At 32.3% G+C, this 50,458-nt stretch carries 82 protein-coding genes, 1 tRNA gene and 1 pseudogene (1 of these 84 cut by a window edge); 49 read left to right on the top strand and 35 right to left on the bottom strand.

Going from position 1 to position 50,458, the window contains the following annotated elements; genetic code table 11:
* Together AC6EI2_RS03075 and AC6EI2_RS03070 are read left to right on the top strand one after the other, a co-directional pair.
* Nucleotides 1–966, top strand: partial view of a TonB-dependent hemoglobin/transferrin/lactoferrin family receptor gene (locus AC6EI2_RS03075; RefSeq protein ID WP_498462945.1) — the end only. Its footprint begins 1,395 nt before the window's first position; 966 of the gene's 2,361 nt are visible here — the last part of the coding sequence; its start codon lies beyond the left edge, outside the window; the stop codon is at nt 964–966.
* 35 nt (nt 967–1,001) lie between these two features.
* Nucleotides 1,002–1,877: an ABC transporter substrate-binding protein gene (locus tag AC6EI2_RS03070; RefSeq protein ID WP_498462944.1), complete on the top strand. Its 876-nt coding sequence runs from the start codon at nt 1,002–1,004 to the stop codon at nt 1,875–1,877.
* 3 nt (nt 1,878–1,880) lie between these two features.
* On the opposite strand, the gene AC6EI2_RS03065 is transcribed toward AC6EI2_RS03070, so the two are convergent.
* A complete protein-coding gene (locus tag AC6EI2_RS03065; RefSeq protein ID WP_498462943.1) occupies nt 1,881–2,525 on the bottom strand; it encodes an energy transducer TonB in 645 nt (214 codons plus the stop codon).
* Between the two features lie 112 nt (nt 2,526–2,637).
* Between AC6EI2_RS03065 and AC6EI2_RS03060 the strand changes: the two genes are divergently transcribed.
* Both AC6EI2_RS03060 and AC6EI2_RS03055 read left to right on the top strand, forming a co-directional pair.
* Nucleotides 2,638–3,288 (top strand): MotA/TolQ/ExbB proton channel family protein, encoded by a 651-nt coding sequence (locus AC6EI2_RS03060; RefSeq protein WP_498462942.1) that lies wholly within the window; start codon nt 2,638–2,640, stop codon nt 3,286–3,288.
* 9 nt (nt 3,289–3,297) lie between these two features.
* Nucleotides 3,298–3,705, top strand: a complete 408-nt coding sequence (locus tag AC6EI2_RS03055; RefSeq protein ID WP_498462941.1) for an ExbD/TolR family protein — start codon at nt 3,298–3,300, stop codon at nt 3,703–3,705.
* A gap of 104 nt (nt 3,706–3,809) precedes the next feature.
* Here the strand turns inward: AC6EI2_RS03055 and AC6EI2_RS03050 are convergent, their stop codons facing one another.
* From AC6EI2_RS03050 to AC6EI2_RS03040, 3 genes are all read right to left on the bottom strand, one after another.
* Complete coding sequence (locus AC6EI2_RS03050; protein WP_498462940.1) at nt 3,810–4,157, bottom strand: hypothetical protein; 348 nt, start codon at nt 4,155–4,157, stop codon at nt 3,810–3,812.
* A 703-nt stretch (nt 4,158–4,860) separates the two neighbouring features.
* A complete protein-coding gene (locus tag AC6EI2_RS03045) occupies nt 4,861–5,025 on the bottom strand; it encodes a hypothetical protein (RefSeq protein ID WP_498462939.1) in 165 nt (54 codons plus the stop codon).
* Between the two features lie 714 nt (nt 5,026–5,739).
* A complete protein-coding gene (locus AC6EI2_RS03040) occupies nt 5,740–5,913 on the bottom strand; it encodes a hypothetical protein (RefSeq protein WP_498462938.1) in 174 nt (57 codons plus the stop codon).
* A 754-nt stretch (nt 5,914–6,667) separates the two neighbouring features.
* On the opposite strand from AC6EI2_RS03040, the gene AC6EI2_RS03035 reads away from it, so the two are divergent.
* Both AC6EI2_RS03035 and AC6EI2_RS03030 read left to right on the top strand, forming a co-directional pair.
* Complete coding sequence (locus tag AC6EI2_RS03035) at nt 6,668–6,856, top strand: PM-15 family protein (protein ID WP_498462937.1); 189 nt, start codon at nt 6,668–6,670, stop codon at nt 6,854–6,856.
* Nucleotides 6,857–7,324: 468 nt separating this feature from the next.
* Nucleotides 7,325–7,528, top strand: a complete 204-nt coding sequence (locus AC6EI2_RS03030; protein ID WP_498462936.1) for a hypothetical protein — start codon at nt 7,325–7,327, stop codon at nt 7,526–7,528.
* Nucleotides 7,529–8,314: 786 nt separating this feature from the next.
* On the opposite strand, the gene AC6EI2_RS03025 is transcribed toward AC6EI2_RS03030, so the two are convergent.
* A complete protein-coding gene (locus AC6EI2_RS03025) occupies nt 8,315–8,479 on the bottom strand; it encodes a hypothetical protein (RefSeq protein WP_498462935.1) in 165 nt (54 codons plus the stop codon).
* 300 nt (nt 8,480–8,779) lie between these two features.
* On the opposite strand from AC6EI2_RS03025, the gene AC6EI2_RS03020 reads away from it, so the two are divergent.
* Nucleotides 8,780–9,001 carry a DUF2839 domain-containing protein gene (locus AC6EI2_RS03020; RefSeq protein WP_498462934.1) on the top strand — a complete coding sequence of 74 codons (222 nt, stop codon included), beginning with the start codon at nt 8,780–8,782 and terminating at the stop codon, nt 8,999–9,001.
* Here the strand turns inward: AC6EI2_RS03020 and AC6EI2_RS03015 are convergent.
* The gene (locus AC6EI2_RS03015) at nt 8,991–9,164 is read right to left on the bottom strand and encodes a hypothetical protein (protein ID WP_498462933.1); all 174 of its coding nucleotides are present in this window, start codon (nt 9,162–9,164) and stop codon (nt 8,991–8,993) included. The genes AC6EI2_RS03020 and AC6EI2_RS03015 overlap by 11 nt on opposite strands.
* Before the next feature lie 688 nt (nt 9,165–9,852).
* On the opposite strand from AC6EI2_RS03015, the gene AC6EI2_RS03010 reads away from it, so the two are divergent.
* From AC6EI2_RS03010 to AC6EI2_RS03000, 3 genes are all read left to right on the top strand, one after another.
* Nucleotides 9,853–10,014: a hypothetical protein gene (locus tag AC6EI2_RS03010; protein WP_498462932.1), complete on the top strand. Its 162-nt coding sequence runs from the start codon at nt 9,853–9,855 to the stop codon at nt 10,012–10,014.
* Nucleotides 10,015–10,349: 335 nt separating this feature from the next.
* Complete coding sequence (locus tag AC6EI2_RS03005) at nt 10,350–10,781, top strand: hypothetical protein (protein WP_498462931.1); 432 nt, start codon at nt 10,350–10,352, stop codon at nt 10,779–10,781.
* A 1,154-nt stretch (nt 10,782–11,935) separates the two neighbouring features.
* Complete coding sequence (locus AC6EI2_RS03000) at nt 11,936–12,475, top strand: hypothetical protein (RefSeq protein WP_498462930.1); 540 nt, start codon at nt 11,936–11,938, stop codon at nt 12,473–12,475.
* Between the two features lie 223 nt (nt 12,476–12,698).
* Here AC6EI2_RS03000 and AC6EI2_RS02995 read toward each other — a convergent pair whose 3' ends face one another.
* Nucleotides 12,699–12,881 carry a hypothetical protein gene (locus AC6EI2_RS02995; RefSeq protein ID WP_498462929.1) on the bottom strand — a complete coding sequence of 61 codons (183 nt, stop codon included), beginning with the start codon at nt 12,879–12,881 and terminating at the stop codon, nt 12,699–12,701.
* Nucleotides 12,882–13,215: 334 nt separating this feature from the next.
* On the opposite strand from AC6EI2_RS02995, the gene AC6EI2_RS02990 reads away from it, so the two are divergent.
* On the top strand, nt 13,216–13,452 hold the full coding sequence (locus AC6EI2_RS02990) for a hypothetical protein (RefSeq protein WP_498462928.1): 237 nt from the start codon (nt 13,216–13,218) through the stop codon (nt 13,450–13,452).
* 453 nt (nt 13,453–13,905) lie between these two features.
* On the opposite strand, the gene nei is transcribed toward AC6EI2_RS02990, so the two are convergent.
* The 4 genes from nei to AC6EI2_RS02970 form a co-directional block, all read right to left on the bottom strand.
* A complete protein-coding gene (gene nei, locus AC6EI2_RS02985; RefSeq protein ID WP_498462927.1) occupies nt 13,906–14,766 on the bottom strand; it encodes an endonuclease VIII in 861 nt (286 codons plus the stop codon).
* Nucleotides 14,767–14,952: 186 nt separating this feature from the next.
* Entirely contained in the window at nt 14,953–15,366 is a 414-nt protein-coding gene (locus AC6EI2_RS02980) for a hypothetical protein (RefSeq protein ID WP_498462926.1), read from the bottom strand.
* Between the two features lie 394 nt (nt 15,367–15,760).
* On the bottom strand, nt 15,761–15,970 hold the full coding sequence (locus tag AC6EI2_RS02975) for a hypothetical protein (protein ID WP_498462925.1): 210 nt from the start codon (nt 15,968–15,970) through the stop codon (nt 15,761–15,763).
* A gap of 160 nt (nt 15,971–16,130) precedes the next feature.
* Complete coding sequence (locus AC6EI2_RS02970; RefSeq protein WP_498462924.1) at nt 16,131–16,355, bottom strand: hypothetical protein; 225 nt, start codon at nt 16,353–16,355, stop codon at nt 16,131–16,133.
* A gap of 722 nt (nt 16,356–17,077) precedes the next feature.
* Between AC6EI2_RS02970 and AC6EI2_RS02965 the strand changes: the two genes are divergently transcribed.
* The 5 genes from AC6EI2_RS02965 (at nt 17,078) to AC6EI2_RS02945 (ending at nt 19,944) form a co-directional block, all read left to right on the top strand.
* A complete protein-coding gene (locus tag AC6EI2_RS02965; protein ID WP_498462923.1) occupies nt 17,078–17,359 on the top strand; it encodes a cytochrome oxidase in 282 nt (93 codons plus the stop codon).
* 791 nt (nt 17,360–18,150) lie between these two features.
* Nucleotides 18,151–18,354 carry a hypothetical protein gene (locus AC6EI2_RS02960; protein WP_498462922.1) on the top strand — a complete coding sequence of 68 codons (204 nt, stop codon included), beginning with the start codon at nt 18,151–18,153 and terminating at the stop codon, nt 18,352–18,354.
* 334 nt (nt 18,355–18,688) lie between these two features.
* Nucleotides 18,689–18,964 carry a hypothetical protein gene (locus tag AC6EI2_RS02955; RefSeq protein WP_498462921.1) on the top strand — a complete coding sequence of 92 codons (276 nt, stop codon included), beginning with the start codon at nt 18,689–18,691 and terminating at the stop codon, nt 18,962–18,964.
* A 137-nt stretch (nt 18,965–19,101) separates the two neighbouring features.
* The gene (locus AC6EI2_RS02950) at nt 19,102–19,326 is read left to right on the top strand and encodes a hypothetical protein (protein ID WP_498462920.1); all 225 of its coding nucleotides are present in this window, start codon (nt 19,102–19,104) and stop codon (nt 19,324–19,326) included.
* A gap of 306 nt (nt 19,327–19,632) precedes the next feature.
* Nucleotides 19,633–19,944 carry a hypothetical protein gene (locus tag AC6EI2_RS02945; RefSeq protein ID WP_498462919.1) on the top strand — a complete coding sequence of 104 codons (312 nt, stop codon included), beginning with the start codon at nt 19,633–19,635 and terminating at the stop codon, nt 19,942–19,944.
* Nucleotides 19,945–19,969: 25 nt separating this feature from the next.
* Here the strand turns inward: AC6EI2_RS02945 and AC6EI2_RS02940 are convergent, their stop codons facing one another.
* Nucleotides 19,970–20,134, bottom strand: coding sequence for a hypothetical protein (locus AC6EI2_RS02940; protein WP_498462918.1), 165 nt, complete (start codon nt 20,132–20,134; stop codon nt 19,970–19,972).
* Nucleotides 20,135–20,274: 140 nt separating this feature from the next.
* Here AC6EI2_RS02940 and AC6EI2_RS02935 point away from each other — a divergent pair, with 140 nt between their 5' ends.
* Nucleotides 20,275–20,514, top strand: a complete 240-nt coding sequence (locus AC6EI2_RS02935) for a hypothetical protein (RefSeq protein WP_498462917.1) — start codon at nt 20,275–20,277, stop codon at nt 20,512–20,514.
* Between the two features lie 575 nt (nt 20,515–21,089).
* Here AC6EI2_RS02935 and AC6EI2_RS02930 read toward each other — a convergent pair.
* Complete coding sequence (locus AC6EI2_RS02930) at nt 21,090–21,263, bottom strand: hypothetical protein (RefSeq protein ID WP_498462916.1); 174 nt, start codon at nt 21,261–21,263, stop codon at nt 21,090–21,092.
* A gap of 464 nt (nt 21,264–21,727) precedes the next feature.
* Here AC6EI2_RS02930 and AC6EI2_RS02925 point away from each other — a divergent pair, with 464 nt between their 5' ends.
* Complete coding sequence (locus tag AC6EI2_RS02925) at nt 21,728–22,282, top strand: hypothetical protein (protein WP_498462915.1); 555 nt, start codon at nt 21,728–21,730, stop codon at nt 22,280–22,282.
* A gap of 794 nt (nt 22,283–23,076) precedes the next feature.
* Entirely contained in the window at nt 23,077–23,409 is a 333-nt protein-coding gene (locus tag AC6EI2_RS02920; RefSeq protein WP_498462914.1) for a hypothetical protein, read from the top strand.
* A gap of 149 nt (nt 23,410–23,558) precedes the next feature.
* Here AC6EI2_RS02920 and AC6EI2_RS02915 read toward each other — a convergent pair whose 3' ends face one another.
* Nucleotides 23,559–23,747: a hypothetical protein gene (locus AC6EI2_RS02915; protein WP_498462913.1), complete on the bottom strand. Its 189-nt coding sequence runs from the start codon at nt 23,745–23,747 to the stop codon at nt 23,559–23,561.
* Nucleotides 23,748–24,454: 707 nt separating this feature from the next.
* Here AC6EI2_RS02915 and AC6EI2_RS02910 point away from each other — a divergent pair.
* The 4 genes from AC6EI2_RS02910 to AC6EI2_RS02895 all read left to right on the top strand — a co-directional run bounded on the left by AC6EI2_RS02910 (nt 24,455) and on the right by AC6EI2_RS02895 (nt 25,794).
* A complete protein-coding gene (locus tag AC6EI2_RS02910) occupies nt 24,455–24,919 on the top strand; it encodes a hypothetical protein (RefSeq protein WP_498462912.1) in 465 nt (154 codons plus the stop codon).
* A 58-nt stretch (nt 24,920–24,977) separates the two neighbouring features.
* On the top strand, nt 24,978–25,133 hold the full coding sequence (locus AC6EI2_RS02905) for a hypothetical protein (RefSeq protein WP_498462911.1): 156 nt from the start codon (nt 24,978–24,980) through the stop codon (nt 25,131–25,133).
* A gap of 10 nt (nt 25,134–25,143) precedes the next feature.
* Nucleotides 25,144–25,383 (top strand): hypothetical protein, encoded by a 240-nt coding sequence (locus tag AC6EI2_RS02900; protein WP_498462910.1) that lies wholly within the window; start codon nt 25,144–25,146, stop codon nt 25,381–25,383.
* A 228-nt stretch (nt 25,384–25,611) separates the two neighbouring features.
* Complete coding sequence (locus tag AC6EI2_RS02895; RefSeq protein WP_498462909.1) at nt 25,612–25,794, top strand: hypothetical protein; 183 nt, start codon at nt 25,612–25,614, stop codon at nt 25,792–25,794.
* A 49-nt stretch (nt 25,795–25,843) separates the two neighbouring features.
* Here the strand turns inward: AC6EI2_RS02895 and AC6EI2_RS02890 are convergent, their stop codons facing one another.
* Complete coding sequence (locus AC6EI2_RS02890; RefSeq protein ID WP_498462908.1) at nt 25,844–26,056, bottom strand: hypothetical protein; 213 nt, start codon at nt 26,054–26,056, stop codon at nt 25,844–25,846.
* A 421-nt stretch (nt 26,057–26,477) separates the two neighbouring features.
* On the opposite strand from AC6EI2_RS02890, the gene AC6EI2_RS02885 reads away from it, so the two are divergent.
* Complete coding sequence (locus AC6EI2_RS02885) at nt 26,478–26,723, top strand: hypothetical protein (protein ID WP_498462907.1); 246 nt, start codon at nt 26,478–26,480, stop codon at nt 26,721–26,723.
* 92 nt (nt 26,724–26,815) lie between these two features.
* Here AC6EI2_RS02885 and AC6EI2_RS02880 read toward each other — a convergent pair whose 3' ends face one another.
* The 7 genes from AC6EI2_RS02880 to AC6EI2_RS02850 all read right to left on the bottom strand — a co-directional run bounded on the left by AC6EI2_RS02880 (nt 26,816) and on the right by AC6EI2_RS02850 (nt 30,694).
* Nucleotides 26,816–26,950, bottom strand: a complete 135-nt coding sequence (locus AC6EI2_RS02880) for a hypothetical protein (RefSeq protein WP_498462906.1) — start codon at nt 26,948–26,950, stop codon at nt 26,816–26,818.
* Nucleotides 26,951–26,953: 3 nt separating this feature from the next.
* Nucleotides 26,954–27,082 carry a hypothetical protein gene (locus AC6EI2_RS02875; RefSeq protein ID WP_498462905.1) on the bottom strand — a complete coding sequence of 43 codons (129 nt, stop codon included), beginning with the start codon at nt 27,080–27,082 and terminating at the stop codon, nt 26,954–26,956.
* Between the two features lie 163 nt (nt 27,083–27,245).
* Entirely contained in the window at nt 27,246–28,940 is a 1,695-nt protein-coding gene (locus AC6EI2_RS02870) for a protein adenylyltransferase SelO (RefSeq protein ID WP_498462904.1), read from the bottom strand.
* A 298-nt stretch (nt 28,941–29,238) separates the two neighbouring features.
* Nucleotides 29,239–29,583 (bottom strand): DUF8646 family protein, encoded by a 345-nt coding sequence (locus tag AC6EI2_RS02865; RefSeq protein ID WP_498462903.1) that lies wholly within the window; start codon nt 29,581–29,583, stop codon nt 29,239–29,241.
* Nucleotides 29,584–29,688: 105 nt separating this feature from the next.
* Nucleotides 29,689–29,760: transfer RNA gene (locus AC6EI2_RS02860), tRNA-Gly, on the bottom strand.
* Between the two features lie 63 nt (nt 29,761–29,823).
* The gene (locus AC6EI2_RS02855) at nt 29,824–29,988 is read right to left on the bottom strand and encodes a hypothetical protein (protein ID WP_219045946.1); all 165 of its coding nucleotides are present in this window, start codon (nt 29,986–29,988) and stop codon (nt 29,824–29,826) included.
* A 109-nt stretch (nt 29,989–30,097) separates the two neighbouring features.
* Nucleotides 30,098–30,694: a hypothetical protein gene (locus AC6EI2_RS02850; RefSeq protein WP_498462902.1), complete on the bottom strand. Its 597-nt coding sequence runs from the start codon at nt 30,692–30,694 to the stop codon at nt 30,098–30,100.
* Between the two features lie 312 nt (nt 30,695–31,006).
* On the opposite strand from AC6EI2_RS02850, the gene AC6EI2_RS02845 reads away from it, so the two are divergent.
* The 3 genes from AC6EI2_RS02845 (at nt 31,007) to AC6EI2_RS02835 (ending at nt 31,871) form a co-directional block, all read left to right on the top strand.
* Nucleotides 31,007–31,150 (top strand): hypothetical protein, encoded by a 144-nt coding sequence (locus AC6EI2_RS02845; protein WP_498462901.1) that lies wholly within the window; start codon nt 31,007–31,009, stop codon nt 31,148–31,150.
* 197 nt (nt 31,151–31,347) lie between these two features.
* On the top strand, nt 31,348–31,530 hold the full coding sequence (locus AC6EI2_RS02840) for a hypothetical protein (RefSeq protein WP_498462900.1): 183 nt from the start codon (nt 31,348–31,350) through the stop codon (nt 31,528–31,530).
* Between the two features lie 56 nt (nt 31,531–31,586).
* Entirely contained in the window at nt 31,587–31,871 is a 285-nt protein-coding gene (locus AC6EI2_RS02835; protein ID WP_498462899.1) for a hypothetical protein, read from the top strand.
* Nucleotides 31,872–32,013: 142 nt separating this feature from the next.
* On the opposite strand, the gene AC6EI2_RS02830 is transcribed toward AC6EI2_RS02835, so the two are convergent.
* Together AC6EI2_RS02830 and AC6EI2_RS02825 are read right to left on the bottom strand one after the other, a co-directional pair.
* On the bottom strand, nt 32,014–32,814 hold the full coding sequence (locus AC6EI2_RS02830; protein WP_498462898.1) for a TIGR01548 family HAD-type hydrolase: 801 nt from the start codon (nt 32,812–32,814) through the stop codon (nt 32,014–32,016).
* Nucleotides 32,811–32,993, bottom strand: coding sequence for a hypothetical protein (locus AC6EI2_RS02825; protein ID WP_498462897.1), 183 nt, complete (start codon nt 32,991–32,993; stop codon nt 32,811–32,813). Before AC6EI2_RS02825 ends, AC6EI2_RS02830 begins: the two co-directional genes overlap by 4 nt.
* A gap of 730 nt (nt 32,994–33,723) precedes the next feature.
* Between AC6EI2_RS02825 and AC6EI2_RS02820 the strand changes: the two genes are divergently transcribed.
* The 4 genes from AC6EI2_RS02820 (at nt 33,724) to AC6EI2_RS02805 (ending at nt 35,362) form a co-directional block, all read left to right on the top strand.
* Entirely contained in the window at nt 33,724–33,867 is a 144-nt protein-coding gene (locus tag AC6EI2_RS02820) for a hypothetical protein (protein WP_498462896.1), read from the top strand.
* A 601-nt stretch (nt 33,868–34,468) separates the two neighbouring features.
* Nucleotides 34,469–34,684, top strand: coding sequence for a hypothetical protein (locus AC6EI2_RS02815; RefSeq protein ID WP_498462895.1), 216 nt, complete (start codon nt 34,469–34,471; stop codon nt 34,682–34,684).
* Between the two features lie 2 nt (nt 34,685–34,686).
* Nucleotides 34,687–34,950, top strand: a complete 264-nt coding sequence (locus AC6EI2_RS02810) for a DUF1651 domain-containing protein (RefSeq protein ID WP_498462894.1) — start codon at nt 34,687–34,689, stop codon at nt 34,948–34,950.
* A gap of 235 nt (nt 34,951–35,185) precedes the next feature.
* Nucleotides 35,186–35,362: a DUF4278 domain-containing protein gene (locus AC6EI2_RS02805; protein ID WP_498462893.1), complete on the top strand. Its 177-nt coding sequence runs from the start codon at nt 35,186–35,188 to the stop codon at nt 35,360–35,362.
* A 102-nt stretch (nt 35,363–35,464) separates the two neighbouring features.
* Here the strand turns inward: AC6EI2_RS02805 and AC6EI2_RS02800 are convergent, their stop codons facing one another.
* The 3 genes from AC6EI2_RS02800 to AC6EI2_RS02790 all read right to left on the bottom strand — a co-directional run bounded on the left by AC6EI2_RS02800 (nt 35,465) and on the right by AC6EI2_RS02790 (nt 36,797).
* A complete protein-coding gene (locus AC6EI2_RS02800) occupies nt 35,465–35,629 on the bottom strand; it encodes a hypothetical protein (RefSeq protein WP_498462892.1) in 165 nt (54 codons plus the stop codon).
* A 508-nt stretch (nt 35,630–36,137) separates the two neighbouring features.
* Entirely contained in the window at nt 36,138–36,455 is a 318-nt protein-coding gene (locus AC6EI2_RS02795; protein WP_498462891.1) for a hypothetical protein, read from the bottom strand.
* A gap of 120 nt (nt 36,456–36,575) precedes the next feature.
* Nucleotides 36,576–36,797: a hypothetical protein gene (locus tag AC6EI2_RS02790; RefSeq protein ID WP_269624992.1), complete on the bottom strand. Its 222-nt coding sequence runs from the start codon at nt 36,795–36,797 to the stop codon at nt 36,576–36,578.
* Between the two features lie 99 nt (nt 36,798–36,896).
* On the opposite strand from AC6EI2_RS02790, the gene pip reads away from it, so the two are divergent.
* Nucleotides 36,897–37,847 carry a prolyl aminopeptidase gene (gene pip, locus AC6EI2_RS02785; protein WP_498462890.1) on the top strand — a complete coding sequence of 317 codons (951 nt, stop codon included), beginning with the start codon at nt 36,897–36,899 and terminating at the stop codon, nt 37,845–37,847.
* A gap of 92 nt (nt 37,848–37,939) precedes the next feature.
* On the opposite strand, the gene AC6EI2_RS02780 is transcribed toward pip, so the two are convergent.
* Complete coding sequence (locus AC6EI2_RS02780; protein WP_498462889.1) at nt 37,940–38,164, bottom strand: hypothetical protein; 225 nt, start codon at nt 38,162–38,164, stop codon at nt 37,940–37,942.
* 789 nt (nt 38,165–38,953) lie between these two features.
* On the opposite strand from AC6EI2_RS02780, the gene AC6EI2_RS02775 reads away from it, so the two are divergent.
* From AC6EI2_RS02775 to AC6EI2_RS02765, 3 genes and pseudogenes are all read left to right on the top strand, one after another.
* Nucleotides 38,954–39,130: a hypothetical protein gene (locus AC6EI2_RS02775; RefSeq protein ID WP_498462888.1), complete on the top strand. Its 177-nt coding sequence runs from the start codon at nt 38,954–38,956 to the stop codon at nt 39,128–39,130.
* 459 nt (nt 39,131–39,589) lie between these two features.
* Nucleotides 39,590–39,822: pseudogene (locus AC6EI2_RS02770) on the top strand (DUF1651 domain-containing protein).
* Between the two features lie 178 nt (nt 39,823–40,000).
* Entirely contained in the window at nt 40,001–40,285 is a 285-nt protein-coding gene (locus AC6EI2_RS02765) for a hypothetical protein (RefSeq protein WP_498462887.1), read from the top strand.
* A 326-nt stretch (nt 40,286–40,611) separates the two neighbouring features.
* Here the strand turns inward: AC6EI2_RS02765 and AC6EI2_RS02760 are convergent, their stop codons facing one another.
* Nucleotides 40,612–40,806 (bottom strand): hypothetical protein, encoded by a 195-nt coding sequence (locus AC6EI2_RS02760; RefSeq protein WP_498462886.1) that lies wholly within the window; start codon nt 40,804–40,806, stop codon nt 40,612–40,614.
* 79 nt (nt 40,807–40,885) lie between these two features.
* The gene (locus AC6EI2_RS02755; RefSeq protein WP_498462885.1) at nt 40,886–41,215 is read right to left on the bottom strand and encodes a hypothetical protein; all 330 of its coding nucleotides are present in this window, start codon (nt 41,213–41,215) and stop codon (nt 40,886–40,888) included.
* Nucleotides 41,216–41,531: 316 nt separating this feature from the next.
* Between AC6EI2_RS02755 and AC6EI2_RS02750 the strand changes: the two genes are divergently transcribed.
* Complete coding sequence (locus AC6EI2_RS02750; protein ID WP_498462884.1) at nt 41,532–41,726, top strand: hypothetical protein; 195 nt, start codon at nt 41,532–41,534, stop codon at nt 41,724–41,726.
* A gap of 73 nt (nt 41,727–41,799) precedes the next feature.
* Here AC6EI2_RS02750 and AC6EI2_RS02745 read toward each other — a convergent pair whose 3' ends face one another.
* The 3 genes from AC6EI2_RS02745 to AC6EI2_RS02735 form a co-directional block, all read right to left on the bottom strand.
* Entirely contained in the window at nt 41,800–42,180 is a 381-nt protein-coding gene (locus AC6EI2_RS02745) for a hypothetical protein (protein ID WP_498462883.1), read from the bottom strand.
* Between the two features lie 137 nt (nt 42,181–42,317).
* Nucleotides 42,318–42,731, bottom strand: a complete 414-nt coding sequence (locus tag AC6EI2_RS02740) for a DUF1499 domain-containing protein (RefSeq protein WP_498462882.1) — start codon at nt 42,729–42,731, stop codon at nt 42,318–42,320.
* 190 nt (nt 42,732–42,921) lie between these two features.
* Nucleotides 42,922–43,092 carry a hypothetical protein gene (locus AC6EI2_RS02735; RefSeq protein WP_269605936.1) on the bottom strand — a complete coding sequence of 57 codons (171 nt, stop codon included), beginning with the start codon at nt 43,090–43,092 and terminating at the stop codon, nt 42,922–42,924.
* A 484-nt stretch (nt 43,093–43,576) separates the two neighbouring features.
* On the opposite strand from AC6EI2_RS02735, the gene AC6EI2_RS02730 reads away from it, so the two are divergent.
* A complete protein-coding gene (locus AC6EI2_RS02730; RefSeq protein WP_498462881.1) occupies nt 43,577–43,783 on the top strand; it encodes a hypothetical protein in 207 nt (68 codons plus the stop codon).
* A gap of 273 nt (nt 43,784–44,056) precedes the next feature.
* Nucleotides 44,057–44,533: a hypothetical protein gene (locus AC6EI2_RS02725; protein WP_498462880.1), complete on the top strand. Its 477-nt coding sequence runs from the start codon at nt 44,057–44,059 to the stop codon at nt 44,531–44,533.
* 58 nt (nt 44,534–44,591) lie between these two features.
* Here the strand turns inward: AC6EI2_RS02725 and AC6EI2_RS02720 are convergent, their stop codons facing one another.
* On the bottom strand, nt 44,592–44,876 hold the full coding sequence (locus AC6EI2_RS02720) for an inward rectifier potassium channel (protein WP_498462879.1): 285 nt from the start codon (nt 44,874–44,876) through the stop codon (nt 44,592–44,594).
* Nucleotides 44,877–45,065: 189 nt separating this feature from the next.
* Here AC6EI2_RS02720 and AC6EI2_RS02715 point away from each other — a divergent pair, with 189 nt between their 5' ends.
* From AC6EI2_RS02715 to AC6EI2_RS02675, 9 genes are all read left to right on the top strand, one after another.
* Nucleotides 45,066–45,434: a hypothetical protein gene (locus tag AC6EI2_RS02715; RefSeq protein ID WP_498462878.1), complete on the top strand. Its 369-nt coding sequence runs from the start codon at nt 45,066–45,068 to the stop codon at nt 45,432–45,434.
* Nucleotides 45,435–45,605: 171 nt separating this feature from the next.
* A complete protein-coding gene (locus AC6EI2_RS02710) occupies nt 45,606–45,872 on the top strand; it encodes a hypothetical protein (RefSeq protein WP_498462877.1) in 267 nt (88 codons plus the stop codon).
* Nucleotides 45,873–46,033: 161 nt separating this feature from the next.
* Nucleotides 46,034–46,273, top strand: a complete 240-nt coding sequence (locus tag AC6EI2_RS02705; RefSeq protein ID WP_498462876.1) for a non-structural protein (NS2)-like protein — start codon at nt 46,034–46,036, stop codon at nt 46,271–46,273.
* A gap of 7 nt (nt 46,274–46,280) precedes the next feature.
* The gene (locus AC6EI2_RS02700; protein ID WP_498462875.1) at nt 46,281–47,012 is read left to right on the top strand and encodes a type 1 glutamine amidotransferase; all 732 of its coding nucleotides are present in this window, start codon (nt 46,281–46,283) and stop codon (nt 47,010–47,012) included.
* A gap of 33 nt (nt 47,013–47,045) precedes the next feature.
* On the top strand, nt 47,046–47,246 hold the full coding sequence (locus AC6EI2_RS02695; protein WP_498462874.1) for a hypothetical protein: 201 nt from the start codon (nt 47,046–47,048) through the stop codon (nt 47,244–47,246).
* Between the two features lie 130 nt (nt 47,247–47,376).
* On the top strand, nt 47,377–47,583 hold the full coding sequence (locus AC6EI2_RS02690; RefSeq protein ID WP_498462214.1) for a CAB/ELIP/HLIP family chlorophyll-binding protein: 207 nt from the start codon (nt 47,377–47,379) through the stop codon (nt 47,581–47,583).
* A gap of 20 nt (nt 47,584–47,603) precedes the next feature.
* Nucleotides 47,604–47,723, top strand: coding sequence for a high light inducible protein (locus tag AC6EI2_RS02685; RefSeq protein WP_011294968.1), 120 nt, complete (start codon nt 47,604–47,606; stop codon nt 47,721–47,723).
* Entirely contained in the window at nt 47,723–47,872 is a 150-nt protein-coding gene (locus AC6EI2_RS02680; RefSeq protein WP_011823187.1) for a high light inducible protein, read from the top strand. Before AC6EI2_RS02685 ends, AC6EI2_RS02680 begins: the two co-directional genes overlap by 1 nt.
* Nucleotides 47,872–48,018: a high light inducible protein gene (locus AC6EI2_RS02675; protein WP_498462873.1), complete on the top strand. Its 147-nt coding sequence runs from the start codon at nt 47,872–47,874 to the stop codon at nt 48,016–48,018. Before AC6EI2_RS02680 ends, AC6EI2_RS02675 begins: the two co-directional genes overlap by 1 nt.
* A 134-nt stretch (nt 48,019–48,152) precedes the next feature.
* Here AC6EI2_RS02675 and AC6EI2_RS02670 read toward each other — a convergent pair whose 3' ends face one another.
* On the bottom strand, nt 48,153–48,332 hold the full coding sequence (locus AC6EI2_RS02670) for a hypothetical protein (protein WP_498462872.1): 180 nt from the start codon (nt 48,330–48,332) through the stop codon (nt 48,153–48,155).
* Nucleotides 48,333–49,008: 676 nt separating this feature from the next.
* Between AC6EI2_RS02670 and purT the strand changes: the two genes are divergently transcribed.
* Entirely contained in the window at nt 49,009–50,172 is a 1,164-nt protein-coding gene (gene purT / locus AC6EI2_RS02665; protein ID WP_498462871.1) for a formate-dependent phosphoribosylglycinamide formyltransferase, read from the top strand.
* Nucleotides 50,173–50,230: 58 nt separating this feature from the next.
* Nucleotides 50,231–50,422: a hypothetical protein gene (locus AC6EI2_RS02660; RefSeq protein WP_498462870.1), complete on the top strand. Its 192-nt coding sequence runs from the start codon at nt 50,231–50,233 to the stop codon at nt 50,420–50,422.
* The last annotated feature ends 36 nt before the right edge of the window (nt 50,423–50,458 follow it).

The following is a 50,458-nucleotide window of genomic DNA, read 5'->3' as shown; positions in this document are numbered from 1 at the left end:
TTAGGCAATATAGATTTTACTGCAGGTTTAAGATTTGACTCATATGATATTTCAATAAGTAGAGATGATCTATTTAATAACTATTGCTCTGTAGGTGGAACAATGACTTGTTCTGTAGGAGAACTTGATGAAAGTTCAGTTACTCCTAAACTAGGTGGAATATATGATATAAATGATAATTTATCTATATATGGTCAATATTCAAAAGGATTTAGAGCTCCAACATGGGGAGAACTAAATTATGTTCAGAATAATTTGGCTTTTCGTTACCAGATTTTATCTAATCCAGATTTAAAAGCTGAGAAAAGTGATAGCTTTGAATTAGGTTTAAGGGGTAATACTGATAGAAATCAATTTAGATTAGCTACTTTTTATAATACTTATGAAGATTTTATTGCGACAGAGTCAACAATTCAAACAGTTAATGGCATGAGAGGAATATTAGTTCAAAAGCCTGTGAATAAAACTGAGGCAAAGATTTTGGGGGTAGAATTAAATAACGAATTTAAAATATCTGAGGGTTCAAACGGAAAATTTATGTTGATAAATTCCGCTACCTTTTTAAAAGGCGATGATAAAACAGCAGATGAAGCCTTGCCAGATATTGATCCTTTCAAGGCTGTAACAGGTTTGAGATATACAACTGCAGATAATAGGTGGTCTACTGATTTAATAGCTACTTTTGTAGGCAAAGCCAGAGTAGCTGATAGTAATAAAAAAGTTACTTCAAGAGGAAGAACGACTGAGTACTATCATCCTGATGCTTATACTGTCTTTGACGCGATTACTAAATATGACGTAAGTGATTCATTTAATGTTGATTTAGGAATTTATAATTTGACAGATAAGCGTTATTACAATTATCAAAATACTTTAAGTAACGGAGTTTCAACAACCGTTTCAAATCTTGAACGTTATTCACAACCAGGAAGATCAGTTAAAGCTGGATTTACTTTCAAATTTTAAAAATTCTTATTATTAACTAAAACTAGAGTAATACTATGAGATTTTTTAAAATATTTAAAGTTTTTCCTTTTTTTTTATTTCTCCTTTTATTTGGCAGTGGATGTTCCAATCAAGTAAAAATAAATTCTATTCCCTTAAAAAAAGAAAATCGTCTTGAAAAATATTCAAGAGTTGTAGCACTTACTTCTCTAACTGCGGATTTAGTCAATCAATTATCACCAGAAAGTTTAGTCGCAATTCCGGGTAGTAGCTTATTTAAGAATAAAGAAGAATTTTCAAACAAAATAATAGTTACACAGGGTAGAAATCCACCTAATCTAGAAAAAATAATTTCCTTACAACCAGACTTGGTTTTAGGTGCTAGGGGCTTTCATGATAGGGCTTTATCTCAAATAAATAGTTTAGGTATACAAACTATATCTACTGAGATAAATAATTTAGATGATTTGAATCTTTTAATTGAAAAGATAAGTAACTATTTAGTTGTTGATAAACTTTCTTTAGGTTCTCTAGCTCCCTACTGTATTAAATCTTCTAATGATGTTTCATCAGATTCAACAATAGTATTAGTGAGTAGTTCTCCATTGCTGTCCCCAAATAAAAATAGTTGGGCAGGAGCTCTTTTAGATGAATTTGGTATTAATAATCTGGTTAGAGATATACAATCCAAAAGTGCTTTTGATGGATATGTGACTTTATCTCCAGAAGTTTTGGTTGATAGAAATCCTGATAACATCATACTTGTAGATACAGGTAATGATATGAAAAAATTATTTCTAACTAAATCATATACTTCTAGTTTGAAAGCAGTAAACAACGATAATATATATACATTTAATTATTATGGATTAATTAACCCAGGCAGTATTGAAAGTATTAACAATACCTGTGATAAATTGTTGAATTTATAATTATTATTTTATTTTATGCTCATATTTTATACTAATAATACTTTTCTCAGAGATTGGTTGAAATGTGGATTTCATTGCTGCTGAAATTGATGCATTATCAATAGCTTTATGACCACTAGTATTTATAATTCTCGCATTTATTACTATTCCATTCGTATCTATTGTCACTTTTACAGTCGTAATTCCCTCTAAACCTTTTCTAATTGATTTCTGAGAATATATTGGTTCTACACATTTCTTGCATATAATTGTTTTCCTCCCTTTTCCTTTAAGCGTTCCTTTTTGAATTTCGTTGCTTTTACTATTTGATCTATTTCCACTTATTGATGATTTATGCAACTTAGATGATCTTGTAATTTTTTGGTTAAACCTTTCATTATTATTCTCTTCGCTTTGGACATTTTTATTCTTTATAATTGGACTAAGAGGAATTTCTTTGTTCGAATTATTTAGTTTATTTAATTTGTCTAATTTATTAGCTTTTTCTATCTTTCTTTGATCTTTTTGTTTTCGGGCTTTGACCAAATTATTTTTATTGATAGATTCACCAGGCCCAGCAATTAATTTAATTTCTGTAAATTCAATAGGTTTTTTTGTTGTTCCTAATGACTCATGTGACTTGATTGAAAATAATAACAGAGAATGCAAAAATATTGAAGATATAATTGCTAAATAAGATTTATATTTTAGAATAAAAAGTCTAATCACTCTTCTAATATATTCTCATCAATTTTGTATACATACTATAATTCTATAATTCATGTATACTTTAAAAGTTTATAAATTAATTAATATGTTCTTTCTCTTCGAAACTGGTGGATTTGTTATGTGGCCATTATTAATTTGTTCATTATTGAGTCTTTATTGTGCCGTAGAGAGAATAATTTTTTGGCGCAATATAAGATGGCATAATAATAATACGAAAGAAAATATAATTAAATATTATTTAAATTCACCTACATCTTTTTCAGATCTATTATCTAATGACGAAGAATATCCTTTGTTTTCTATTTTAGTAAAAGCACTTAAGTTCGATAAGTGTTCTGATGAAAATTTTCATTTTGCATTGTCTAGTGCACTACAATCAGAGATTCCTTCACTAAAAAGACACAATAATATTTTTTCAACAGTAATTACCATTTCCCCTCTACTTGGTCTATTGGGTACTGTGTTAGGTCTAATAGAATCTTTCTCATTGATTACCATTGGTAAGACTGGCGCAAATAATATTGAAGTTACTGGGGGCATCAGTGAAGCACTTATTTCTACCGCAGCTGGTTTGATTGTCGCAATAATTTCCCTCATATTTGCGAATTATTTTAAAATTGAATTTCAAAGGGAACTACCTCTTATAAAAGAATTTCTAGTAAAGTTTGAAATTGCTAGAACTAACAAATATAATTCAATTTAGTTTATGAATATGAACTTTATTGAGGAAAATGAACCTGATATAGATAATCAGGGAATAAATATTGTTCCAATGATTGATGTTATATTTGCAATTCTAACTTTCTTTATTATTTCTAGTCTTGATTTAATTAGAATTGATAATATACCTGTCAATTTACCTAAGGCAAGTTCATCAGAAAAAGTTGAAAAGGAACCATTTATCCTAACTATTGATAGTGAAAATAATGTTTTTATAGGTAATAAACTTATAACTTCTGCTAACATCATTGATTCAATTAATGAACTTATTTCAGGCACATCTAAGAATATTTTAGTTATTTCGGCAGATAAAGATGTTTCATATGGCAAGGTCGTTGAGGTTCTTGATCAGATACGTTCTATAGATAACTTAAGTATTGGAATTTCTACCGAAAAATGACCTCATTTGAAATTATTTTCTATATTTCTTTTTTCGCTATCTAATTTTTTCTTTATTGAGTTTAGATTTTTCTTAATATAGATATTAGCTAAAAAATCAGAGATTTATTCAACTGCTTGTTGAAAAAACTCATTTAATTCTTTTTCTTCATCTTTAGTAATTAGGCAATTTTCTCTTATTTGATTAATTAAGGGTTGGTACATATCATTTGTAAAAATTTCTTCACTTTCTAGACCTATATATTTAAAGTATGAATATTTAAGAGTTTTCTCATTATCTAATCCATCAAAAAAGTGGTCGGCTTTGGCACTACAAAACCTATCTGCATATCTATTTGCAATTGTTATTTGTGATTTATTTAATCTAAATTCTGCTTCATCAGCATTAACTTTGGATGAAAGAGCAATAGAAATAAGTAAAAATTTTACTGCATAGCTGAATAATTTATTCATACCAAATCATTTAACTTCTTTTTAAATAACATTAGGAGTTTGTGTAATTAATTGCAACTTTTCTTTTGTATTAGCTTAGAAACTTCGATCTCAGCCATAACACCTGAATAATTAATGACTACGAAAATAGTTTTCGTAGATATCAAGAAAAGTTGTATTAAAATGTTTACATTTATGACATTGGGTAAAATAATAGATCTGGAATAAAGTAATTAAACAAATGATATTTTTACCAGTGATAGGCATATATATTGTTGCTACAACTGGTACTGATCTAAGCCACTTAGTTTGAAATATTTTGAATAGTGAGTTCATATTTATTTATACGATTATAGATAAACCAAGATGATTAGAGGCTATTAGCAATGCAGGTAGATTCCCTAAAACTAAAACTTTTAAAGCGCTTGATTCACAACTATTAGTTGTCATAAAAAATGATTAAAACTAGGTCCTTTCCGTTTTTACCGTGGATTCAGGGGGTGAGCTATCCGTGGAATAATTTTTCTCATACATCAAATTGTCTTTTTTAGCATGAAGTGTTCGGCAAAAGCACTAGATATGTCTTTCGTTCAAAATAGTAATAGACCAGAAAGTGTGTAGTAAAGTTGTTACTTATTAGCTAAAATCTTTTGTGTTCGCTATTACTTCCACCACTGTTAGATCGATTCTGTGATCAGTAGGCATATCAGAGTCAATAGCTATATTAATTTAATTCCTGATCTCCCATGGCAAATTTTTTGATGCTCTCATACCACCCATACGCCTCTAGTTGTTTTTCAAGTAACCCAGTATGAACCTCTTTACCCAGTGGGGTAGGTGTTTCTAAACCTTCTTTCACGTAAATAGCCAATCCTTGTTTTAAATGCACGTTAGTGGAGCATTAATGTTTTTTACCAGCAAATCATATAAATGTCTTTACTCTTAGTATTTAATCAAATGTTCTTTATAGGATTGTGGTTTTGTATTATTCGGAAGACCTCATTCCTCGGGCAATAAATAGTCAAATATTTAAGACTAATTAATACTAATTTAATCTTATGGTATTGATTTTTAATTGTAACTTATTCTTATCAGTTACGGCTGGGAGCAATCACGTGAACTCGAATTGCTTTTCCTGAGCACAAAATCGAGGTGATCCAAAATGGACTAGACGAATATGTCTTCTTATTAGTATTCCTTGTTGCCATCGCTTTAATTAGAACTTGCAAAGTGCTGAACCATTTAAAGGTACAAAGCAACTCTTCTAGTTGCCTTTATTACGTTCTTAAAGGCAAGGTGATATTTGATACGCCAGTTCGAACCTTTAGCACGATAATTTTTATTTTGCATATTCACACCTTTGAACTACTCACGGTTGATTTAGTTTTGCTTGAATCTGTATTAGCAATGTTGACTCAATTTAAATTTAACGCTGGATTATCCTATAAAGCTTTCTAAGGTTTAAATTCTTTGAATTTTTCAAGAAAAACCTTTCTATCCTACTTTTAATTAATGTCTACCTCACCAATCTTTCTGCTACCTTACGAATTTTATATTTGTTCTTTAATTCCTTGAATCACCAACACCCGTTTAAGAAAAAAATCTACATAGGTCTGCCCGCTATTAAGCTGTGAAAAGTAGGATTTAATTTATAGAGAAGGAAAACAACTAAAAAAAGAACATTTAAACCAGTAAAGACCCCAAACTGAATCCAAAAGAATCTCCTGCTCACATCAGGGTTGTCAAATCCTCCATCAACACGAAATGTTTTTGCCATTTTAAAAAAGTATTTATTTACATATAGGCAACCTTTTAATTGTTGTCAGTTAGACATTATAAATAGTTGAAATTCCTCTATCTTTAATCATTTTCAATAGCTAATAAGACTAAATTTAGAGTCAATAGATTAGGTCAAAAGTAATGAGCGAGCTTTTATAAATTAATCTATTGGTTTGATTGCTGATTGCAAAATTAAGCAAAATACCCTTTTTTTATATAGAAGTCGGGTATTTGATAATTGTGAAAGGCGTGATGTTAATTCTTATGCACGTCAAAACAGAACTGTTATTCCGAGATAACTTATGCATAAAGTGGGAAGTCCCATGTTACTAGCAATAATAACGGAGAGGAATCGAATGATCAGTGCAGCATAATTTAAGCCAAAAATGAGACTCTTTTATCAATTTTCATTTAGGGATAGAGAGTTATACAAAAAAGATCTGAAAAATTATCGATTAAATCTTGCCATTACATGTCTAAAAAAAAGACTCAAGGGATTCTGCACTATGGGTCTTGGTGATGGGGAATTTTGTTTTTACCCTTTTTTTCAAAAGAAGTAAACCACCATATTTAGGACCTCTTGATAAAGTTTTGTTAAATAAATCTGTATATGGTGTTATAAAGATTTGATATTTCTTGAGTCCTTCCTAACGTTTTTTTGACTGGGTGATGGGTCTCAGTCTTTGGTATACAACTTTTCAAGCATCGGTATTCAAATTGAGGCTTGACTTTTATTCTTTGGATCAATTTTTATGAATCTTGGATTGCTTTTTCTTAAATCCATTTCAACTGGAGTTATTACTTCAGATGAGATGAGTTGGGTGACATCAAATCAACCTCACTTTTCACGAGTTGAGGAAGCTACAGCTTTGAAACTTGGTAGACTATTAGATAGAGGCTTAATTCAAATTGGTTGTCGTATTGGTCGTAATTACGATTAATTAGTAGGTTAGAAACGAATTAAAAATCCTGACTATCATTTGAATCAATGTTTTGTGATTATGGTCTATCAGCAAATTTTTGAGGTTTTAATAATGGTGATAATTAACTTCGTATGATCAGATCACATCAAATTAGAGAACTAATTGAATTAAGATTTTTTTTTTCTATCTTTTCCTAGATCAATTACTTGTATCTCCTCTTTTAGTCCATCACTTCGATTATTAACTAATTTGACTTATCCTTTACAACTCTCTTCCAAATTCTTATGTAAGCCTCGATATTTTTAACTTAAAAAACGATTATTCAGCTAATAAAACATGTTTTGATGATTCTGATTTTGCAAAGTATTTTATTTCTGTGGACTTTTATGCCTTCTGATACCTGTTAGTAATCCCTGATTTTTTATGTAACGCTGAATAGCATTTCTCTCTCAGACCACTAGGTTTAGTGCGCTTTGTGAATTACGAATGCCCATTGCACTACATTCGTTGTCGGTTTACGAAGAAATCGTCGCTCATGCAAACTTAAATATGATGACCAAACTTACTGACTACGTAACATCGTCTGGTTTTTCTGATTGTTTTGGAGCGAAAGAGAGAAGCGATGCTTTTCTCAGAGCTTGGATTTCTGCTACTGAAGCCACTCTTGTAGAACGTAAAGAAAGCAAGTGACTTCCATTACATTAGTAGTCGTTTTTTTAACCACTTATCAAACTTGTCAATAAAGGATCGCAGTGTTTTAAGTTGAAGTGTTTTCTCTTGACTTGTAATAAGAAGTTCTTATTCTTAACTCATAAGTAGCATTTTTTTATAGATGACCATTGCGACTTCATACAGCTATAGCTATAGAAATATTTTTGATCTAAAGACTTTATTAAAAGCAGTAAGATTTATCATAGTTAATTTTATTTTGGCCTTTATCATTTTCTTCCTTATTATTGAAGAATTTGAATGGAAAATATTTTCATCTAGAGGAGGAATTAAAGATAAGGTCATTGATTTTACATCATGGAATGTCAAAACATTAATTTGTTAACTTATTAGTTGAGTTGGAGGAGAAGTTTCTAGATTATTTTAGGAAATTCTCAAATTGTTAGTATTTGCTTGCGATTTGCAATTAATTTATATTTCATCATCTACTTATTTAAAGATGTTGAAAAATATTTAAACCGAAACAGAGGTTACTGATTGCCTTTCAATTTGAATGATGATTTATGACTTTTTATTCCCTATCCAGTCTTCAGGCTTTTTCATCATCCAATTCATGATTCCGTCACTGTCCATATTCCTTGAGCTTAAGCCAAAGGCAACGATAAATAAAATACTAAATGAAATTATTATGGTGAGTAAAATAGGGTTTATTCCCATTTCAGAAAGAGTAAGACTAAAAAGATATTGCATGATGTGTAAGTGAAAATTCTTGTATCTAAATTTTAAAACCTCAAGGTGTTCGACTGATTATCCATGCCATAAAAGCTCAGATAATTCATTTTTTTCCATTGAGATGAACTGTTGAAACATTGTTTCTTCGTACAACCTTCTAAGCTCCTTCTCATTTGCTTTATATGCCATAGCCTTTGCTAAATTTCTCGCTATCTCTTGATGATTAAGATCCTGTCCCATTTGTTCATAAATTTATTTATTCCTTTCTAGAATTAATTATTTGTTTTACTTCAAAAGTATTCACATAATGTATTTAGCATGTATCAAATTTTCTAATTAAATGAATTTGTGGCTCTAAGCATCCATATGATTCATCTTTGGATACGGGAGAAATTGGTTCGGTTCATGCTACCTCATATTCTTTTGGGTCTACTTTTTCAGTCATGCGCAATGAATTAATTTTTTATTAAACCGTCTAAATCTTTTTAAGCCTAAGACCAAGTCCGATTTATGTTTAGAGTATTATGTAATCTTTTTTTTATGGGAGAAGCTAAAAGAAGAAAAGAATTGGGACTCCCTCCAAGAGAGAAAAAAGTTGAGTTAAAGTTGCCTATGCTTGATAAAGAAAATATTCAAAAAAAAGTTAGGTCTTTTTTGTATAAGAATCCAATTGTTCCATTTGTTTTTTATGGCCTTGTACTTGGTGCTTTTGGTTGGGGGCTATTTAATCTCGTTAAAGGTTATCAATTAATTAAGTCTTAGAACACTCTCTAGTAATCACACATTTTTGGGGTTCAATTGTCTCGCAATACCACTCACTATTTGGCCATAAAAAACTACCAGTAATCAGAGTTCCAGGCTGACTAAGAAAAAATGGATTCCAATCAGATGCAAAATCATCTCCATCGTTCAATAAGTTGAACATGCCCGTAACACTTTCAGAGGGAGAAAAGTAACCTAAGCAAGAGTCTAGATGCTAGTCCATACATGAATGCTCGTCTTCAGAAAAGACCATTACCTAATAATAGTTGTAAATCCTCTCGTCTTCTTCTTATTCTTGTTATTCAATAAACGTTCTTTTCCGTATTAATTACTTGAAAGTGTCTGGGCTGTAGGTATAACTAGCACAACTTGAAAAGTTTTATGGCTTTCATTTCTCGTTTGATTAACAAAAGGATCTCTAACTTAATTAGTAAATTTAATATTTCAACTAAAGTTGTTGAGCAGTCTGCTAACGACTACCCACTTGATGGTATGGGTGATCACCATAGGTTCTTGCTTTAAGAAATCACCATAGTTTGCAGATTCGAGGTTGAGTTTGACGTTAAGGCAAGATTCTCTTCAGTCGGTGCAACTGTTCTCTAAGTCTATAAAAATCCAATCGTAAAATTTATATGATTGGTTTATGAAATATAACTGGAAAGATCTTCAGTAGATGGTGCGATTTTGGCTGTTTTCTTGGTGCGTTGGCTATCGTCATTGGATAATTAGCTGCAACCTTTAGCAAATTTCTTCCTTTTCTTAAATAAGAATGGATATCAACTATCACTTTCTTATTGATATTGTTCTTGTATTAGGGGCCCTATCTTTTGTCTTAAATACAAGGGAAGAAAATGATTCAAATCATCGCATCCTCCACACAATCTAACCTTCTTATCTATGTTGGTGGAGGTGGTTTCATTTTATTAGGAAGTTTTTTCTTTGGTCGATTAGTCATGTTCTTTTTCCCTAAAAACCCATTGATCAGAAACGGGAAAAAAGAAAAAGTTGAATGAATCTTAAATTCTATAAGTTAATACTTGTGATTATGTTTTTATTGGCGAAAATGAGATTGCTAAATTTCTCCTCATTTGGTTGAGAAGGAAGTGAACAAGATTCTCCCCACCTTTTCATGTCGCAAACGTTTTTTCAGGCAAAATCAATTTTGTTCATGGTCAGCAAGTGAAACAAATTTTGTCTAAACGTGAATCGCGGCTAAAAATAATGTTTGAACCTCTCCTTAATAAATGCCCCTAAATAAACCTATTCCTGATTCTGTGATTAATTATTGGAAAAATGTAATCAATAATTTAAGGTCGAAATTCAGTGATCCTAAAAAAGCCAACTAGTTATGGATCCAATACAAGTCTTAGGCCAAAATGATCTTAGGAGAGAGGTTCAAGTTAAAGATGAAAATACGGCAGGTCAGTTGTTAGTTAAAAATACACATTCTAAAGAACGTTATGTAAGAGGATTGTCTAAGAATGCGAAAAAACATTACATCAATAGGAAAGATTGTCCTGTTAAAAATCATTTTCTTGGCTTACCAAAGTGGAGCAGAGAGGATGCTGTAAAAGCTTTTGATACTTATCTGTGGTCACTACATCAAAAAGATGCAATAGAAAAACCTCTCAAGGATTGGTTTAATGCCAGAGTAAAGGAGTTAATGGCTGGACATAATTTAGATCTAATTGATGATATTGATTTCGTAAAAGGTAATAATGATTCTCATGGTTTTACTTTGAAAAATTATATTGAATATTTAGCTAAGGAAATCCATTGAATTAAGCACGTCAAAGCTTTTAGAGAATTAATACTTGTATGAGATCAATTCTTAGAGTCGTAACTGCTACTTGCAAGGCATAAGAAGTAAAAATTTATGATGAATAATTTGGGTTACACAGTTGTTTCCCGTTCGATTTTTTATTTATATCAATGAAAAATAACTGGAAAGAGACTAAAAGGAGTTGCTTTATGGCTAATTATTTTTGGAAGGCTTTCTTTGCTATTTTTTTCGCGATTACATTGAAGTTAAAGAGACTCTGATTCATAAGTTTAACTAATTATTGAAAACCCCACCTCGAAACTGTCACGTGTCTGAGTATTTGTCCCTAATTTTGTTGTATCTTTCCACATTCACCTGCGAGTACAAGGTCAAATGGCTCAACGAATCAACGTTGCATTAAATTCAATCCCATCCGGATGCAGAGATCTAGTTGAATTTGCTTTCTTCTGCGGAGTTGGTTTTACTTTTGGTAGTTTAGGTCTTATCTGATCTCAATCCAAAAGTAAATATTTGAAACTTAAATAAAAAATGCTTATGTAAGAGTTGGAATGTGCAATATTTCTGAATTTTTTTCGTTTTAAATCTTCGAGCTTTACCAAATCTATAGAAAAAATTTTCCCTTAACCCCAGCTTGTACGAACCTCAGTCAAACCAGATATTCTACTAAACCGTAATAAACCTAATCACAAGACTTTTTTAGAAAGCAAATCCCTAAAGAACAGTGACTCTGAGAACTTATAGAAAAACTGCCCCAAAATCCCACACTGTGTAACCCTCCAGCATTACTTTTCTTGGCTAGTTCATTCCAAGTTGTCTCTTCAGTAATGGTTTAGAAAAATGTAAATGAATCCTTTTAATCCGATTATTCAGCATTTTGATGAATTTTAAGAAATAAACTGTTCAATAAATCAGCCGATATACAAGTTTTACTTTAAATTTCGCTTAACTAAAGCCACCACGTGAATTCTTTTTTCTGCTTGGTTTTTTCATTATTTCAATTTAAGTTAAGGAATTTAACAACCATGGATTAGATGGTCTTGTTAGTAATTGGATGCAATACCTTTAAATGACTTTTTTCTTTCAGCCGTAGATACTTTTTGTATAAATTAGATTAAAATCTTTGAATCTAATGGAAGAAGAGTTGCATCCATATGACAGAACTAATTGAAGTGCTTGGACAATTTGATGTCAGGAGAGGTAATGTCTCTACTAAAAGTGAAACGGGACAAACTGGTCCGATCTCAATTGATAAAGTGAGAATAACTAATACATTTGGCGGAGATCAATTAAATGCTGCTTTAGATGCAGTAAATAATAAAAAAACATATGTCAGAGGATATGAGAATCAAGCTAAAAAGTTCTATATAAGTAGAAAAGACTGTCCAGTAAGAAATTTTTGTGAGGACTTGGCAGGGCCAAATAAAAGAGCAGAAGCAATACAAATGTTTGATGCATTGTTCTGGGCTTCATGGATTGCTTGTAATGAGATGCCAGTGCAAGCAAGGAAATGGCTCGATGCGAGAGTGAAAGATTATAAAGATGGGATCAAGATGGATTTCATATGTGATTGTCGAAAATTTAGAGGTAATGATGCTGATAAGACTCAGGCAAGCGAGATGACTAGGGCAGAATATCCTTTCGATTGTCATGGTTATACTCTTAAGAAATACATTGAAGAACAAGCGAAGTAAATAAACAATATTTTTTATAATTCAATTGCCTTTTAATGACTCAAAATTTTAGTTTCAATTCTTGTCTTAATTTAAATAATCAACTAAATAAATACATTTATCTTCAAATTAATTATATTTCCTCATAACTTTTTCAAGTATTTTGTAGCATTTGAACTCAGGTCTTAATACTCACAACATGATCATTCAGGGAAATCTCCCATTCTGCCTTTAAGTCAATGCACTAAGAAAACCACATTCCACCATCCTTGCTTGCTTCTAAGAAACACTTGTTTTGTTCCTTAATACCCTCAATCAAATTTTCTGACTTGTGCAACTCAATTTTTTGATTGTTTAGATGTTTTGCTTTTATTGGCCACAGCCTTGATAGCAATGATCTTGTTCTTGCCCTAGCAAATGAAACCATCGATCAATAGTCCTAGTGATTAGTAGAAGCTAATTGGCTTCCTATGATTTTTATAGCCTCAAAAAAGAGATTACCCATTATATTTGTTATGAGATAAAGATCAGCATGGACGGAGATCTAACTGATGGTGTGAATTTTCCCATTTATTTTTACTCATATGTTTCTTCTTGTAGCCTTTGCTTTTTTAAAGTAACTTTGCTTAGAGCAAGAGGATGAGTTGAGAAAGATCAGCTAGAAAGGGTTAATGAAATTCTTTTTACCGATTTACCAAGATCTTAATGATTACTTTGCTGTAAGGACTAAGACCATATCCCGTATAGCTATAGCGGACATTATGGATAACAGTATGCTTATTAGATGGTATAGCAAAATCTTTGATAGCTATCTACTCGTAAAAGACTTGAAAGGTTTTGGGTATTTTGAATCTGATTACTCACATGGATATGTACAAGCTACCTTTAGATTTAACAAGCTTGCATTGGAGGTCATACGCTTTCAATTAGAACTTCGTGGACTGAATAGAAGAAACACCAGAGAGATTTCTATCATTGAAGATTCAATGAAAAATTAATTAAACAATCCAAAGCAATGTATTTCAGACAGCAGGTATAAGTACATTAGAAAGGGATAAAGCTAAAGAGTTCGAAAAAAGAAATAACTACAAATATAAAGTTAATCTTCTTAATCTTTTTGAACAAGTAATCAACTTGAAGTTCAAAAGATTGTTTCTACTGGAAATAAATAAGGTAGGGATAACAGCCCAAAGTTACTAGGTAATGATACAGGCTTCTTTTTAGAAATAAATAACACTCAAAAAGGTTGGCTAGATAAACAGTGTTAACTAATAAATTGCAAGTATGAAGGTATGTTATGGTACAACCTTTGCATTATTTAAAAGAGACGATCTAAAAAATTCTAACTTTTTTAAGTCAATCGATAATTAAATACATCTCTTTTTTATGCGTTTATCAAATCATGTTGTCTTATATTTACTATTGTTATCCAGATTCAAATTTAATAATTTTTATTGTGAAGATTTAATTGTACCCCTTTTAATTTGACAACTTGGGCAATAATCAAGTTTCCTTTTTCCATACCATTTTCTCTCTATAACCCTCTTGCAATTTAAACATTCATATTTGTGTCTCATGAATACAGCATGTCTGTAAGATCTTCTTGGCTCTCCATTAGCTTTGTTTATATCTGCCAATGATTTTGAGACTGTAAATCCTCCTGTTCTATAAGCTAAACGTGAGATGTTTTTGATTGATTTGGCCCATTGGTAAATTCTCGTTTTATCAAGGTCAATTGGTCTATCGTCTGGATGTATCTTTGCATCGAATAAGATTTCTGAGCGAAGATAGTTCCCTATACCAGCGAAAACTTCCTGATCAAGCATCAAAGTTGAGGCTTTCTTTTTCTGGAATCTTTTCGACATTAACCTTTTTTCAATTATCTCAGAACTACAAGATTCATTTAGGACATCGGGCCCGATTTTCTTTAAGAAAGGATGTTCATCTTCTTGAGATGTTGGTATTAAATCAATATCTGTTGCTGACCACAATCTGACAGTATGTTTATTTGTTTTGAAAACTACTCTCAGTGCTCTTCTTGAGGTGATTTTTGTCGTATTTAAATTGACTGTCCACCTTCCATATAGTTGATTATGACTATACATTGACCAATCATTCTTAAATCGGATTAGCATTGCCTTCCCTATATTTGTTATGTCTTTGATGTTTGTGTTTTTGACTATTTCCTCGTATTTTTTTATACGTTCGTAGTAAAAATTGCTTTCAATAATTTCTTTGCCAACTAAAACTTTTCTAATCCTATCTGCAGCGCGTCTAATCTCTGGTCCTTCAGGCATATAAAGTTCCATCATAGTTTCTATTCAATTAAAATGTGTCCTGAAGAAGTTCATGCAAATACCACAAATAATCTTCTCTTTTAAAATTACTAGCTTTTTTAACTTCACTCATATTGAGTTTTCCCTTCGATAGCTAGCTAGTTCTTAATGTAAATTATTTGATTAATATCAACGTAAATATGAGGTTCTTTTTTTTTGATTTCAACCTTTCAACCAGAGTACGAGCTTACCTCCTTGGCTCCTTGCTGAAAGCCATTCACCATTTTCTTCTAATGCAATTAGAGCGAAAACTGACTTCTCTTCCGCTATAGGTTCTCCAAGAGATTTTCTCAACAAAACATTTAAACCCAAATTGAGTTCAATTACGTTAGAAAAATATAGTAATTTAGGTTGTTCTCCATTTAAAAAACCAGATCCTGAAAACGTAATTGTCAAGATTCCAAATTCAATAGATGTGATAATAGAAAATTTATATAAATCCTCGCTTGAGGTTTCCTTTTTGAACTCTATATTTGGAGAGAATTGTCTAATCAGTGAACTGAACAGAGAATCTTTTTCCTCCTTCTCTTTTTTCCATATTGATACAAACTTCCAGTTTCCAATTAGCGAATTCAATCCAATTCCACTTCCTTGAGCTTTTGCATTTTTTTCAGTTTTACAAGATTTTCTTTGTCTGGGAGTTTAATTGAAGTCTGTCTCAATGATTCTTCTTTGTTTGAATTTTTTCGAGGGCTGATATTTTTTTTATCTCTTTAAAGCAAAAACAAAAGTGGTATTGCTGCAATTAATAATACTGAGTCTATTAACAGGAAATTAGTTTATTCATAGAATTGAGTTTTAAATAAGATCATCTGTAGCAGTTATTCCATAATTAACCTGTAATGGCCTTTATATATATTTAGATAAATATGATCATATAGTCAACATTGATTAAAAATATTCCTATTTTTCTCTTCTACTACTTGAAAGTTTAAAAATGGAAAAAGGATCTTTAAATGAGCTAAATAAATTATTTTTTTTCAATTCTTCCTCCTTCAAATTTCTTATAAAGCACATAGCCAATAAGGAGTAGAACTATCAAAAACAAATTCTGGTTAAGAATTCCAATAATTAGATAGGCAAATACAGGAATCAATAAGAATCTTTTAGCTGAAAGTTTCTCTTCATGGCTTAAATCATTCCATTCTAGATATCTTCTCCATTGGAAAACTCTTTTCATTTCTCTTTGCTTTCGCTCTTGCTCCTTAAAATACCTGTAAAATAAAAGCCTGAGATCATCTAAGAGTTTCATAACCACACAATTCAGTTTTTTTAATCCAATTTATTAAATAGAATAGAAGTAATTTAAAATAATGAGTGATTATTTTGATTTTGGCATTCTAAATGTTCTTTTGCATACTGAGTTTTTCCCAAATATTCATAGATTCTTTTATTAAATCAGTGGCATCTTCATCACTGAGATAGGTATGCAAATCTCTCATAAGCTTTACATACCTAAGTCTTAGTTCTCCCATTTTTATCTCTCGATCGATATCGTTAAGAGAAACTTTATTATTGTAGGGTGAGGTTGAGAAATTTTGAGTTAAGTTTTGAAGACTACTCATTGATAAACTTTTAATTGAATTGTTTGCGAGAAAATGAAAGGATGTTATTTAAAAATCCTTAACCTGTCTAGTTGGAAAAAATCCAACATTTTTTTATTCTGACTTGCCTTCTTTATTAATGCGATTAGGGTTTGTTCGGTTTTAGGAACTTTTTTTATCATTGAATTTAATCTCAACGTTTAGTTGTATAAATGTAATAAGACTTCTTATGTTCTTAATTTTCTTTTAAGTCACTAATGACAAAATGACATATGTATTTTGACTCTCTTCATTTACCCACAAAAGATATTGTTTGATTCAGTTTATAAATTCATGTGAGAGATCTTACTTAGCCTCAAGAAAAAATTAGGTGTTAAGACGCACTTGTTTGTTGTCGCTAATGACGCATTAATTAACTTATTATTTATTTTGTACTATGACATCACGAGTATTAGATGATTTTATTGATGATTGTTTCCTTAGTGGAGATGATATTTGCAAATTTAAAATCTATAGATCTAGGAAGTATGAAAACAGAGTCAACCCAATTGCATCTCAATTAATTGCTACTAAGCAAAAGAGCAGTTTAACCAAGCCCCCAGTAAAACCTGATTAAAATTCAAACTCTCTATTTTTTCTCGTTACGCTTAATCATCACAACAGTTTTGATCATTAGTTGCATTAAATTGATTATCGTAAGAATTATATGTAAAATAAAACTTATGGTATGTAAATTTTAAACAATGCCATCAAAGAAAAAGCCAGTTCAAGTTCCATGGGATTTAAATGTTGGAGACGATAATTATCTAAAAGAACCTTGGATCCTTAAGAAAGGAAAGGAATTTATCACTATTGAGACTAATAATAATAATAAAGGAAATTTTTATCTTCAAAAAGATAATGAAAAACGTCTATCCTTAAGTGCTTTACAAGCTAAATTGACATATCATCAACTTATTGAATTTGGCTATAAGCTTCAAAAACCAAAGAAAAAGAGACCAAAGTCTCAATCGATTGCTGAGTAATCGATCTAGATACTTTCTTTTTTGTTCAGTGATAAATTGCCAATACTCAACCAGATTATTTAGAAATCGTAATTACTTATAATGAACACTTATTAAAGTGTCTTCTCTTCAGTTGATAATTCATATAGCTAGCTTTTACTGAGATTAAATCTATGAAAGATTAGAATGAATAGTTCAAAAGTCATAATTACCAATCAAAATGTCATTGATAAACAATTCTCTTTTGAATATGAAGTTGGTTTATCATCTTACGACTTGGCCTTGATTTCAATCAATAAACTCACCAACAAAAGAACATTTTCTATTAATAACACTCGCATAACTACCTATTTAATCTAGTTTAAAGCTATTACGTCTATTATGTGACCGCTATTACTCTAAACATATAATATATTTAGAGCTATATTTTTTTGACTCTCAAATTTAAATATTATACGATTTAAAATGGGTTTTTAATTTTCTTTTGATAACTCCTCATAAATTAACAATATGAAGATTTTCATAACGCCTTTCTGAGGATTTCAGTTTAGTAAATTGGGAAATAATGGTTCATCTGCCGTAGTCAGAAGCATCTTAAGTGTCGTTTGTATGTAATTATGGACAATATACTCATGTGTTTATAGAAGTAATAAATGCTGAGGTAAGTAAGCTGTGGTCATAATACTCCAGCATTAAGACGGATTTACAATTAGCGGCTACTTCTAGTAGATCTTTTATTGAAGTAAAACTAAAACAGTTTAAACTAATGTTCTTTATCTAGTATCCCTATCTAAATATCAATGGTCATAACTATGAAAAATCAAATTTCATCAACTCCAGGTAATCAAAATGATGATTTAAGAAAAAGGCATCAAGCTGAGATGCAGAGAAAATTTATTGATCTTCAATTTAAGAGAAGTGAATTGGAAAAAAAGTTGAAACGAGTTAATGAAATTCTTTTTTCTTTGGGTAGAGAAATGGAGCAAAATTTAGCATATGACCATCTTTACAAATGACTATTAATATCAAGATAAATAACCAATAGTTTTATTTGTTTTATACAGCTGGCATAATTTTCAAACAAAACACTTTCATAATCAAAATAATGGTGACCGCGTTAAAGTAATAACGTCATTGTTTAAGAAAAGATAATTTATGTATATTTACTATAAGATGTAGATGTTTTTTCTTGTCTGTCGACTCTAATATGAAATACATATATGTAAACTATAAATAATGATAAAGCATAACAATTATATAAAACAGCTATTATCGTTTAGCTTTGCGGTTGTTTCAATAGTCCTCTTTTTTCCTTTTATCCTTTCAGGTCAGGAGATTAAATGGGTAGAAGTGTCTAGGACAAATAATGAAGTAATATTTATAGAGCTTAGTTCAATTAATTATGATAATAGAGGCTTTCTTTCAGTTATAACAAAACAATCTGAAGTTGACCCTGAAGATCAACAAATTGTTAATACTGATTCTTATTTAATGGCTATTGATTGTGAAAAAAGATTATATAGCCAACTTCCTGTAACAGGAGACATTAAGCAAGTAAAGGAATGGAAATCCCCATTAAATGATAAGTTAATCAAGAAAACTATTATTAATAGTTGTTCTTACTAATTACTTTTAAATAAAAATACAATAATTATATTTTTTTAACTCTAGATACTCTATGACAAAGTTTTAACAAGACAATAAGTTTTAAAAAATATAATAATTTTTACTAAGGAAAGAATCATTGATCACGATACTCTTATATGCTCTTTTTAATTGAAAGAGAATTTATGCTGACTGGTTTATTTTCTACTGCATTCCCATGGCTATGGCTTGCTGGGGCTGATTTTGGGATTAATCATTTCACTACTGATCTAATACTTGTTGTCTCATTTGCAGTTTTGACCGCCCTCCCCATGTCTTTCTTAAGACCAACAATAAAAAAGTGGGAACAAGCTGGTGTAAAGAGCTCTCTTTTTAAAAAGTAGACTATAAAACTTGAAAGCTAATTTCAATATTGGCGCTAGCCCCTTCTTTTGGAGATTCTTACGGATTGAATTATTGTAAATTTTAGATTTAATAAAAATACTTATATAGCTTTAAGGTTATGATTGATTTTTTAAGAAAAAAGATATCAAAAATAAAGAACAGGTTTGATGTCCAGAAAGTACCAATTATGTTGCAGAAAGATTTGGAAACAATAACTTATTTGAACAAGATTTAAAACGAAAAGATGAAGTCTAAGCCAAACTTATCACTAAGCAAGTAGGGTGGATTTAATTAAGGCTTCCATTATGAATTCCACTGCTGCACCAACAGTAAATAAGAATGAACTGATTGCATCTGGATTAGTTGAATCAGCAAGCGTAAATTCATTTGCTGATTTCATGCCATCAAAACTCATTAAAAAAGAAGATATTACTGAAAAAGATGATTTTATAAATACTTTTATTTGCCATTTAATTTTTTATGCCTTCTTTTGCATTTCCCTTGTTTTGCACATAGTCATTGATCTAGGTCTTGGTCCTTTGATTAAAAAGAATATTGTTTATTTGATTGAGTTGATAAAGAATTATTTTGTTGAGAAAAGTCCTGCTTTCGCTTAATCAACAACAACCAAGTAATAAAGAATTATGCACGACAGTTAATTCGGGGATTGTTCTTAACTTTTTGACTTACAATTTGATGCCATATAAGATTTGCCTCTTTTGCTAAATCTATATATTCATTTCTACCTTCAGCATTCTTCATCTTCAATAAAGTAAATGCGTACCTATATGTTAGTTTTTTGGTCATAGCCATTATTTCGAGGGATAAAATGATCCCTCAAATATGCGTAATAGATTGTATTTAATGTCACATCATGAACTTTTTCAGTCATAAGCCTAGTTATAGCTTTTGTTAAGTATGTAGATAATTTATTTTATCTTAAAGATATGAGAAATTTTGCATTAGAAACGCCATTATTGAAGTGGATGAAATTTTACATAAATATGGGAGAGGCTAAAAGGAGAAAAGAACAGGGGTTGCCTCCTAAGACAATAAAAAAAGAAAAGAAGGACGATAGTCCTAATATCATTCAAAAGCTTCGTAGGAATCAAATATTGCCAGTCATTCTAGCTGTCGGGTTTGTGATTTTTTTGATTGTTGATTTGGTTAGGTATTACAACCAATAAAAACTGAATTAAATTTAATTTAAAAAGGGTTTGCTTATGACTGATAAAGTTAATAAAAGTTTTTCTGGATGAAAACTTTTAAAGTTGATCATCTAACAAGCAAATTTCCGTTCTATTAAAATCAAAATATAGACTCTATTTCTTATGGGAGATAAGAAGAAAAAGAAGAAATGCAAAAAGAAGAAATGTTCTTCTTGGAAGGGCGGTAAATGTATTTGTCATGGTTAATAAAAACAAACAAGTAAACCTTATTACTAGTTGATACCAAGTGCTCCTTTTTAAATCTTACAAAGAGTTATGTATCTCACGCTTAGCCCCAGCCAGAAAAAACTACATCAGAGGAACTAAGCTTTTATTTTATTTTCGTCGGCGCAATAATGTTCAATCTAAAAATAATGACTTCATCTAAAAGCCGATGAAATTGATTTGATTGAAATATCATGAGGTATTTCATTGCTGATACAAAAATCATACACAAGGAAATTTATTCGCTTTCCCAATGCTTTCTTGCTTAAATGGCTACTAACCAGAAAAAAATACTCACAAAAGATTTGCAGGGGGTTATAGCCCCCTTTTTATTGTTTTTTCAACATAGTCGTAAAAGCATCACCTTCAACAAAAATCTTTTTTCTATTGATACCTGCTGGTAATGCAAAGATTAGTACTACACAAAGGAAAATAATTAAATCCAATGGAAATCTTCCAATACCCCACTCTGAGAAGGCTAAAGCTAATGTTGTAATCTGCATTTTTTTTATTTTGGGCAGCCAAAATCTATATGAGATTATTATATTTGTAATATTGTCTTAGCAAAAATTATTGAGGTGTTTTAGAGCTTTTGCAGCTAATTAGACTCTTTCCCACTGAAATAGATTTCAACTTACACGCAAGTTTATGAAGTCTGTGTGATAGTTAACCTCTCAAATAAGTGCGACGTATGTACTTTAAAGCCAGAATGTAAAAAACAGGATTGTATCTAAACCAATTTGTTGGGATTTTTCTTTAACATTGTATAGGTTCCATCTTCAATTTCTTTGCAATAATGAACGAATAAATAATTATGACTTGTTCGTGCTAAACCCTATAGTTATATAGCGAGATACACTTAAAAATACTACTTTGATATTTCTCTGATTATTTTTTGTCGAATGAATAACTTTAGGTAATATCAAAAAGAATCTAAAAAACATCGTGACTTCGACTCACGTCTTATATGTCAAAATTGTTAATTACACCTTTACTAATAGTAGGATTGTTTTCTCCAGTTGCTACAAGAGCTGAAGTTTATAATGCTCTTTGTGATATTACTCAATCCTCCCCTAATGACGACGACGAAAGTATTGAGGTTTCTAATTGTCAAATAACTCTTACAGAGGAGGGGTTCTCAGGACCAAATGATTTTATCCCTAAACATAATATTTCTCAGTGGTATTCGGTTCGACAAGAAGATAATCTTCTTCTTGGTGTTGCTGGTGCTGCTGGCGGTACATATACAGGAGCATTTGTGGGTTTTGCAATATGTGGTGCAAGTGCTGGGATTCTGTGTGTTCCGGCTCTGCTTGGAGGCGTATATGGAGGAGGACGCTTGGGCTCTCAAGTAGGCAAAGGAAACAATTTCTTATTCTCAGTTGTTGGTCAAAACTCCAATGGAAGAACGGTTGCTCATAGTTTTAGATTGCTTAGTAGAAAAACCTCTAAAAAACTTAAAAAGGAATTATCTCAAATCAGTGGTCTTAAAATGGGCCAAGTCAAAATCATTAAAAATTAAAAGTATCTATCTTGCACAATGAATGTGTAGAGGAAATGGTATCAAACCCCTCTAAAGCTATAAATGATTTAATGTGTATGAGGTCAATCTATTATTCATTCAACTTTGAAACTCATGAGTAAGAGAGAGAAAAGAAAAGCTAATCCTCTTAAAGTTCAAAAAGTTCTTGAGCAAAAAACTGAAAAAGACAACACTCTAATTTTTGGTGGAGTTTTTTTGTCAATGACTTCTATAGGACTTTTGATTTTTGTACTTAGCGATAAGGTGTTTCACTTAAGTTGATACGATAGCGTTTATTAATAATTACTTCTTCGATGAAAACTTTTATCTATTTTTATCAGTACATTTTTTTCAGGGATTTTTTAAGCCTGAACTGCTTTTGATATTAGTTGGTTAATTAAGAAAACATACCGAACCATGTAAACCGAATGTCAATAGGTCACGATTTTGTCTATTTCTTTAGATGATTGTGTAGTCCTATTTTTGAATTAGAATGACATACTTCAAGAGAATTCTTCTACAAGAAGTATTAGAAGAAGACATTTTCTTTAATTATGAACAATATTCAAACCTATTAGAAGATTCTGAGTGGTTATGAAAACGACGGAATTACTTTTGATATTTTTTTCACTGTCATTTTCGTTCTTAGGCATCTCTTTGCTTATTTTTTATTAGATTTTTTTATCTTGGTGATTAGATCATTTCTAATGGATTAATTACTTATTTTCATCAAGTTTAAAAATGCTTTTATAATGATTGAGTAAATACATACTTCGTTTTCGAAAATTTAACCAATGGAAGATCAAATTAATGCTGCCGAAAACGCGAAATCTATTTCAGCCGGAATATGCCAATGGTCAGGAGCTGTGTTCGGTATTATGTTTGGACTTGGTTTCTTATTGGCAGAAGTTAAAAAGAACGATTTAAAATCTTTACCTTGGTGGAAGCCAATCTCTGCCCTTGTTGCTGGAGCTGCGATATCAGCCCACGGTAGTAATGTCATTAACAATAAACGGACAGCTGAATTAACTGCTTTGTTGGTGAGATCAACAAATAGCGCTTCTGTGTTGCCAATTTCACATTCATCAGAATATTCAGATCTCTTAGAAGACTCTGATAACCAATGATTTTATTAAATTAACAACTTTGCGACAGCGCTGTCTAATTCTCTCAGACTTTCTTAATTCCTTAAATAGCAAGAAATGACAAACCTAAAAACGTCATTGATAACGAAGAAAATATCAAAATTAGATCAATGTATTTCATCTGATTAATCTTATTGACTTACTCTTTGTGGTTGAGCTTGATAAGCGCAGATGCCAAATTGCAAGCACTCCATTTCTTCGTCATTTTTTGATCGGAGCTTTGAAAAATTTAGTCTTTCAGAAAGTTGTCTAAGAACCAGTCGAGCCGCATTTTCAGCAGCTTCAGTAGTCAATTGAGCAAAGCGATTTCCGTAGGACATATGAGGTCGAAGATCCATATTTTATTTTTACTCCTATTGGGGGAATGAAACCTAGAGAGTAAACACTCAAGTATTTATACTGTCTTTGAATAGCTAATTAGTGACTTTAATATTGGACATGTAGATAATTATTTCAGTGCAAGCCTCTCAAACATTTTAAAGCGAGAAATACAACATTTTATAGTTGTATTGATTTCTTTTAAATATTTGTTTTTTTATAGATTAACAATTCAGTTGAACTTTTTTATGAGTGCTAACAATCCAATTTCAAACTTACCAATGAAATTTTATTCAGGAGAAATGACTGAAACAAAATAGATAGTTATTTAGAACGAAACTTAGAGAATTAGATAAATTTATTGAATAAATTCCTGAAGTTGATTACTCAAGATTAGTTTTATCCCAAAAGCAACTCTTCTCATCTAGCTGATTTGGTATGTATAGAACAAATACCATACTGCATTAATGTCAACTCCACATCGTTTCTATGATGTTTCATGAAATATACGTGTGGAATACTTTTTCTATAGTTTGAATTTAATGAATTGATTAAAGGACATAATTAAGATCTATTACTTTTCTGATCTGTTCGGGTAGAAATAATAGAGAGTAAACCCCAAAGTATTTATACGCGTTTACAGGGTGTGAAGAGTCCGTTCTAAGTATTAAATGATTTGCCTAGATTTAGCAATATCTAACGTTTTCGAATGATTAAAACAATAATAAGAGCAATCAATTCTGCATTTATTTCTATTGTCTTAATTTTAATTATTCTGACAGGTTGGACTTGTTTTGCTTTTATCTCTCAACCTACAAAATCTGGTGAAATAATTAATGTGATTCAAGATATGTTTAAAAGTCAGAAGTCGGTAATTATAGACATTGTCGATCTTTCGAAATTACTAATAGACGATACAAGTAAAAAAATAGCAAGTGAGGATAATAACCTTTTAACAAAATCAGAATTACTCACAGGTCAAGAAGAGAAGTCTCTATTTGATGACCTGTCAATTCTGGAAGACAATGGTGAAAATCCTCTCGGGATATTTATTGAACCATCCTTGCCTGAAGTAAGCGAAGAAAATTCTCATGAAATCATTTTAGGACCATTAGATAGTGATCAAAGGGAGGTGTCTATTAATGAAATGGAAGTAGGAATGGATATTAATTAAATCAATTAAACGAACTTTCTTAAAAGGCTTTAATATTGCTTTGCTTCCAATTTTTCCTATGAATAAAATTCTACCTTTAGTATTCGCCTTTTCTTTTACGATAGCTCCTGTTTTTGCATGGGGTGAAGGTGGATGCTCTTTATCTAATGAGAACAAAACAAGTCAAGATGAGACGGTTGAGGAAGTTGATGGTTCCAATTCTACCGATAGTTAATTTCAAGAAAATGACTAGCACATTGCTAATTCGACTTGTTTCTCTCTCTCTTTGTCTTCTCCTAAATCTTTATCCTGCGGTTGTTAATGCTGATGAAATAGATTCATCGCTTATAGAATTAGATCCTATTGAAACCGTTCAAGGTCCTAATCAAATGACAGAAAAGCAAATGAACGATCTTTTTGGAGAAGATCCTTATTTAGGCCAAACTTCCTACCTTCAGTCTCCTGATGGCTTTAGTCAAAGATAAAAATCAAAATAATGTAACTTTAGTATCGAGCACAGGCAGAATAAAGCGTTGAGAAAAAATTGCCTCTTAAAAAAATGTCTTTCAACAAATGTACTAGTTGAGCCTTGGACAATTGTCTCTATGTGTTGACTTGTTTTCTCTGAATGTATAAATACTTGAGTGTTCCTCCCCATAGCTTTCTTAAACCAATATGAGTAGAAATTAAGTGGGTTGTTTAGGTATCTAATTATGCCATTCTCAAAGCAATTATTTCGAAATTTTTCTGGGGTTTCTATCCAAGGAAATGAAATGTCTGATTTGTTTGCTAATTACAAGCCTAAATATGATGATGATGTAATGGAGTGCTTGCAATTTGGTATTTGTTCTACTGGTTCAGCCCCATCAAGAGAAATAACTTATTTTCATTTTTGAAAAACAACTTTTTATATAAGTTTCAACTATTTACTAGTACTTAATTAAGCTAATTAGCCGAGGTTAGCCAGCGTAAAATTATTAATATCAAAACAGTCGTAACTAAAGGGAATGCTGGGTAACGAGTTTTGAAATTAGCAGGAGGCCAGGGAGACCATGAGATTAGTCTTCCTTTGGGTTCTATAACTACCTCTTTTTTTTCTGAAGTTTTTGGCGTTTTGGGTAGAAATCCATTTTTTTTACCTTTTTTTGATTCTCCCATGGTCATTTAAATAATCAAAATATTAAAAGGTCAATTTTGAGATTGTGACTTAATGGGTGAGAATTTTGATGCTTTTTTTTGTTTTTTTTAAGAAGCCATATACACAAACATCCCTGAGAGTTGAATAATATTTAAATAATCAGACTTGTACAATTTTCACTAAAGAAGCCTTAGCTTTAAGAATTTCTCGTTCAATGTTCAATGAGAGAAAAAGTGTTGAGAGTTTTCATGCTTATCAATGTATACGAAGTTACCTCGTTGACTTATCAATGAATGAGTTGATTCAACTAGCGAGAGACTATGGAATTGAATTACCGAAAATTTCATAGTGAAAAACAAAGGATTGGAGGTTAACCCTACACGCAGTTAACTAAAGGCCTTCACAGAATATTTAAATAAAATTAGTGAAAAAAATTTAGTAATGAGTAGGCACAACGTTCGTGTCAGAGCTAAGCTTCCGCATGGACTTATAAAAACAGCTAAGAATTGCAATGTTGACAATCGAGCAGAAAAGCTTCACATGTTTACTAAAATAGTTCTGGAAAAACAGGCCTTGAGGGAAAGATACATTAAGTTGATGGATGATGCTGAAAGAGCCATAGGTAGAAAAGAAGCTCTCTACCTACTTAGAGACGCTGAGATTATTTGGCATAAAATTAATAGTTGATACGGTTTAAATATGATCGTCCATGAGAAATCGTATTATTGACTACTTTCTATCTTCAATGCTTAAAGAATTTATTTTATCAATATGAGACATTATTTATAGACAGAGTGGTCAAAATTGATCTCAAGTTGCTTTGAATTGTTAGTAAATTGGTCTAGTCCCCATAATTCACCTCTTTTTGAAGCTTCAACAATAGCTTCGTAGTATTCGGGGATGTGTGATGACATTAGTCAAATAGCTATGGGTGGAATGCCAGCAGATAATTGATGATAATTAATCACTCCAAAAGAAATTACTGCGGGAATGAACCAACTAAATGGAAGAAAAATTCTTATTTTGGATTTTGTTTCTTCTGACATGGATTAAGTTATATTTATAAATCATCCTCAAATTATTCGAATATCGAGAGAATATTTAGTTCGGTTACCTGTATAGATAAAAATTCTTTTTTTGTTGTTTTTTGGAGCGGATATTTTTAAATTGCTAGTCTCAATATCACTACATTTAACTGCTCATCTTTATTCAAGATGAGCAACTGTAATGCGAAACCCCACCGGTTCCAAAGAATTTCTTGGGCTTGAGTCTGTCATATTTTTTTTGTACCTCTATTGATTGCTCTTCGTAAGGGTTTTCTAAAACAGCTTGTAGTTCCTTTATGAGACCATAGTCCCCTTTCTCTGCCATTTCGTATGCTGGTGTGATGAGCCATTCCCGCCATGTGTATTTTGGATTAACACGTTTCATTTTTGCTGATATTTCATTTTGATTACCTTTGTTAATTACTTGCTTCTGCCACCTTCGTAGCCAACTGATCCATTGTGTCTCAATCTCTTCTGAAATTGGTTGATAAAAACTATCTTTTAAGACGTTATGTGTTTTTGGAATACTAGAAAGTTTTCGGAAAAAGATTGTGTAGTCTACCTTTGTGTGAACCATGAGTTTTAGCATTTCATTAACTAGAGGTGCGTCATAGGTGACTAGGCCTAGTTTCTTTGTCCACATTTTCTCCATTTTTTGATTCATTACTGTAGTAAATCCATCACGGATGTTATCTAGTCTGTCCAGGGCCTCTGCGTGGTTGGTAAGCATTGGTTGAAGCGCTTTCCAGAACATATGAAAATTTGCCTCGGCAGCAACTTGTTGGTTAAAGAATGCAAAATGTTCACCACCTCCTGTCCACGGTTGGAATCTTGGATCGAAGAGTTCGCAAAATCCAAATGGACCATAATCGAGAGTGAAACCTCCTGCAGCACAGTTGTCACTGTTAAAATTTCCTTGGCAATAGCCGATCCGCATCCAATTAGCTACTAATGATGTGAGTCTTTCTCGGAATGAATTTGCTAGTTCAACGACTTGATTGCTAAAGCTAAGATTAGGATCAATTTCTTCCTTGTAATTTCTTATGATTAAGTGCTTCACAATCATCTCGAGCTCTTTCATTGCATCTTGATGCTCATGGTTCCGTACTCGACGTGCAAAGAGTTCTATCTGACCTACTCTTAAAAATGAAGGTGCGACTCGTGTTGAGATTGCAGCTGGTGTTTCTACTAATATGTCTGGATCGATTGAGTTGGAGTCTTTTGCATACCAAGGCCTGCGGACTGTTTCAGATTTAGAGACATATAGTGTGAGAGATCGTGATGTTGGTACCCCGACTGACTGCATATATTCCTGCACTAAAAACTCACGAACACTTGAACGAAGCACTGCTCGTCCATCAGCTCCTCTACAGTACGGAGTTGGTCCTCCTCCTTTAAGTTGCATCTCCCATCTTTTTTCATTAAAGAGACCTTCAAATACTGAAATAGCTCTCCCATCTCCATAGCCGTTGCCTGTCCCAAATGGACATTGTTGAGTATATTCAGTTCCATAGATAGATAATGCGTAACCGGTAGCCCAACCAAATGGTCGCATCGGTTTCGTTGCAACACTTATGTCACCGGAGAATAGACGACGAAAAAGCTCATCTAGAGCAAGTTCCTGACTCAAGCCTAACTCGTTAAACAATATTTTACTGTGAGCGACATATTCTGGTTTTGGAATTGCTGTTGGAGTGACAGGTACATAGTGACCAGAAAAGACCTCTCTTGTTAGGTGGTCGTCACCATCATCTGTTGCCTGAGGATCAGGTTCGAGAGAATCCATGAATGAGTAGTCAGCTTGTTTTGCAAACTCAGAAAAAGTTCTAGTTGTCTGCATAGCTTTAGTACTGCTCATTTAGATCTTTTTGTGGTTGGTCAAGTCTTAAATTTGATGATTCTTTCATTTATATTTCTAGCATAGATTCGAAGCTTTAATGTTCTTAAATTTTGTTTTAACCAACCGACAAGTCTAAAAATGAAGAGCAAAATATATTGAGTCAGCTTTATTTTCGAGAAAGTTTCAAGACTAAAACTTTATAGCTAATTAATCCCATATAAGGTTAATTCGTATCAGCTATTTTTTAAAGAACTCAGAATTAACCATCAAATCTGATTCTTTTTACTGTCATTACTAGTGATTTTGTAATTCGTGATTATCTAAAAAGACCTCTTTTTTTCTTTGGGGTTTTTGACTGAACCTTTTCTTCTACAGCTAATAATGCTTTCTTATGAGCAATTTTAGATTCAACCATTGTTGTGATTGATATCAAAAATAAGCCTCCTATTCCAATTAATTGTTCGGCTTTTGTTGGCTCTGTATCACCATTTAAGATGGCTCCTAGAACGAACCAAGCTGTAGCTGCTCCTCCAGTTGCAAAGTAAGGAATCCAGCGACGTTGGTAAAGGTATCCAGCACCTAAGCCAGGCAGGAAATTTAATATTGTAGCAACCCATCCACTTGATGCAGCTAGAATTTGTTCCTTAGAGGGGTTATCCATGCAAATCTCTAAAGTCAAATTATGTCGATATCAATTGTTTTCTGTGGACTGAACTTGCTGTTGTGAGTTACACCACACAATTGGAATTTAGTTTCGATTTTTTCAAGCGGATGACCAGACTCGAACTGGCGACATTCAGCTTGGGAAGCTGACGTTCTACCACTGAACTACACCCGCAGATCTTTACGTTAGCGAAGTGAAATGCCTACCCTATCTTTAGACACTTTCTGAAATGAGAGTCTAATCAGTTCTTTTAATGCCCATATTTCTGTTTTTGCAGTCTTTTTCTATTTCTTTTTTGATCATCTCATAAAGCGCTAATTCTTCTGGATCTTCAGAACCAAGTCCATACCCCATCGTTGCAGCAATATAAATTTTGTGTTGTCTATGAGAACTCAGACTCATTAGCTTTTAAACATTAATCAATGTAATTCTATGAATCATCATACCTAAGATGATTCATAGAATATAATTTTAAAAAATCATAGCGATCTTGAAGTTGATCGATATCTTATTAAGCAGAAATGATTTCTTTTTTTCTTGATCTGTTTAAAACTGCGTAAAATGCTAAGACACTTATCGTTCCAGATGGACCTATAAATACATGCCATATTTGTTCGCCTGAACTTGAAAGTAGAATCCCAAAGAATGTAGTAAAGAATACTCCCGTGATTGGATAAATAAAGACGACCCAATCTTTAAATCGTTTCCACCATTGCGATATAAGTAGAATACTTATTAATACCTGAATTAAAAGAGTTGTTGACTTGTCCAGTAACCAATAAGAAAAAATCGCGGCAATTATTAACAAAATATTGCTAGTTATGATCGACTTGTTTTTAGCTACTGAAATAGTTAAGAACGATAATCCAACAGAAAGAAATGAATAAAACAGCCAATTATATATTGATGAGTGATCTACATATATCCAATCCGTAGTCGTATGATCGAACATCTCAAACATTGAAGCAAGTCCTAGTGAGATAAAGGCAAAAGGTGGTAGCAGAGGAAATCTAATTTGCTTGAATCTGTTTATGGACTTAATTCCAATAAGGATAGGGATGAGAAATGCTTGTAGATGTGCTAATAACAATAATGATCTGAAGGTCAATTAAGTTAATTTGGAGCTAATACGAAATTAGCAAATTTATTGAAATCTTCTTAATACAAGAATTAATATTTTTTTAAGAAACTTACCAATAATTGAAACCGGGTTAGTTGTTTAACAGAGGAAACCCGAGGACGGACTAGGCGAATATTTGGACGTTAACCGCACATTCCAAAATTAATTAAAGTGTATTTCTAAATTCCAGCTAATACTAAGATAAAAACAACAAGTAAATTAGTAATAAGATATGTTCTTAATTCCTCCAGACTCACTTTCAAGATTATTGGTTGTAATGTTGCGAAAGTTGTTGAGAAAATGAATTTCTTTGCGGTTTTAGATCCTTTAATAAAAACCTTTATGCAAGTTGCACTTGTCATTGGACCATTCAGTCTTGTTGGCTTGGTTTTGCTACTTAGGAAAATTGAAAAAGATCATCCAGAACGTATACGATGGAAATAATGAGAAAAGAAAATCAATTCAACTCCGATTCGAATTATCCAGAAAACTTTTGGCCGAAAGTATTAACTCTTCTCTGTATTGGGGCCTTTATTTATTGGGTAATGACTTCTCAAAATGCTGATAAAATTCTCGATCAATATCTTTTTGACCCAATTCTCAGACTATTTGACAGAATAAAAATCAATGATTTTTCGTAAATGATTAACAGACTTATTTCAAGTGAAAGATCCAAATGGACTTTTGTGATTGGTGTGGTTGCCATTGGTGCAGGATTCACAGCAAAGAATGTGATCTCCTATCCAACTGAATGTATGAGCGAGGAAGTTGTACAAGACTTTGTTACACCTAAAGGAACTACAAGGAATTTCACCATTTTCTAGTTTTTTTTCCTCAATAAGTCAAAAAAACCTCTACATTTGAAGAAAGAAATTTTAAGATGTTTTTCTTTAATCCTTTTTGGCCTTTAACAGCTTTAAGAATCGCTTCATTAAAAGCAACTTCAACATTACTTTTACTTCTTTTAATTAAATCAAACCTTCTTCGTTTGAAGGGTGGACTGATAGGCGGACTTGTTGCACTTACACTTGTTTCTGGATTAATTGTCTCATCAACAGTTGCTGGTGGAGCTGCTTACTACATTTTTCAAAAAAAGAAATCAATTGATGATGAAGTAGACATGTCTGAGGATGATGTAATTAATGCTGAAGCAGTTTCAGCTTGATTTCGTTTTGCAGTTACGTGCTAAAGATGGTTACCTCATTATTTACTAATTGTTTTAAGCACCTCTCTAACAAATTATCTTATGTGGTTTTTATTGTTCAACTGAATAACTACGAGTAATAAAAATTAGATTATCGAACTATCTATTTGTTTATAAACAAATTTAGAATTTCATTTTTTAAATTGTCCATCGATTTAATAATCAGGTCTGCACCTGCTTTTCTCAACTCTGCCTCATAACCTAGACGTTTCTCTCGACTTGAATCTACATGTAAATGTGGGGGGGCAATAGCGATACTGATAAATTTCTGATCAGGGATCTTGATTCGAGCATTTATTACTGTTTTAACATCTGCAACAGTATCTCCAATATATGCAATTGGAGGGTTGGAAAGGCCTAAAGGATTTTTTGAAAGTTTAGAAGATAGTGAAATAAAACCTGTTGGATCAGGTTTTTCAGGCGCTTCACCCATTGCAATCAAGGGAGCATATGCTAAGCCAAGCCTCTGCTCTAAGACGAATTTCGCTGAAGGTAATTCAGCTCCACTTACGAAACCCCAACCAATTCTTCGCTGAGTTAATTCCTTAAAAAGTGTTTGTTTGACTAATAAAGTTTCATCTTTAATAAAACCTGACCATTCACTAGAGTCATGGTTTGGATCTCCACCAAAATAAAAGTTTTCAAAGCATTCAATTAATGTTTCTCTAGACGGAGCTGAAAAAGAAAGATTGTTAGTTTGTACATGTCTATTAATCATTTCTAGGCTCAAATCCCAATCATTGTTCCAATAGCCTTCACTTTTTATAGAATCAATATCTTCTATCGAGGGTCTCCACCCACTAAAGAAATTTACAGTTTCTTGGATAGCCAATCGATAACTGTTTGTTACGTCACGAATAACCCCATCTATATCAAATAAAATTAGGCCAATATTATTCATCATTGAGTTTTTTTTCTGATTAAAGATGTTAAATGAAATTTATTGTTTAGTTGAAGCTTAAGTTCTAATTCACGATCTTTGAGACCTTTTTCATTTTTAATAATTCGATTACCGACCCAGGCAATTCCTATACCAATGGTTGCGGGTATACCAATTACTGTGAATCTTGTAAGGCTTTGCATTCTTTTGCTAGATAATAAAAAAGATTTGTTTGAGCTTCTTTGACGTTAACAAGCAATTTTAAAAATTAAAATATTAAGTGAATTTCAACTTGTTTTGGTTATTCTTAAATCTCTCCATAAGCAGGCCATCAAATAGAGATAACAAGCCATTGAAATATAAAAAATGATGTCTTCTTTGCTCTGCAGTGGACATTTGAAAAATTGAAGCATAAATAACTATTAAAAGTACTCCGATTAAAATTATGTGATATGGAGTAGTCAAGTGAGAACAAAATTTCTAACCAATGAAATAAGTCGATGTTGTAGTGCAATGCGAAGATTTTTGGGTTGGTTACACCAATATTTGAGAATATGAGGTAAAACCATATTTAATAAATTGGAATGTAATGGTTAGTTTCCTTTTCTTAATACTAAAGCCAGTACTCTTTTTGATGTTGAAAAAATTTTTCAAGAAGCAAATGAAAGCTTTTATTATCAGTGCAATTGAGTGGCTAGTTCTTCAAACAGACAATGATTTAGACGATAAAATTCTTGCGAAGGTGAAAAGTGGAATGAAATTGGGTGTCGTTTGATCAAATGCTTAAGCAAGTGATAAATGGATTTACAATATTGACTCCATGCAAAACACTTTTATATTTTTGTTGTTAGGTGACTGTAAACTATGACTGAATAATGTGAAACGAAGTGGTCACCCACTGAAAATCAAATCGATAACATCATTATTCCAGCAATGCAGAGAACTGCTCAGCAATTCGCTAAGTATGCTAGTGAACTCCAGTGTCCTCCTGCATTTATCGCACTAATGCTTCGAGATATTGCTGATACTTTTGAAGAAAATGAAATAATAGGAGACAAATGTTGTGATTGTTGTTAAACCACCTTCAATTTGTCTACTAATTAAAAGTCAGCAAGTTAACTATCCAGTTGTACCAATAAGGTATTTTGCTTGATACTTTTTTATTTGCCTTTTAAGCACAAGTAACGAGGAATACCTGAACTTTTTGTGTACTGCTTACCTTGTTCCTCGCATTGAGATATGTTTTTCATTTCTATTTTTTTCAATTCCGTAAGTACTGTTTTGAAGGATCAACCAAAAACTTTCGGCTTGTGCATTCATAGCTGTCAAAAACATAGCCGATGACAAAAATAATAAATTGTGTTTCATTGATCTTCTCCTATTGTACGACTCTATCCAGAATAAATTCACGTTTTTGGAGGGATTTCCTCTTTTTGTACCCGAACTGGTTAGCCCTACCTGAACCGACCTTTGGGGATAGATTATTCCTGGTTATAATCCTAACAATTGTCTTAAATTTTAAATAACATTTTAGCAATGACAGCGATTAATAAAATTACTGCCGTTAAGCTTTTAGTTTTAATAAACCTCCCTGTTTTGCTTTTTATAGCAGGTGTTTACCAATTAGGTTCTGCAGTAATAGTTTAATTATTGTTATAGCTAATTATTGTTTCTAGTAATGTCCAAATGGATTCTGTCCCAAAAGCAAAAGTCGGGTTTAATAAGTAGAACATTCGAATTTTTTATTGATGAGTTAGCTGAATTGCCGTATGAGCTTGATTGCCCAGATTCATTCATATGTGATTTGCTTAAAGTTGCTAAAAATCTATATTCACCTGATAGTTGTCATTCAATGGCTTGGCAGCATAAAAGTGATAATCCAAGCTCCTACTGAAAATGCAAAATGAAAGTTGGCTTGTGAAAAAAGATCGAGTCTGGGCAATGAGGTTTTTAAAAGATAAACACCCTGATGAAGACGGAACTACATACATAAGGGTTCACTACGCTAGCTGCAGGCTCAGATTCCTACACGGCATTACTCCTCATGTTCAATTACATGAAAGTGAGAAGCTAACTTATGAAAAAGCAAGACACCTATGGAGGTCGTCGGTGGAAACTGGATGGGAAGTCTCTACGAAACCCTTATGGGAGACCTCTTAAACCTTAAAAAAATTGGCAGAATTCTCTTTTAAGTTGATATTTAAGAAAAAAAGATTTTGAAATTCGAGTATTTACTACTAGATAGTTTTGTATCCAGATGAACTACGAGTGCCATCCATGCATAACATAATGTTTTTTGTAGCAACCGCTACCAAAACGTTCAACTCGTTACATGACGAGCCGCATCTCGATTTAAGCCAAGGAACGGGGACTTAAATCAACATTCGGAGTATGGATGATGACAACTCTTTTATATCGTGGACACAAATATGTCCAGCACAAAGAGCAAAAAGCTCAAAGGGATTGTGTTGAGCTGACTTACAGGCGTAATCACTACAACACATGCAGAAGCGATGCTAAGTCTGAGCTAAATTCCAAATTGGCTTATCGCGGTCATCGCTATCAACATTAGTTTGTTAACTATTTTATGAGGCCCTGCTTGGCAGGGCCTTTTTTTTTCTTAGATAATTCTTGTTTGGTTGAACAGCTATTTACTCGTACAAAGTTATTTTTGTTAGCCCTCATAAACCTTGCAAGTAGATGCTGTTGGATGATTAATACATTCTTTTTCCCAAAACTCATCTCTAGTTTCATTGGGAACCGTGTAAGAGAAATCATGCATTGTTCGAATATCACTTAATGCATTTTTGATTATGTTCAAAGGAGTTTTTAGTTTCATAGTCCTCCGTATCGGTATATAGATTTTCTAATCGATCTTGTTAAATTTATACACCTCGGCTTTTACTTAAGTAGAATTAACTATGGCACGATTAACGAATCAAAAATAAGAATTTTAGGAGTAGAGTCTATGCTTAAGGATTTACCAAGTTAAAAAAATATAGTTTGTGGTAATTATCAGTTAATAATCAATAGTTTGTCTCATTTTCTAAATGGTTGAGTAGTAATGAATAATCTTGGATTGAAGGTTGATAAACGCATTTGACGTCTATTTACCAATCTGGATATAAGTAATCGTCTCCTATGGGCTCTTCAAAGAATTGACCAACTTCAATTCCATAAAAATATCTTGATAGTTTGCCGAAACAATTTTGTTTAAATAAAAAAAACGGTCTGTGCAGACTCAGACCGTTAGTGAATTACTTCTTTCCTATCTAAATACATTATTTTAGTTAGTGCGATAGTAAGGAATACCCAAATAATTTGTTTAAGGACAAGCCTAGTATGTATTAATTGGAATGAACACTGATAAAGGAAGGCGGTTCAAACTTTTTTTGAAGTTTAAATAATGTATTTACTTTATTCTTTAAAAAGGAACCAAAACCCAAATCAATAAAAATATATAGAAATAGGGAATAGCAAAAAACCACATAGAAAATAAGATGACATATGAATGTGTCTATGAGATCAGATTCTTTTTCATTAGTTGTTTTTTCTTCAACATCTATCTTGGGTGACTTAAAATCACTTATTGAATTAGTAGCTATTGACTCAACCCAGCCAAACTGTGCTAGTTCTTGATCGATTATTTTTAGCGCTGAAGTCATAAAAAAGAAGAATATTCAAATATTCATCTTTTTTATCGTGTTAAAAATCAAGTTCTAGGCCAACGTTACATTTTTTAGTTTTTTATCTAAGTTTGCTTGAAGACGAACACATGATCCCATTTAATTTCTTCCATTGCACCTTTGAACTGCAAGCATGTTTGCATCCGCATGATTCTTTTCTGATTTCCAAATCTTATTTGAAGTTTGACCAATACAAGCAACTTCGGCTGCATTTTTTATTCCTACTGGTATTTGAGTTAAAGCCAAGATCATTAGTGCAAAACCTGTTCCAGGGGCATGAATATTTAATCGAAAGCTTTTGAGCCAATTTTTCTTACGCATTGAGCAATTCCTTTTTAATAATCTTTTATAGCTATTTTTGTTATGTATGCTTGTTTTGAATGAAATGTCTTAAAAACAAAAGACGAAAATTTAATTAAAATGTTATTTCCAGAAATAGAACCAAGGGAACAAGGGATATTGAAGGTGAGCCCACTACACTCAATCTACTGGGAAGGAAGCGGCAATCCAAATGGATCCTCTGTCTTAATTGTTCATGGAGGTCCCGGGGGTGGAAGTAGTCCTTCTTATAGAAGATATTTTGACCCAAAGAAATTCAATATTGTTCAATTTGATCAAAGAGGATGCGGTCGATCTTCTCCTCATTCTGAGTTAAAAGAAAATACGACACATCATTTAATTGGGGATATTGAAAAATTAAGACAACTCTTAAAAATTGAATCATGGCATGTCTTTGGGGGCTCATGGGGCTCAACATTAAGCTTGATTTATGCCATTCAACACACGGAAAAAGTTTTAAGTCTTACTCTTAGGGGTATATTTTTGTGCAGAAATACCGAATTAAGTTGGTTCTATCAAAAAGGTGCTAGTGAGATTTTTCCTGAAGAATTTGATCTTTATCAGTCTGTTATTCCGCAAAATGAGAGAGGCGATTTAATTAATGCTTTCCACAAGAGATTAACCAGTCAAGATAGGTCTGAAAGAGCCAAAGCGGCTCGTGCTTGGACGAGATGGGAAATGTCAACAAGCTTTCTCACGCCAAAAGAATTATCCATTAAAAAAGCTGCAAATGATAATTTCTCAGATTCTTTTGCGCGTATAGAATGTCATTATTTTGTTAATAACATCTTTTTAGAGGAAAATTATATTTTAAAAAACATCACTAAGCTAAAAAATATTCCTGTTTCGATTGTTCAGGGAAGATATGACGTGGTTTGTCCCATGAGAAGTGCATGGGATCTTAATAAATCATTACCCTCTTCAAAACTTTATGTAATCGATAGTGCAGGACACTCAATGAAAGAGATTGGAATTTCTAAAAAACTAATTGAGTTGACGAATGAGTTAGCTAATTCCTCCTCTAACCCCTAATTTTCAGTAGCTGTTACTTGATCTCAATGATATTTAATTAATCCTACACCCATCAGAAATTACAAGAAAATCGTTTAAATTCACTCATTGATTTAATCTTGCTTGCTGTCTTTTTTTATATCGCCAAAAGCTTTTACTGGGAACTTCATACCTTGTCTCCATACAGCTGTAATTATTAAAGCAATGAAAGCAATAATGGGTATAAATCTAAGTACTTCCATCGTGGAAGGTTCCGCAACTAAAGATTTAAAAGGATCACTAAGAGATACTGGAACGACCTCGTATGAATTTGCTAGTTCATTTAGATCTACTTGCATTTTTTTTTGGCTTTATTATCGAACCTTATAAAAAAAAACTGCGTATTTTCTTTTGACTCGTTTGTTTGTGATTTGCATGTAAAAAATATACCTGTATAAGTAAATAAAGCTAATCCTTTAGGTGATTTATGTGTTCACAACCCGCTTCCTTTGACTTATTGATACTTTGATTGACGTCATATTTGCACATCCTTTATTTTAGATAATTTATTTGGTCAACCCTGAAAAGAGAAAGAACCAAGTAAAGATAATTATATTTAGTCCAACTGTCAAAGATATTGCGATCACTTTATAAGTGTTTCCAACTTCCTCAGATTCTTGATTGAGCTTCATTCTTTTCATTTCGCTCCTTTGTAAAAAAAAACTTCTGATTCACTCTCTGAATATAGCTATAGGAGGAGAGGTGTCTTTTCCCTTTCAATTAATAACAAAAATTTTTTTTTTAATTAGCTTTGACTCTTCGCAATTTAAGTAAAAACCTATTCTTTGGCTGTATTGGGAAGTTTATTGTAGTTGGAACATTTGCAATTGAACTGATGAATTAGTTGCTTAGTTAATGTAATCATTACTATGATCCGGTTTCTTTGAGTCGGTTTCAATGTTCGATATCTCGATATCAACGTCAACTTTCTCTCTAATCAATAGAAAATAAAAGATTGAGCGACCTTAAAGCTTTCATGTTTATCTTTATTAAGTTTGTATGTTTTGTACTTGATTCAATGTCAATGGATTTATTTACCGATTGATAAATCTTTTTCATTAGCTAAAAATGTATAGTTGCATATTCATATGACGAGGGCTCAAATTACGGCACCTACTTTGCCAAAAGGCTCTACCGAGGTGAAAATCATTGAACGAAGTTGGGGTATTGAAAGATGCTACGTAACACCAGATGGTGATAAGGTTTGTACCCCAGCTCCATTTTTAACAAATCATCGTAATCTTGACTGGACTTGCTTTGCTTAACAAGTTTTCTTATCAAAAATATTTTAGTAACTGTAAAAACCTGTTTCTGTTTTAAAGCCTTATTTTTTTTTATCTTTCATAATCCGTTTTCACTTGTTGACATTTTAAAAATTGATGAAGTAGCAATAATTAGTAAAATTGTAATTATTGCTTGGTATGGTGCATAAATCTTTTGTTTTTTGCTTTATATGCAAATTAGCTACCCCCGTTTACTTCAAGTTGTAGAGCAATGCGAATGTTTTAGGGTAGTTTCACCCATGCGTTGAACTTTCACATGACCTAAAACAATTGAAAGTATTTGATTTTTTAGAATCATGAAATTGTTTACTCCATTCAGTATTCCCAAAGCAGGTATGACAGCTCTTCCAAAACGAAAAATTAAAGCTACATCCAAAAAATCACATTAAAAAAGCTACCAAACCCTGGTGGTATTCTTGTACTGCTCAGGTATAGAATTAAATGAAGCAAGATGGTTGGGTTACTGATGTAAATGGAATATGGATACTGCGGTTTCGGTATAACTGGGATAGCTGGGATCAAAACCCTAAAGTTTGATAGAGAAAGGAAGACTTGAAGTTGACGGACCTCCACTCCTAAAAAGTCGCAGGAGGATTAGACGAGCAATGGCAGTTAAACTTTGGAAGGAATTATTATCAACTGGATTGAGACGTTTAGATCCGCAATGGGTTTGACGAACAAAATAATGATGTTTTATGGTAGCTTAATTAATTTATTTTTTTATTTTTCCATTACGCTACATAAAAAATGAAACGGTTTTATTCGCAGACTACTTAATGTATAGATTTTGAACATCACTTCATTATTTAAATGTGAATTTATTAGGTTGGATTTCTAAATAAGCATATGATCATGACATCAGACATTGAATACTACAAACAGCTTTCGAAAAAGGTTAGTACTAAGCAAGACAAAATTAATTTCTTTGATCAAAACCAAAAGGCATTTTACGTAGATATATATTCTGATAGTTGGTCAAATATGATTGAGGCATATGCTAAAGCAGAGAACCTAAGTTCAGAACAAGTAAATAAAGTTGAGGAGATGAAATGGAGTGAGATGCCAGAGGATCTAAAGATTTTTGCTTATGATTTTTGTATTCTAAATGGGTTCGTTTTTACTGGAGTTGGTAACTAAAAAATACTGATTATTCTTCATTAAAAAATTTTATTTGCTTAGTCGTTTGAATAATTTACCTATTTATGTTTTTAGTAGATTGATTGTTTTCTTTTGATTGTATTGGTATTACGTCGGATGTTTGTTGCTTCACGTTTGCTTCAGTTTTAACAGGTATGTGCGCAAAGCTTTTTGATTTTCTAAAAGGTGCAATTTATTTTTTCTTTTTTCTCCTTTTCCTTTTTGGTTCAAAACCGTCTTTGAAGTCAGAACCAGATTTATTGAACCAAGCCAACAAAGTGGCAATATATGTTCCAATCAAAGCAGCAATACCCTATTGAGATATTTCATCCATTAGCAAGAAATTTTCCTTCCAGTCGCTGATTAATAGTACCAATTACCATCAGCTCCGATATAGAACATACGGTTTTTGTATTTAGACTTTGAAAATTGTTCAAGTCTTCTTTCATGCATATTGAAGATTTTGTGTTTAACTCTGGATTCTGTTCTCTTTGTTCATTGGCTCCATCTTCTGATTCCATGCCACTTTTCTTATGAGCCAAATTGAGGCTATAAAAATACAATAACTAATAGATTCATTTTTTTATATGCAAAAAATTTTTAGCAATAGTCTCTCAACTCTCTCCACTTATCTAGTCCTGCTTGAAGATTCTCCATTTGACTTGTTGAACCATTTGTTTTAAATGCTTTAATCAAAGACTTTGTGGCTTCGATTCCATAACTAGCAGCTTCTCTTTGCCTTGCACAAACTCTGTCTCTTGATCCATCTTTTAGGTCTATCTCAATTTCTTTGAGTATTCTGCTTGCCTTCTCTTGTTTTTGATAAAAATCAGTTAGATACATTTCGAATTCTGACTCAGCACTAACTGGTATGACAGAAAAAAACAAGAGAATAGGAGGTATCAGTAATAAAAGAAATAAATTTTTCATTCTTTCATAATGGCGATCTTTCATATCTTCACAACTATTTAGTTTGCAACGTCATATGGGGAACCCGAACACGCAAAACGTTTCAATTGTATGGATCATTTATATATGAAATTCTCTCAATTTTACCTCTCAGTTTTCACACGGAAACCATTAGAAATAAGTTTGCTTTTTATTTATTGTGCTTCATTAGCATGCTTCACTTGCTGAATGATATCTAAATGAAAACACCTAATGAATTATTTCAGAGACCATTGGCAATGACATTTGCATTTGTGGTTTCTACTTTCATATCTCATTCTCTTTTGGGAAATTTAGTATGAAGACTCCCTCGATAAGTTTAAAAAGATCACTTGATGTCACCATGAAGGACATTTACCTAAAGATTAATGAATTAGGTAGTAAAGACAGTCAGGCATTAAGAGAGGAATATAAAGAATGGCTAGAAGCAGGTAAAGTTGGAAATAAACACCCTCATGTTCTCTATACGAATCTGACCAATCCCAAAAGTTAAAACGAATATCTAGGGGCTTTAGATGTCCTAGATATTCGTTTAAGGTTTAGATCATAGCTTATGTTTAGATCTCTCAAGCAACTGATAGTTCATCTTCGTTAAGTAATGTATGAGTTGTAGACTCATACATTTCATCACTACTCTTGATCTCAAGAGAAATCACATCTCCTGTCTCAAAATCCCCTTCAACATTTTGCTCGGATGCTGTTTCCAGATTGGGATCTAGTTTTACTGACGATCTGATCTCAGATAAAACTACTTGAGCCAAATCAGCTTCTTTAACAACTTGAGACCATGGGTTAACCGTTGCTGCAATGAAGTCCCGATTAGCTTCTGTTTTGTCCCCACGGGTGATGAGTAGGAATGGTAATCCAACGGTAAATAGACAAAAAATAGCTAGGAAAAAGTTGGCGATGGCCATTTCTCTACCAGGTTCAAATGCTGCTAGAAGCATAAAAAGAAAAGCAATTTGTATAAAAAATCACTTGCTTTTTATCCTTAAGCCATACCTTCGCAAACAAACTTAATCGAAAAATTTTATTTGTTCAAAATCAATGACTTTAGAGGATAGTTAACATTTATTTTTTTGGGTTATTTAGTGATGTCTGTTTCTGTCATTAGACGATAAGCAAAGTCATCAACCCTCTTCTGATTCACGCCATTATCTCCAACTCCTACTCTTGATTCAGATCTGACTTGAATAATACCTTTTTCTGGAATTGCTTTTAGTAGTAGATCATCGGTATATCTCCTCCATTTGGTCTTTGCTTCAGCATGAATGAATGAATCAGTCTGTTCAACTATTTTTGTTCTTGCTGTTTCAGAAACTATCTTGGTTGCTTTTTTAAAAGCATTTTCTAAGTCGTTTACTTTAAAGTCTTCTCTCACGCAGTGAGTAATTACAACACAATCTGGTAGTTCAGTTGTTGTTGCATTTGCTTTATGGGGGACGATGGTAACAACAATTAGAATTGAAAAGAAGAAAGTTAAAAATCGATTAATCATTAATTAAAAAGATCTAGTTAAATTAATTAAAAGACAATTTGAATAGGTTCGCTTTAGTAAAAAAAAATAATGTTATGTATCAACAAGATATTTTTCTGAAATTTGTGGTTTGAAATTATAAATATAAAGCTAAAAAAAATTTTTGGATAAAATATATATATATTTTTTCGAGCCTATCAGAGTTTTTTTTTTAACTTGCTAATTCATTTCCCCATTCTTTGTGTTTTCTATCTAAATCTACTATTGAATTTTTTTGAGCATTAAGTATCAGTAAACGATGAACTAGCTCGATCTTGGTTTCAGTTACCTCTTCAGAGTAAAACTTTAGAGGTTGCTCTCCGAGCAAATTGTCTCCGCTCATTAATTCAATTAATTTTTTATTTTATCTATTTAGGATGAAATCGAGCATAAGCATAGGTTTTTAAGGTTTTTTTTCTTTTTGCTTTACATCACTCTTACTGGTTGTCCCCACCTTAGCTATCAAATTGCAAAGAGCATTAGTAGTTATAGTCTCATCATATGGTTTTGTCTCATATTGCATTGCCCCCACGAGCTTTATTCGTACTTTTGAGGCTATTGATCTCTCCACCCCTGATGAGTCAAGTCAAAGTTTTTAACTATTTTTTAACTATCTATGCACCCTGTTTTTCATTCTGAGTTCGTAGGCCTTGATTGGCCAATCCTTTTAATCGGTCACATCATAATGTTTTGGTCTTTATCTGTAAGACTTGATTGGTCTTGGATTCCGTTAACGGAACATGAGAAGTTATGCGGTTCTGAAGGTGATGCATATCGAGCTCAAATCAGTTCATTGGAAAAAACTTTTCAAAATAGCTAGGATCTAAATGAAATTCTTATTTGTATTACCTCTATCCTTGTGCTTTTTATTTCCTACAAAAACGCAAGCATCAAGAACTTATAAACTTGATTCTGTTTGTGAAAATTTTGCCGCTGGGAAAATAGATGCCCTCAAAACCCTAAAAGCTTTGGATTTAGATATTGATCATTATTCAATAGGTTTGACTAATACCGCAAAAATATTTTGCGCTTAGTTTTTGATTTGTTTTTATTTTTTTATATCTACCACAACTTAATAACTCTTTAAATTAGGCTCAGTAAATTCTACTTGTAATAACTACTTCTTGATACTACCAATATTAACCTCAAAAAATGTTTGGTTTGTTGTTTTCTACTAAATTGATTTTTTCTTTGCTGTACGTGTAACAAATAACGAAGAAGCCAAAGCATTAGTATCTAATCTAAAATGGTTACTAAGAATTATCTGATTGCAGATTTCCTTTAATCATTTTTTTCAATAAATACATATGAATATCGCTCAATCATCACCATTGTATGAATATTGGAATTCTGCGCAAGAAGAGAATGATGAAAAAAAGAGACTGTTAAAGCTTAATCCAGATAAACCTGCTTCTAATCTTTTTAGGAATGAACCTTACAAATGGGAGAATCTCTATCAAAGCGTTCTTAGGAATGTTATCAGTGGAGATGAATCATCAATAAAAGCTTTGATGGTTTTATTATCTACAATCAGCCAAAAGGAGAAAGACATAGTCCTTCAATCTCTAGAGGCTTTTTTAGATAAGCATTTAATTTCTAAATTAAGAAACGAAAAATATCAGGATATTAAGTCTAGTAAAAACTTTTATACTGCCTTAAGAATATTGTTGACTATTTTTATTAATCCATATGAATTAGAGCTAAAAAAAGAATCAAATCATCTTTATGAGAGAACGGGCATGTTTTTTTATAAATTTAGAAAGATATTTTTATTAAATAAGTGAGATCTAAATTTTTGTTGAATTATTTTAAAATTAGAATCTCAAAAATATATGAGTAGTGTCATTGGAGAGAAAATTTTTCTATTAATTTGATAAGTTTTTCTGAACGAAGGGTTTTTTGTGGCCTGGCCTCATCAAGTACTACTGCACAACATAATTGCCATGAGGAACCTTCTTTTAATTTCAATTCTTTAGAAACATTTACTGGAGCTGCTGTTAAGGAAGTTATTTCATCTATATGTTCGAGGGTTTCCCATAGTTCACTCTCTAAGAAATCCAGTTCAACTTTTGAGAGGAGTTTTGTTGCTATAAAATCTTTGACTAATTCTGTAAGTTCTAAAGACATTTTTAATTTAATCTAACGGAACAATCCATGGGTTTAATAAAAAAGGCTTTCTGTAAAAAGTTATTTGATTTTGACGATAGCATTTATTTAAATTATTTATTTATTTATCAGCTGACTCTCAGATTCCATCATTAATGGCTTAATTCAAAAACTATAATATAAAAAACACTTTCAAAACAATAACTGGAGATGGAGATTACAACCGAATGTGCAAAAAAGGCACAGAAAGAAGCTGAATGGGCATACAACAAAGCAATGGAAAAGTTCTATTATTCAATGCTGGAGGTTGTTTTCTTAAGGATTAAAAGTCACCTATCTAAGCAGGGGCTAGAGAAAGTCGTGGAGATAGATAAAAAAAGAGCTATTAACGAAAATCTCGGAGTTGAATTTAGTCAAAAGACTTGGTCGGTATTAGCTGAAGCTTGGACAGGCGCAGAGGGTTTGGCGATGGCTAAGATCGCTGAACTTTATGGGCTGGAGATATCCGATTTAGACATATCCAAAATTCAAAAGCTCGATGGAAATAATGGTTCTCCAAAATGCGGCCCATCAATCTAACTTTGAGGTACATTTAATCAGTACTGAATATAGTTACTGATTGATTTGAAGTTGCAACAATTAAAAAAATTTCTGAAAGAAAGAAAAAAGCTACTCAAAAAGAAATATCTAAAAAAAATTCTTGATAAACAATCCAACGAGCCTTGACTTTAATTGGTGGTATTTATTCTTATGTCGTACTACTCTAGTCATATGACATATTATGCAAAGCCAAAATATATTCAATATGATGAATGGTTTGATAACAACATAGATCCATGTGAGTTAGAGTATGAGAAGGAAAACAAGTTTACTGATTCTGTTCATGAGAAGTTTTATAAAATGTCAAAGCATAATTTAATTATCGGTGGGTCGGAGTCTCTTACAGATTTAAATAAACCTGAGAGATGTTCAAGAGGTTTTTGCTCATTAACAGATGAGGAATTAAAGCAAATTTAATCAAATCTCAAGAAAAAAATTATATTTAATGATCATTTCTTTATTTATTTAGAAGCTCCTATGTCTTTGATTTGTCTAGGATTTTTCTCCTTTTATATAAAATTAATAAATGATTCCATAGCTCTAAAGTTTTATCTAAAAAAGATGATTAAATTATTTATATGAAATATCTATTACTTGTTACTTTCTTGTTGGGTCTAAGCACCCCATCGGTAGCAGTTACTACTCGAATGTTTAAAGTTCTAGATACTTGTGCAAGATATAGGTTGAAAGAAAAAACTGCTTTAGTCGCAATAGAGGACCTCAAACTAAAATATGATGGTAAAGATGAAAAGGAGGCAGAGCTATTCATCAAATTGTATTGCTCTGTTTTTACTCCAAATGAAAATGTAGATTTTTAATTTATTTATGAGTCGTTTACTTGTTCTTCAGCATTTAGAACGCGAAGGGCCTGGACTTTTTGTAGATATTGCTCAGGAAAGAGGATTAAGTGTTTCCATTTTCCGTTTGGACTTAGGAGACTCTCTTCCTGAACTTAGTAATGGAGATTTACTTTTGGTGTTGGGTGGACCTATGGGTATAAGAGACATTGGAACTTCAACTTATCCATGGCTTATCGAAGAAGTTCGCTTAATAAAAGAAGCCTTAAATCAAGGTATTGGATTAATCGGAGTATGTTTGGGAGCTCAGCTCTTAGCCTATGCAGCGGGTGGTGATGTCGAATTGCTTCAGGAGGAGACATCTCGTCAACCATTAGCTGAAATAGGGTGGGACTTTATTTTTGCGCAATCACTAGAAAATAAAAGCAAACTCACAGCATTTTTAAGTCAACCTTTCCCTGTTTTGCATTGGCATGGAGACAGAATTATATTGCCTAATATTGCGGAGCTGATTGCTAGTAGTAGTAGATGTAAGGAACAATTATTTAGTATTGGTTCGTTAGCATATGGGATACAATTTCATGTTGAGATATTCGATGAAATGGTTGAAACCTGGATTTCAGAAGATCAGAAATTTATATCTTCAGCATTAGGGGTAGACGGGCAAGCCATTCTCAAACAACAACAAAAAGAATTTGCTAGTACAACGCTAGAATCAAGATTAAAATTTTTAAACGTTTTGTTTGACTTATTAAACTAGATAAAAATTCTAGCGGTTTGAATATTTACAAAAATGATTGACGATTTCACACTTGAGCAGTGCAAAAAAGATAAGGAAATTCTTCAATTAAAAATAAAAAATCTTGAGCATGGTATTAATGAAGCAGAAAAAATGATTGCCGAGTCACGTATGAACGATGAGGCATTGATTTTTTTAAGAAAAAAAGTTGCAGAATCTAATCAGGATTTAGCAATTCTATATTTAATTCTCTAATCTCACCTCGTTGTTTTTTTGACAAGTCTCAATATAAATATGTCAATAAAGTGAGCAAGCCGTACCTGACCGTATCTATCACTTTGAAAAATCATACTTTACATTACTTCACATTAATTCAATTCCAGTAATGACATCGTCTTCTTCATCTCAGGTAATCACTGAGTACGGCAAGCAAAACATCTTTGCTCGTGAAACACAGCCTCAGCTTGTCGAGGATTACACCAGCTATCCAGAAGAAGCAGAAAAGACAAATGGCCGTTGGGCAATGATCGGCATGGTTAGTCTTTTAGGTGCTTATTTCACAACAGGTCAAATCATTCCTGGAATTTTCTAAATCAATAACTACCAATAACAATGCAACCATCTAACAAAACAATCCTAGAAAGAAGCATCGGAAGACCAGCCATGATGGCATTCGTTCTTCTAACAGGTATCTACCTAACAACCGGTCAACTTATTCCAGGTGTCGTTTAATGACTACTCAAAACAACAACAACAGCAGAAACATTGATCCTGAAAAGGTAACTGCTGAAAGACTTAACGGCTATGCAGCATTGTTTGGATGCATTGCTCTAGTCGGTGCATATGCAACAACCGGTCAAATCATTCCAGGTTTCGTTTAATGAAAAACCCAACCACTGAAACGCCAAGACTAGAAGAAGGCAAAGTGTTTGCTGAACGACTCAATGGTCTAGCTGCATCTGTTGGTTGCCTAGCCCTTGTCGGCGCATATCTGACAACCGGCCAAATCGTCCCAGGTGTTGTTTAACGAGCAAGGTAATTAGCTACTGGAAAACAGCAGAGCAAATGAATGGCCGTCTAGCGATGATGGGTTTTTTTGCAGCAGTCATTAACTACGGAATAAAAGGCTGGATCATCCCAGGAATTGTTTAAATCTTTTTTTTACGCAGCTTCTTTTGTAGATTGATTTGGGTATAGCGATATGATGCCGCCTTTTGGTGTCTCATACACTCTCTCTACAATTTCACCTTCATTGATGATTACTTTGGTGTTAATTGATCCTGATGGTAATGTATTGATAGCTGGTACGATAGCTTCTTTTAAGTCTGGGAACTGATCCAAGTTCTTGAAGTCTTTAACTTTTTTCTTGGAAACCATTAATGAATGAGTCGAAGTTGTTCTTTTTTTAACTAACTTTGCTTCACTCGTAAAGAGCTTGCAAAGCTAATTACATTGTTATGGTATTCAGGTAAATAATTCGACTAATCATATCCATCCTAATTACAAGTTTTGAATAATCCACAGACGTGCTTGTAAATTTGCCATTTTCTTTGGTCTTTATTTAGGTTTTATAGGTTGCATAAGCAGGCTTATTCCCAAAATACATATTCAAAACCAGCAATAGCGATGACATTTAAATGAATAAATTTGTTTGCTTCTACTAAGTTTTATTATTGTTTTAGTCAAATAGATTGTACCTAATGTCAACAATTAACATTATTTCATTACTCAAGAGTAGTAATCAAAACCACAGAGCTAGTTTAAATATGATTTTTCTGTTTTCTTGACTAGAAGAGATATCTGCTAATAACCAGTTATTTTTAATCAAAAATCACAAGTGCTCTAATTTATAGGAACATTCAATTCCTGTGGAGTCTTTTTAATTCTTTATCTAGAAAGATTTTATCTTTGATTAAAATACTTGTTAACTTCTACTTCTTTTTTTATTAATTTAATCTATTTAAGATTTTTATGCTTATTATATTTATATACTATTTCTTGACCTGTAAATAAGATTATGAATTTTTTTCCAAAGAAGATAATGCTTTTAGGTAGTGGAGAATTAGGTAAAGAGGTGGCAATAGCTGCAAAAAGATTAGGTTGTTATGTTATTGCCTGTGATAGATATAATAATGCTCCTGCTATGCAGGTAGCTGATCAATTCGAGGTGTTAAATATGAATAACGATAATGAACTAATAGAAGCGATATATAATTGTAAACCCGATATTATTATTCCTGAAATCGAAGCATTAGCAGTAGATGTCTTGAAGGAAATTGAACAAAAGATAACAGTAATACCCAATGCTCGAGCTACTGCAATTACTATGAACAGAGATAAAATTAGGGATTTGGCTTCTAATGAATTAAATATAAGAACTGCAAAATTCAGTTACGCGATGAATCAATTTGAGCTAAATTTTCATGCAGAGAAGATTGGTTATCCTTTGTTTATTAAGCCAGTTATGAGTTCTTCAGGAAAAGGACAAAGTTTAGTTAAAAATAAAAATGAACTTGACCTGGCTTGGACCTTGGCCATTGAAAAATCAAGAGGTAAATCTAATAAAGTTATATTAGAAGAATTTATTGATTTTGATTTGGAAATTACCTTATTAACTATTAGACAATTTAATGGTAAAACATTATTCTGTGCGCCCATAGGGCATGAGCAAAATAATGGAGATTATCAATGTAGTTGGCAACCAGCTGAATTAGCTGAAAGTGTATTAGCGAAGGCTCATCAGATTGCTAAATGTGTCACTGATAATCTTGGAGGAGTCGGTTTGTTTGGGGTTGAATTCTTTATCAAGGGTGAGGAGGTGATTTTTTCAGAGCTTTCACCAAGGCCACATGATACAGGTTTGGTAACTTTGATAAGCCAAAATTTAAATGAGTTTGAATTACACCTTAGAGCTGTTTTAGGTTTACCAATACCAGAAATAGTGTGTACTGAACCTTCTGCGAGCCGAGTAATTTTGGCTTCAAAAAAAACCACAAACATATGTTATGAGGGACTTGAAGAAGCCTTAAGTCAAGCGAATACAAATGTGTTTATATTTGGTAAGCCCATCTCAACCGAAGGCCGTCGAATGGGAGTAGCTGTAGCAAAGGCTTCAACAATTGGTGAAGCAAGAATCAAAGCTGATAAGGCAGCTCAATCAATACAATTCATATATGAATAACAAGCTTTCAGATTCTCTGTCTGACTTCAAAAAGTGCAAGTCTATTTGGTTTCAATTCTTGACTGAGTTAAATTGGAACCCAAATGCAATTAACCCACTCGAGTTGGTTCCGGAATCTTTTTGGCCTCAAGTTACTGACCTCTTAATTGAAGCAAAATATATAGGTCAAAGCAGGAATTATTACCTCAGAGAGTCTGATAGGTATCTAGATTATTTAAGTAAAGGTGGTAAACCTTTCAAAAGAGATTGAACACCATAGCTAATGTGATAACTTCAAGCAAATTTT

The sequence above is a fragment of the Prochlorococcus sp. MIT2302 genome, assembly GCF_059772385.1.
This window is presented reverse-complemented; position numbering and strand designations above follow the sequence as displayed.

Excerpts from the sequence above, each read along its gene's own strand:
- AC6EI2_RS03070 (WP_498462944.1), top strand. The coding sequence starts at position 1,002 with ATGAGATTTTTTAAAATATTTAAAGTTTTTCCTTTTTTTTTATTTCTC.
- AC6EI2_RS03060 (WP_498462942.1), top strand. The coding sequence starts at position 2,638 with ATGTATACTTTAAAAGTTTATAAATTAATTAATATGTTCTTTCTCTTC.
- AC6EI2_RS03055 (WP_498462941.1), top strand. The coding sequence starts at position 3,298 with ATGAACTTTATTGAGGAAAATGAACCTGATATAGATAATCAGGGAATA.
- AC6EI2_RS03050 (WP_498462940.1), bottom strand. The coding sequence starts at position 4,157 with ATGAATAAATTATTCAGCTATGCAGTAAAATTTTTACTTATTTCTATT.
- AC6EI2_RS03040 (WP_498462938.1), bottom strand. The coding sequence starts at position 5,913 with ATGGCAAAAACATTTCGTGTTGATGGAGGATTTGACAACCCTGATGTG.
- AC6EI2_RS03035 (WP_498462937.1), top strand. The coding sequence starts at position 6,668 with ATGAATCTTGGATTGCTTTTTCTTAAATCCATTTCAACTGGAGTTATT.
- AC6EI2_RS03030 (WP_498462936.1), top strand. The coding sequence starts at position 7,325 with ATGCCCATTGCACTACATTCGTTGTCGGTTTACGAAGAAATCGTCGCT.
- AC6EI2_RS03025 (WP_498462935.1), bottom strand. The coding sequence starts at position 8,479 with ATGGGACAGGATCTTAATCATCAAGAGATAGCGAGAAATTTAGCAAAG.
- AC6EI2_RS03020 (WP_498462934.1), top strand. The coding sequence starts at position 8,780 with ATGGGAGAAGCTAAAAGAAGAAAAGAATTGGGACTCCCTCCAAGAGAG.
- AC6EI2_RS03015 (WP_498462933.1), bottom strand. The coding sequence starts at position 9,164 with ATGTTCAACTTATTGAACGATGGAGATGATTTTGCATCTGATTGGAAT.
- AC6EI2_RS03010 (WP_498462932.1), top strand. The coding sequence starts at position 9,853 with ATGATTCAAATCATCGCATCCTCCACACAATCTAACCTTCTTATCTAT.
- AC6EI2_RS03005 (WP_498462931.1), top strand. The coding sequence starts at position 10,350 with ATGGATCCAATACAAGTCTTAGGCCAAAATGATCTTAGGAGAGAGGTT.
- AC6EI2_RS03000 (WP_498462930.1), top strand. The coding sequence starts at position 11,936 with ATGACAGAACTAATTGAAGTGCTTGGACAATTTGATGTCAGGAGAGGT.
- AC6EI2_RS02995 (WP_498462929.1), bottom strand. The coding sequence starts at position 12,881 with ATGGTTTCATTTGCTAGGGCAAGAACAAGATCATTGCTATCAAGGCTG.
- AC6EI2_RS02990 (WP_498462928.1), top strand. The coding sequence starts at position 13,216 with ATGGATAACAGTATGCTTATTAGATGGTATAGCAAAATCTTTGATAGC.
- nei (WP_498462927.1), bottom strand. The coding sequence starts at position 14,766 with ATGATGGAACTTTATATGCCTGAAGGACCAGAGATTAGACGCGCTGCA.
- AC6EI2_RS02975 (WP_498462925.1), bottom strand. The coding sequence starts at position 15,970 with ATGAAAAGAGTTTTCCAATGGAGAAGATATCTAGAATGGAATGATTTA.
- AC6EI2_RS02970 (WP_498462924.1), bottom strand. The coding sequence starts at position 16,355 with ATGAGTAGTCTTCAAAACTTAACTCAAAATTTCTCAACCTCACCCTAC.
- AC6EI2_RS02965 (WP_498462923.1), top strand. The coding sequence starts at position 17,078 with ATGCCATCAAAGAAAAAGCCAGTTCAAGTTCCATGGGATTTAAATGTT.
- AC6EI2_RS02960 (WP_498462922.1), top strand. The coding sequence starts at position 18,151 with ATGAAAAATCAAATTTCATCAACTCCAGGTAATCAAAATGATGATTTA.
- AC6EI2_RS02950 (WP_498462920.1), top strand. The coding sequence starts at position 19,102 with ATGCTCTTTTTAATTGAAAGAGAATTTATGCTGACTGGTTTATTTTCT.
- AC6EI2_RS02945 (WP_498462919.1), top strand. The coding sequence starts at position 19,633 with ATGAATTCCACTGCTGCACCAACAGTAAATAAGAATGAACTGATTGCA.
- AC6EI2_RS02940 (WP_498462918.1), bottom strand. The coding sequence starts at position 20,134 with ATGACCAAAAAACTAACATATAGGTACGCATTTACTTTATTGAAGATG.
- AC6EI2_RS02935 (WP_498462917.1), top strand. The coding sequence starts at position 20,275 with ATGAGAAATTTTGCATTAGAAACGCCATTATTGAAGTGGATGAAATTT.
- AC6EI2_RS02930 (WP_498462916.1), bottom strand. The coding sequence starts at position 21,263 with ATGCAGATTACAACATTAGCTTTAGCCTTCTCAGAGTGGGGTATTGGA.
- AC6EI2_RS02925 (WP_498462915.1), top strand. The coding sequence starts at position 21,728 with ATGTCAAAATTGTTAATTACACCTTTACTAATAGTAGGATTGTTTTCT.
- AC6EI2_RS02920 (WP_498462914.1), top strand. The coding sequence starts at position 23,077 with ATGGAAGATCAAATTAATGCTGCCGAAAACGCGAAATCTATTTCAGCC.
- AC6EI2_RS02915 (WP_498462913.1), bottom strand. The coding sequence starts at position 23,747 with ATGTCCTACGGAAATCGCTTTGCTCAATTGACTACTGAAGCTGCTGAA.
- AC6EI2_RS02910 (WP_498462912.1), top strand. The coding sequence starts at position 24,455 with ATGATTAAAACAATAATAAGAGCAATCAATTCTGCATTTATTTCTATT.
- AC6EI2_RS02905 (WP_498462911.1), top strand. The coding sequence starts at position 24,978 with ATGAATAAAATTCTACCTTTAGTATTCGCCTTTTCTTTTACGATAGCT.
- AC6EI2_RS02900 (WP_498462910.1), top strand. The coding sequence starts at position 25,144 with ATGACTAGCACATTGCTAATTCGACTTGTTTCTCTCTCTCTTTGTCTT.
- AC6EI2_RS02895 (WP_498462909.1), top strand. The coding sequence starts at position 25,612 with ATGCCATTCTCAAAGCAATTATTTCGAAATTTTTCTGGGGTTTCTATC.
- AC6EI2_RS02890 (WP_498462908.1), bottom strand. The coding sequence starts at position 26,056 with ATGGGAGAATCAAAAAAAGGTAAAAAAAATGGATTTCTACCCAAAACG.
- AC6EI2_RS02885 (WP_498462907.1), top strand. The coding sequence starts at position 26,478 with ATGAGTAGGCACAACGTTCGTGTCAGAGCTAAGCTTCCGCATGGACTT.
- AC6EI2_RS02880 (WP_498462906.1), bottom strand. The coding sequence starts at position 26,950 with ATGTCATCACACATCCCCGAATACTACGAAGCTATTGTTGAAGCTTCA.
- AC6EI2_RS02875 (WP_498462905.1), bottom strand. The coding sequence starts at position 27,082 with ATGTCAGAAGAAACAAAATCCAAAATAAGAATTTTTCTTCCATTTAGT.
- AC6EI2_RS02870 (WP_498462904.1), bottom strand. The coding sequence starts at position 28,940 with ATGAGCAGTACTAAAGCTATGCAGACAACTAGAACTTTTTCTGAGTTT.
- AC6EI2_RS02865 (WP_498462903.1), bottom strand. The coding sequence starts at position 29,583 with ATGGATAACCCCTCTAAGGAACAAATTCTAGCTGCATCAAGTGGATGG.
- AC6EI2_RS02855 (WP_219045946.1), bottom strand. The coding sequence starts at position 29,988 with ATGAGTCTGAGTTCTCATAGACAACACAAAATTTATATTGCTGCAACG.
- AC6EI2_RS02845 (WP_498462901.1), top strand. The coding sequence starts at position 31,007 with ATGAATTTCTTTGCGGTTTTAGATCCTTTAATAAAAACCTTTATGCAA.
- AC6EI2_RS02840 (WP_498462900.1), top strand. The coding sequence starts at position 31,348 with ATGATTAACAGACTTATTTCAAGTGAAAGATCCAAATGGACTTTTGTG.
- AC6EI2_RS02835 (WP_498462899.1), top strand. The coding sequence starts at position 31,587 with ATGTTTTTCTTTAATCCTTTTTGGCCTTTAACAGCTTTAAGAATCGCT.
- AC6EI2_RS02830 (WP_498462898.1), bottom strand. The coding sequence starts at position 32,814 with ATGATGAATAATATTGGCCTAATTTTATTTGATATAGATGGGGTTATT.
- AC6EI2_RS02825 (WP_498462897.1), bottom strand. The coding sequence starts at position 32,993 with ATGCAAAGCCTTACAAGATTCACAGTAATTGGTATACCCGCAACCATT.
- AC6EI2_RS02820 (WP_498462896.1), top strand. The coding sequence starts at position 33,724 with ATGCAGAGAACTGCTCAGCAATTCGCTAAGTATGCTAGTGAACTCCAG.
- AC6EI2_RS02815 (WP_498462895.1), top strand. The coding sequence starts at position 34,469 with ATGTCCAAATGGATTCTGTCCCAAAAGCAAAAGTCGGGTTTAATAAGT.
- AC6EI2_RS02810 (WP_498462894.1), top strand. The coding sequence starts at position 34,687 with ATGCAAAATGAAAGTTGGCTTGTGAAAAAAGATCGAGTCTGGGCAATG.
- AC6EI2_RS02805 (WP_498462893.1), top strand. The coding sequence starts at position 35,186 with ATGATGACAACTCTTTTATATCGTGGACACAAATATGTCCAGCACAAA.
- AC6EI2_RS02800 (WP_498462892.1), bottom strand. The coding sequence starts at position 35,629 with ATGAAACTAAAAACTCCTTTGAACATAATCAAAAATGCATTAAGTGAT.
- AC6EI2_RS02795 (WP_498462891.1), bottom strand. The coding sequence starts at position 36,455 with ATGACTTCAGCGCTAAAAATAATCGATCAAGAACTAGCACAGTTTGGC.
- AC6EI2_RS02790 (WP_269624992.1), bottom strand. The coding sequence starts at position 36,797 with ATGCGTAAGAAAAATTGGCTCAAAAGCTTTCGATTAAATATTCATGCC.
- pip (WP_498462890.1), top strand. The coding sequence starts at position 36,897 with ATGTTATTTCCAGAAATAGAACCAAGGGAACAAGGGATATTGAAGGTG.
- AC6EI2_RS02780 (WP_498462889.1), bottom strand. The coding sequence starts at position 38,164 with ATGCAAGTAGATCTAAATGAACTAGCAAATTCATACGAGGTCGTTCCA.
- AC6EI2_RS02775 (WP_498462888.1), top strand. The coding sequence starts at position 38,954 with ATGACGAGGGCTCAAATTACGGCACCTACTTTGCCAAAAGGCTCTACC.
- AC6EI2_RS02765 (WP_498462887.1), top strand. The coding sequence starts at position 40,001 with ATGACATCAGACATTGAATACTACAAACAGCTTTCGAAAAAGGTTAGT.
- AC6EI2_RS02760 (WP_498462886.1), bottom strand. The coding sequence starts at position 40,806 with ATGGAATCAGAAGATGGAGCCAATGAACAAAGAGAACAGAATCCAGAG.
- AC6EI2_RS02755 (WP_498462885.1), bottom strand. The coding sequence starts at position 41,215 with ATGAAAAATTTATTTCTTTTATTACTGATACCTCCTATTCTCTTGTTT.
- AC6EI2_RS02750 (WP_498462884.1), top strand. The coding sequence starts at position 41,532 with ATGAAGACTCCCTCGATAAGTTTAAAAAGATCACTTGATGTCACCATG.
- AC6EI2_RS02745 (WP_498462883.1), bottom strand. The coding sequence starts at position 42,180 with ATGCTTCTAGCAGCATTTGAACCTGGTAGAGAAATGGCCATCGCCAAC.
- AC6EI2_RS02740 (WP_498462882.1), bottom strand. The coding sequence starts at position 42,731 with ATGATTAATCGATTTTTAACTTTCTTCTTTTCAATTCTAATTGTTGTT.
- AC6EI2_RS02735 (WP_269605936.1), bottom strand. The coding sequence starts at position 43,092 with ATGAGCGGAGACAATTTGCTCGGAGAGCAACCTCTAAAGTTTTACTCT.
- AC6EI2_RS02730 (WP_498462881.1), top strand. The coding sequence starts at position 43,577 with ATGAAATTCTTATTTGTATTACCTCTATCCTTGTGCTTTTTATTTCCT.
- AC6EI2_RS02725 (WP_498462880.1), top strand. The coding sequence starts at position 44,057 with ATGAATATCGCTCAATCATCACCATTGTATGAATATTGGAATTCTGCG.
- AC6EI2_RS02720 (WP_498462879.1), bottom strand. The coding sequence starts at position 44,876 with ATGTCTTTAGAACTTACAGAATTAGTCAAAGATTTTATAGCAACAAAA.
- AC6EI2_RS02715 (WP_498462878.1), top strand. The coding sequence starts at position 45,066 with ATGGAGATTACAACCGAATGTGCAAAAAAGGCACAGAAAGAAGCTGAA.
- AC6EI2_RS02710 (WP_498462877.1), top strand. The coding sequence starts at position 45,606 with ATGTCGTACTACTCTAGTCATATGACATATTATGCAAAGCCAAAATAT.
- AC6EI2_RS02705 (WP_498462876.1), top strand. The coding sequence starts at position 46,034 with ATGAAATATCTATTACTTGTTACTTTCTTGTTGGGTCTAAGCACCCCA.
- AC6EI2_RS02700 (WP_498462875.1), top strand. The coding sequence starts at position 46,281 with ATGAGTCGTTTACTTGTTCTTCAGCATTTAGAACGCGAAGGGCCTGGA.
- AC6EI2_RS02695 (WP_498462874.1), top strand. The coding sequence starts at position 47,046 with ATGATTGACGATTTCACACTTGAGCAGTGCAAAAAAGATAAGGAAATT.
- AC6EI2_RS02690 (WP_498462214.1), top strand. The coding sequence starts at position 47,377 with ATGACATCGTCTTCTTCATCTCAGGTAATCACTGAGTACGGCAAGCAA.
- AC6EI2_RS02685 (WP_011294968.1), top strand. The coding sequence starts at position 47,604 with ATGCAACCATCTAACAAAACAATCCTAGAAAGAAGCATCGGAAGACCA.
- AC6EI2_RS02680 (WP_011823187.1), top strand. The coding sequence starts at position 47,723 with ATGACTACTCAAAACAACAACAACAGCAGAAACATTGATCCTGAAAAG.
- AC6EI2_RS02675 (WP_498462873.1), top strand. The coding sequence starts at position 47,872 with ATGAAAAACCCAACCACTGAAACGCCAAGACTAGAAGAAGGCAAAGTG.
- purT (WP_498462871.1), top strand. The coding sequence starts at position 49,009 with ATGAATTTTTTTCCAAAGAAGATAATGCTTTTAGGTAGTGGAGAATTA.